Here is a 49,315-nt window from a genome sequence, read left to right as displayed (position 1 = left end):
CCTTCCTGTCGCTTGGGATAGCGAACGGCCACACCCCCCCCCCCCCCCTCCCCCCCCCACTCCCCCCCCCCCCCCCCCCGCGCGGGTCCCGCCAGCAGGATCGAAGGATGCTGTGGTCCGACCCCGAGAACGAACCCCCCAAGGAGATGCGCGACATGCAGGCGATGCTGCGTCGCGCGGGGATCCTGCTGGCACTGGCGATGCTGCTGGCGATGTTCGTGGTCGGCCTGCACTGACTTCGCGGTCGCCCTTCACCGACTTCTCGGTCGCCCCTTCGCCGGCCGGGCGCCGCCCTTGGCGGCAACCCCGGCGCACGGGGCGTTTTCCGTACGATGGCGCTCATGACTGCTGCTCAGCGCCGCCGCCTCGTCCTGGCCTCCGCGTCCCCCGCCCGCCTCGGTCTACTGCGCCAGGCCGGGCTCACCCCCGAGGTGATCGTCAGCGGTGTGGACGAGGACAAGTTCACCGCCCCGACGCCGGCCGAACTGGCGCTCGCCCTCGCCGAGGCCAAGGCCGCCCACGTGGCCGCCAAGCCCGAGGCGAGCGGCGCACTTGTCATCGGCTGCGACTCGGTGCTGGAGCTGGACAAGCAGGCCCTCGGCAAGCCCGCCGACGCCGAGGAGGCCACCGCCCGCTGGAAGGCGATGCGCGGCCGCGCGGGCATCCTCCAGACCGGCCACTGCGTGTACGACACGACCGCCAAGCGCTACGCCTCCGCGACCGCCTCCACCCTGGTCCGCTTCGGCGACCCGACGGACGAGGAGATCGCGGCGTACGTCGCCAGCGGCGAACCCCTCCACGTGGCGGGCGCGTTCACCCTGGACGGCCGCTCGGCGCCCTTCATCGACGGCATCGACGGCGACCCGGGCAATGTGATCGGGCTGTCCCTGCCGCTGCTGCGCCGCCTGCTGGCCGAGCTGGGGATCGCGATCACCGACCTGTGGAGCGACTGACCGTCCCCAAGGGACCGACGGCCGACGGCCCCGGGCGTCACGCCGGGGCCACGCCGCCCTCCACGGGCGGCGTGGGCTCCCGCTCCTCGTCCTCCGGCGCGTACAGCACCAGCGAGGCGACGACGAGCCCCAGCACGACCATCATGTACGCGAACGCCGCCCACCCCACCAGGCCCACCACCACCGCGCCGAGCACCCCGTGCGTGATGGCGCAGGAGATCAGCACGATCCGCGCGGCACGCCCCGGGGACCGGTCCCGTACGCCGAGGCGCACCAGCAGCGCCCCGCAGAGCGCCACGTACGCCCCGAAGACACCGCCCATGATCCAGATCGCGGTGACCATCAGGTCCGGGTCGAGACCGTCCAGCGACATCCGCTGACCACCCATGACCTTCGCGAGCACCATGTGCAGCAGCACGAGGCCCACCGCCTCCAGGGCCAGCACGATCCCGGCCGTCAGAGCTATCGGTCTGCGGGTCACCATGGGCACTCCCCTGCCTGTTACCTGCCCCGACGAGTCGGTACGGACGACAGCGCGCAGGCTACTGACTGGTAAACCTAGGGACAAGGGTTCTGACACCGCCGCAAAGAATCACTCGCCCATTCGTAGGGACTCCACAAAGAATCGGGATACGGCGCTGGCCGTGAAGACAGAGACCTTGGCCACACCTCAGGGTTACTGTTCCGTTCAGAAGCCCTGCGTAACGTGGTGCGACAAGGGATTTCACGACTCCACTACGCCTCGAATCACGCTCCGTGTGGGCAAGCTCACCATTGGGGACGGGTCGAAAGGCCGTGTCGGCAGTCCCTAAACTCAGCTTGTTTCAAGGAGGGAGCCATCGTGCGCAAGGTGCTCATCGCCAACCGTGGCGAAATCGCTGTCCGTGTCGCCCGTGCCTGCCGGGACGCCGGGATCGCAAGCGTAGCCGTCTACGCCGATCCGGACCGGGACGCCCTGCACGTCCGTGCGGCCGACGAGGCGTTCGCCCTGGGCGGTGACACCCCGGCCGCCAGCTATCTGGACATGGCCAAGGTGCTCCAGGCCGCGGCCGATTCCGGCGCGGACGCCGTTCATCCCGGGTACGGATTCCTCTCCGAGAACGCGGAGTTCGCCCAGGCCGTCATCGACGCGGGTCTCACCTGGATCGGCCCGCCGCCGCAGGCCATCCGCGACCTCGGTGACAAGGTCGCCGCCCGTCACATCGCCCAGCGCGCCGGCGCGCCGCTGGTCGCCGGTACGCCCGACCCGGTGTCCGGCGCCGACGAGGTCGTGGCCTTCGCCGAGGAGCACGGCCTGCCGATCGCCATCAAGGCCGCCTTCGGCGGTGGCGGACGCGGCCTGAAGGTCGCCCGCACGCTCGAAGAGGTCCCCGAGCTGTACGACTCCGCCGTCCGCGAGGCGGTCGCCGCCTTCGGCCGCGGCGAGTGCTTCGTCGAGCGCTACCTCGACAAGCCCCGGCACGTCGAGACCCAGTGCCTGGCCGACAAGCACGGCAACGTGGTCGTCGTGTCGACGCGTGACTGCTCGCTCCAGCGCCGTCACCAGAAGCTGGTCGAGGAGGCCCCGGCGCCGTTCCTCAGCGCCGAGCAGAACGCCGAGCTGTACCGGGCGTCCAAGGCCATCCTCAAGGAGGCCGGCTACGTCGGTGCCGGCACCGTGGAGTTCCTCGTCGGCGTGGACGGCACGATCTCCTTCCTGGAGGTCAACACCCGTCTCCAGGTCGAGCACCCGGTCACCGAAGAGGTCACCGGCATCGACCTCGTGCGCGAGATGTTCCGCATCGCCGACGGCGAGGAGCTCGGGTACGACGACCCGGCGATCCGCGGGCACTCGTTCGAGTTCCGCATCAACGGCGAGGACCCCGGCCGCAACTTCCTCCCCGCCCCCGGCACGGTGACGCTGTTCGCGCCGCCGTCCGGCCCGGGTGTGCGGCTGGACGCGGGCGTGGAGTCCGGCAGCGTCATCGGCCCGGCGTGGGACTCGCTGCTGGCGAAGCTGATCGTCACCGGTGCGACCCGTGAGCAGGCCCTCCAGCGGGCCGCCCGCGCCCTGGCCGAGTTCAAGGTCGAGGGCATGGCCACCGCCATCCCCTTCCACCGGGCGGCCGTGGCCGACCCGGCGTTCACCTCGGACCCGTTCCGGGTGCACACCCGCTGGATCGAGACCGAGTTCGTCAACGAGATCCCGCCCTTCGCCGCCCCCGCCGCCCCCGAGGCGGAGGAGGAGCCCGGCCGCGAGACCGTCGTCGTCGAGGTCGGCGGCAAGCGCCTGGAGGTCTCGCTGCCGTCCTCGCTGGGCATGAGCCTGGCGCGCACGGGTCTGGCCGCGGGCGCCAAGCCCAAGCGCCGCGCCGCCAAGAAGGCCGGCTCCGCCGCCTCGGGCGACACGCTGGCCTCCCCGATGCAGGGCACGATCGTCAAGGTCGCGGTCGAGGAGGGCCAGGAGGTCAAGGAGGGCGACCTCATCGTCGTACTCGAAGCGATGAAGATGGAGCAGCCCATCAACGCCCACCGCGCGGGCACGATCAAGGGCCTGGCGGCTGAGGTCGGCGCGTCGGTGACGTCCGGCGCCGCGATCTGCGAGATCAAGGACTGACCCGGTTCACCACAGGGGCCCGTCGGCACATGCCCGGCGGGCCCCTCGCCATGTCCGCGATGGCATCCTGGAGCCGTAGGGCGGCGGCGGTACGAGGGAGGACGGCGCGATGGTGACGAGTGCGGCGGCGAGCGGGACGGCGGCGGACAGGGCCCCGGGCACGCCGCGCCCCATGCGCGCCGACGCCCGCCGCAACTACGGGCGGCTGCTCGCCGAGGCGCGGGCCGCCTTCGCGGAGCACGGCACCGACGCGTCGCTGGAGGACATCGCGCGCCGCGCGGGCGTCGGGATCGGCACGCTGTACCGGCATTTCCCGAACCGGCACGCGCTGATGAACGCCGTCTTCCAGGAGGCGCTGCACACCCTGCTGGAACGCTCGCGCGACCTGGGGCGCTCCGAGCAGCCCTGCACGGCGCTGGTGGAGTGGCTGCGCGCCATCGTCACGCACGCCGGCGAATACCGGGGCCTGGCCCGCGCGCTCATGTCCGCGTCGCACGACACGACTTCGGCCCTGTCGCAGTGCAGCACCCCGATGCGCGCGGCCGGCGAGCGCCTGCTGGTCCGCGCCCAGGAGGCGGGCGCGGTACGGGCGGACGTGTCGATCGACGACCTGATGCAGCTCACCAACGCCATCGCCCTGGCCGCCGAACAGTCCCCGGACGACCCGGAACTGGCCGACCGTCTTCTGACCCTCACCTTGCGCGGCCTCAAGGCGTGACGACGGAACGCCGACCGGCCTCACGTCCCGGTCGGCACCGCCTCGTTGGCGGGCCCGTCAGCGGCGGCGCAGATCCGCTACCCTCGCGCCGCGCTCCGAGGGCGGGCCGTCCGCCGAGAGGGAGGCGCTGCGCAGTTGCGGGCCGCCTGGGTGGCGGCCGCCGCGCTGGCCCGGGAGGGGGACGTCACGGCGGGCCTGGCGACCCGGTGGCGGGGCGCCCTCGGCGCCGGAGGCGCCGGGTGCCGGGCCGGCGACGGTGATCTGGACGCCCTGGTCCGCCAGCGCCTGGAGCTCGGTGGCGGCGCGGTCGTCGTGGGCGGGGGGCTCGTCGGTGACCAGCCGGGTGATCACGTCCGTCGGCACGGTCTGGAACATCGTGTCCGTACCGAGCTTGGTGTGGTCGGCCAGCACGACGACCTCCGCCGCCGCCTGGACCAGCGCCCGGTCGACGCTGGCCGACAGCATGTTGGACGTGGACAGGCCCCGCTCGGCGGTGAGCCCGCTGCCGGACAGGAACGCCCGCGAGACCCTCAGCCCCTGGAGGGACTGCTCGGCCCCGCTGCCCACCAGGGCGTAGTTGGAGCCGCGCAGGGTGCCGCCGGTCATGACCACCTCCACCCGGTTGGCGTGGGCCAGCGCCTGGGCCACCAGCAGGGAGTTGGTGACGACGGTCAGCCCGGGTACGCGGGCGAGCCGGCGGGCCAGCTCCTGCGTGGTGGTCCCCGCGCCGACCACGATGGCCTCGCCCTCCTCCACGAGACCGGCGGCCACGTCGGCGATGGCCGTCTTCTCGGCGGTCGCGAGATGGGATTTCTGCGGGAAGCCGGACTCTCGCGTAAATCCGCCCGGCAGCACCGCACCGCCGTGCCGGCGGTCGAGGAGTCCTTCTGCCTCCAGTGCCCGCACGTCACGCCGTACGGTCACTTCGGAGGTCTGGACGACGCGGGCGAGCTCCCGGAGCGATACCGCCCCGTTGGCACGCACCATTTCAAGGATCAACTGGCGACGTTCTGCAGCGAACACGAAACTGACAGTAACCCCAGCGACCGTTTCTTTGCAGCGGTATGCGCCTATTACGGGAAGTTGCGAACAGACGGGCCCGCCAGGTGGTATAGGCGGGCCCGTCCGAGAACGTTCCTTGACCGATCGATGTCCCGACTTGCCGGGGGTTGCAGGGTGTTGTCCCTCCCCCGGACCGGACTACACCTCGGCGGCCGTCTTCCGGGTGTGCAACTGTCGTGCCACCTCGGCGATCGAGCCCGACAGGGACGGGTACACCGTGAAGGCGTTTGCGATCTGTTCGACCGTCAGGTTGTTGTCGACCGCGATCGAGATCGGGTGGATCAGCTCGGAGGCGCGCGGGGCGACCACGACACCGCCCACCACGATCCCCGTGCCCGGCCGGCAGAAGATCTTGACGAAGCCGTCCCGGATGCCCTGCATCTTGGCGCGCGGGTTGCGCAGCAGCGGCAGCTTGACCACCCGGGCGTCGATCTTCCCCGCGTCGACGTCGGCCTGCGTGTAACCGACCGTGGCGATCTCGGGGTCGGTGAAGACGTTCGCGGAGACGGTCTTGAGATTGAGCGGGGTCACCGCGTCGCCCAGGAAGTGGTACATCGCGATCCGGCCCTGCATCGCCGCCACCGACGCCAGCGCGAAGACGCCCGTCACGTCACCGGCCGCGTACACGCCCGGCGCGGACGTGCGCGAGACCTTGTCGGTCCAGATGTGGCCGGACTCCTTGAGCCGTACGCCGGCCTCCTCCAGCCCCATCCCGGCGGTGTTCGGGATGGCACCGACGGCCATCAGGCAGTGCGTGCCGGAGATGACCCGCCCGTCGGCGAGCGTCACCTCGACCCGGTCGCCCACCCGCTTGGCGGAGGCGGCGCGGGAGCGCGCCATGACGTTCATGCCCCGGCGCCGGAAGACGTCCTCCAGCACGGCCGCCGCGTCCGGGTCCTCGCCCGGCAGCACCCGGTCGCGCGAGGAGACCAGCGTGACCCGGGACCCGAGCGCCTGGTAGGCACCCGCGAACTCGGCACCGGTCACACCCGAACCGACCACGATGAGCTCCTCGGGGAGCTCGTCCAGGTCGTACACCTGCGTCCAGTTGAGGATGCGCTCGCCGTCCGGCAGGGCGTCGGGGATCTCGCGCGGGTGACCGCCGGTCGCGATCAGTACGGCGTCGGCGGTGAGCGTCTCCTCCGTACCGTCGGCGGCGGTGACGATCACCTGGCGGGAGCCGTCCAGCGCCTGGCGGCCCGCGAGCCGGCCCCGGCCGCGCAGCACGCGCGCGCCCGCACGCGTGACCGAGGCGGTGATGTCGTGGGACTGGGCGAGCGCGAGCCGCTTCACCCGTCGATTGACCTTGCCGAGGTCGACGCCCACGATCCGGGCGGCCTGCTCGATGTGCGGGGTGTCGTCCGCGACGATGATGCCGAGCTCCTCGTGGGAGGAGTCGAAGTTGGTCATCACCTCTGCCGTGGCGATGAGGGTCTTGGAGGGTACGCAGTCGGTCAGGACGGACGCTCCGCCGAGGCCGTCGGTGTCGACGACGGTCACCTCCGCGCCGAGCTGGGCGCCCACCAGGGCCGCCTCGTATCCGCCGGGTCCGCCACCGATGATCACGATCCGGGTCACAGGGGTTACGCCTCGCGCTCTCGTCACGGCAGGGATGCAAGTACGTACCCCATTGTCCCGCACGGCCACCGGTGCTTCCCCCCGGGGCCCTCCAACGGGAAACAGCGCTCACCCCCGGCCCTCCCGTACCCTCGATCCCATGTCGCTCTACGCCGCGTACGCCGGCAACCTCGACGCGCGGCTGATGACCCGCCGCGCCCCGCATTCCCCGCTGCGCGGCACGGGCTGGCTCAACGGCTGGCGACTGACGTTCGGCGGCGAGCAGATGGGCTGGGAGGGCGCCCTGGCCACGATCGTGGAGGCCCCGCGTTCCCAGGTGTTCGTCGCGCTGTACGACATCGCCCCCATGGACGAGGACTCCATGGACCGCTGGGAGGGCGTGGGCCTGGACATCTACCGGCGCATGCGGGTGCGGGTGGACACGCTGGACGGCGAGGAGCCCGCCTGGGTGTACGTCCTCAACGGCTACGAGGGCGGCCTGCCGTCCGCCCGCTATCTGGGCGAGGTCGCGGACGCCGCCGAGTCCGCGGGCGCGCCGCACGACTACGTGATGGAGCTGCGCAAGCGGCCCTGCTGACAGCTCTCCGTCGTACCTTTGTCGGAAACGACAAGACAACGATCCGAGCTCCGTGGGCATCGTCATCTACGCGCGTAGGCAACTTCGGGCTACGCTCTTGTGCGTACTGCTTTCTTCCGGGGCCGGCCCCCGGACCCCCGGTCGTCGTCAACGGTCCGGGGCGACTGTTACTTCGCGAGGCGAGAGACTCTGTGAACGCAACTGCCACCCCGGACCACCTCCAGGGCGACCCCTACGCCGCCGCCGCCGACGCCGCCGCGCGCCTGCGCGAGCTGACCGGCACCGAGACCCACGACGTCGCCCTGGTGATGGGCTCCGGCTGGGCGCCGGCCGTCGACGCCCTCGGCGCGCCCGAAGCCGAGTTCCCGGTCACCGAGCTCCCCGGCTTCCCGCCGCCGGCCGTCGAGGGCCACGGCGGCAAGATCCGCTCGTACCGGATCGGCGACAAGCGCGCGCTGGTCTTCCTGGGCCGTACGCACTACTACGAGGGCCGTGGCGTCGCCGCCGTCGCCCACGGTGTGCGCACCGCCGTCGCCGCCGGCTGCAAGACCGTCGTGCTGACCAACGGCTGCGGCGGCCTCCGCGAGGGCATGCGCCCCGGCCAGCCGGTCCTGATCAGCGACCACCTCAACCTGACGGGCGCCTCGCCGATCGTCGGCGCGAACTTCGTGGACCTCACCGACCTGTACTCGCCGCGCCTGCGCGCGCTGTGCAAGGAGGTCGACGAGACGCTGGAGGAGGGCGTCTACGTCCAGTTCCCCGGCCCGCACTACGAGACCCCGGCCGAGATCAACATGGTCCGCGTCCTCGGCGGCGACCTGGTCGGCATGTCCACCGTCCTGGAGGCCATCGCCGCCCGTGAGGCGGGCGCGGAGGTCCTCGGCATCTCCCTGGTCACCAACCTCGCGGCGGGCCTCTCGGGCGAACCGCTGAACCACGAGGAGGTCCTCCAGGCGGGCCGCGACTCGGCCGCCCGCATGGGTGAGCTCCTGACGCGCGTTCTGGACCGGATCTAGCCGGTCCCCGGTGGGGGCTCTCGTCCCCCACCCCGCCCCTTCCCGAAACCGGGTGCCGCGCCCCCGGACCCCCCTGCCGCAGGAGCTCTGGGCCCGCCCCGAAGGAGGACGCGCAGTGGGGGTGTTCCGGGCGTAAAGCGACTGAGCTCGCGAAGGAGAGCCCAGGACACCCCCACGGAGCGGGCCCCACGGCGCCCCGCCCGCGGACGGGCGACCCCGAGGGGCCCGGGGGCACCCGGGACGGGGGCACCTCGGCGGGGTACCGGTACCCGTAGCGCAGACCAGTCGTACGACACCGAGAGAGGCAGACACCCGTGCAGCAGAACCTCATCGCGCAGGCGGAGGCGTGGCTCGCCGAGGACCCGGATCCCGAGACGCGCGACGAGCTCGCCAAGCTCATCGAGGCGGGGGACCTCGACGAGCTCGCCGCCCGGTTCGGCGGCACCCTCCAGTTCGGCACGGCCGGGCTGCGCGGTGAGCTGGGCGCCGGGCCCATGCGGATGAACCGGGCCGTGGTCATCCGGGCCGCCGCCGGGCTCGCCGCGTACCTGAAGGCCGAGGGCCACACCGGTGGCCTCGTCGTCATCGGCTACGACGCCCGCTACAAGTCGGCCGACTTCGCCCGCGACACCGCCGCCGTCATGGTCGGCGCCGGTCTGCGCGCCGCGATCCTGCCGCGCCCGCTGCCCACGCCCGTCCTGGCGTACGCCATAAGGCACCTGGGCGCGGTCGCCGGTGTCGAGGTGACCGCCAGCCACAACCCGCCGCGCGACAACGGCTACAAGGTCTACCTGGGCGACGGTTCGCAGATCGTGCCGCCCGCCGACACCGGGATCGCCACCGAGATCGCCGCGATCCGGAGCCTCGACGACGTGCCGCGCGCCGAGGAGGGCTGGGAGACCCTCGGGGACGAGGTCGTGGAGGCCTATCTGGCCCGTACGGACGCCGTCCTGACCTCCGGCTCCCCGCGCACCGCGAACGTCGTCTACACGGCCATGCACGGCGTCGGCAAGGACGTCGTCCTCGCGGCCTGGGAGCGGGCCGGGTTCCCGGCACCCGCGCTCGTCGAGGAGCAGGCCGACCCGGACCCGGACTTCCCGACCGTCGCCTTCCCCAACCCCGAGGAGCCGGGGGCGATGGACCTGGCCTTCGCCAAGGCCCGCGAGGTCCGGCCGGACATCGTCATCGCCAACGACCCGGACGCCGACCGCTGCGCCGTCGCCGTCCCGCACGAGGACGACTGGCGCATGCTGCGCGGCGACGAGGTCGGCGCGCTGCTCGGCGCCCACCTGGTCCACAAGGGCGCCACCGGCACCTTCGCCGAGTCGATCGTGTCCTCCAGCCTGCTGGGCCGGATCGCCGAGGCGGCCGGGCTGCCCTACGAGGAGACGCTGACCGGCTTCAAGTGGATCGCGCGCGTGGAGGGCATCGCGTACGGCTACGAGGAGGCGCTCGGCTACTGCGTCGACCCCGGCGGCGTCCGCGACAAGGACGGCATCACGGCGGCGCTGCTGGTCGCCGAGCTGGCCTCCGAGCTGAAGGAGCAGGGCCGCACCCTCTCCGACCTGCTGGACGACCTCGCCATCGAGCACGGGCTGCACGCCACGGACCAGCTCTCCGTCCGCGTGCAGGACCTGAGCGTCATCGCGAACGCCATGCGCCGCCTGCGCGAGCAGCCGCCCACCGCGCTCGCCGGACTGACCGTGACGTCCGCCGAGGACCTGTCGAAGGGCACGGACCGACTGCCGCCCACGGACGGCCTGCGGTACTACCTCGACGGCGCCTTCAAGGCGCGCGTCATCGTCCGCCCCAGCGGCACCGAGCCCAAGCTGAAGTGCTACCTGGAGGTCGTCGTCCCGGTCGCCCACGCCAGCGAGCTGGCCGACGCCCGGGCGAAGGGCGACGAGATCCTGGCGGCGGTCAAGCGCGACCTGGCGGCGGCCGCCGGCATCTGAGCCGCCCGCGAGCCGCCTTCCGGGCCGGCATCCGAGCCGGCATCCGAGCCGCCTTCCGAGCCGGCATCCGAGTCGGCGGCCGGTGCCCGTACGGGTGAATCCCGTACGGCAGGTGACGCACGGCCCCGGTACGTACCCCCGGTCACCGAGCAGGGTGACCCCCGGTACCGCAGCCGAGCCCCTGGAGCGCCACCGTGCCGCCGTCGGTGATCACCCCGCGCCCGAGAGTCCCCGCGTCGCGCCGGCCCCCGTCCCCGGCGGGCGGGGGCGTCCGGGAGCGGACCGCCCGTTCGCTGCGGTACGCCGCGCCCGCGCTGCTGGCGTACCTGGCCGTGCGGCTCTTCGGGCTGCTGGTGCTGGCCCGCTGGGCGCACCTCAAGCAGCACGGGGTGTGGCCGGTGCTCGCCTCGTCCTGGGACTCGAACTGGTACCTGGGCATCGCCGACCACGGGTACCAGGACGGCCTGGGCACCAGGTACGACTCCAACAACCTGGCGTTCTTCCCGCTGTACCCGGTGCTGATCAAGGCGGTCGCGGGCGTCACGCCCGGCTCGCGCGCGTCGGTGGCGCTGGTCCTGGCGGTGGCGTTCTCGCTGATCGCGGCGTGGGGGATCTTCGCCGTCGGCGCCCGGCTGTGCGGGCGACGCGCCGGCACCGTGCTGACCGTCCTGTGGGGCGCGCTGCCGGTCGGGATCGTGCAGTGGATGGGCTACACCGAGTCGCTGTTCACGGCGCTGGCGGCGTGGGCCCTGTACGCCGTGCTGACCGGCCGCTGGTACGCGGCGGCCGCCCTCGCGGTGCTCGCCGGGCTGACGCGCCCCACCGGGATCGCCCTCGCGGCGGCCGTGACGGTGACCGGCCTGGTCGCGGCGGCCCGCACGCGCGCGTGGGCACCGTTCGTCGCGGCGCTCACCGCCCCGCTGGGCTGGCTGGGGTACGTGGCGTGGGTGGGCGCCCGGGTGGGGCGCTGGGACGGCTACTTCGCCGTGCAGCGGTTGTGGCGCAACGCCTGGGACGGCGGGGCCGGCACGCTGCGCTGGATGCGCGAGCTGCTGGCGTACGACCGGACTCCCCAGCTCTTCCTGGTGGCCGTGTCGGCGGTGCTGGTGGCGTCGGTGGCGCTGTACGCGCTGTGCCTGGCCGACCGGCAGCCGCTGCCGCTCCTCGTCTTCTGCGGGGTCCTGCTGCTGGTGGTGCTGGGCAGCGGCGGGGTGTACTTCCCGCGCGCCCGCTTCCTGCTGCCCGCCTTCCCGCTGCTGCTGCCGCTCGCGGTGGCGGTGAGCCGGGCGCGGCTTCCGGTGGCGGGGCTGGTGCTGGGGGCGGCGGTGCTGTCGTCGGCGTGGCTGGGCGCCTACATGCTGCTGGTGTGGCCGGGCCCGCCGTGACGGTCAGACGACCGAGAGGACGACCAGCAGGACGAGGCCGACGAGCGCGGGCGCGATGATCTCGTAGGCCCACCGGATGTGCGGTTCGCCCTGCGCGGTGGGCCGTGACGCGTTCCGCTCGGCCATTTCGCGCAGGTCGGCGACGGTCTGGTCGGCCCCGGCGGTGCGGACCTCCCGGGCGTCGGCGCCGCCCCGGTCCTGGCGGCGCGCGGCCTTCTTGCGCTCGCGCAGCGACACGGGCACCGACCAGAGCTGGTACTTGGTGCCGTCCCGGGTGATGACCTCGCTGGAGTACCCGGCGCGCACGTCCGCGACCGACGCCCACGGCAGGTCGACGGTCCGGAACGGGTTCCGTACCCGCATGCGGTCGTCGCCCGCGTACACCACGGGCCGGAAGGTGAACGCGACGATCAGCGGCACCACCAGCAGCAGCCCCGCGACGGCGATCCAGCGCACCCGGCCCTCGCCGGTGAGCAGCGCGTCACCGCCGATCCAGGCGGCGAAGCCGAGCAGCAGGAGACCGCCCACGATCCCCGCGGTCGAGCGGAAGGACCGGTCGGCGTACTGGGGCTCCTGTGGGGTCGTCATGCCGCCGATTCTGCCTCACGGGCACGGTCCTCACGCGACCAGATCGGCGTACAGGATGATGTTGTCGGGCCGGTGCCCGTCGACCAGCTCGCCACCGCAGGTGATGAGGCGCAATTCGGGACGGGTGGTGTCGCCGTAGACCTTCCGCGTCGGAAAGGCCTTCTTGTCGACCTGTTCCAGTTCCCGTACGCGGAAGACGGCGGTCGTGCCGTCGGCGCGCCGCACGCGGATCTCGTCGCCGGTGCGCATTCTGGCGACGTCCTTGAGCACGGCCGGGCCCTTCGCGGTGTCGAAGTGGCCGATCAGCACGGCCGGGCCCGTCTCGCCGGGCGTGACGCCCTTGTCGTACCAGCCGATCCTGTCCGCGTCGGCGACGGACGGCACCTCGACGGTGCCGTCGGCGGCGAGACCGAGCGCGAGTACGGGCCCGGTGTCCACGCCCGCGGCGGGGATCGTCACCCGTACCGGCTCGGACCGGGCCATGGGCGCGGCGGTGGCCCTCGGCGGGGCGGTGGCCCTGGGCGGGGCGGTGGCGGGCTTGACGTGGGCGGGCGGGGTGGCGGCCCCGGGACTGTCCGCCGGGGCGCCGCAGCCGGCCGTACCGGCGAGGGTGGCCGGGACGGCGAGGGCGAGCAGCGCGGCGGCGAGCCGGTGCTTCAACGGGGGCTCCTGGGAACGTGTGCGGCGGGCCGCCGCGTGGGGTGTGTCGCGGCGGCCCGCCCGGGGGGTGGGGTGTGGCCTGGCTCGGGTCGGTGACAGGTCACGGGGAGATCGGTGGTCAGCCGCGGTCGGCCGCCCGGCGGCGGCGCATGGCGACGAAGCCCAGACCGGCGGCGGAGAGCGCGGCGGCGCCCGCCCCGGCGGCGATCAGCAGGGACTGGTCGCCCTCGCCGGCCGTCTCGGCACCGGCGGCGACACCGCCCTTGGGCACGACGGAGGTCTGCGAGGTGGTGCCGTGGGCCGTGACGGCGGCGGGGGTCGCGGTGGCGGCGGGCATGGCCGTGGAGCCGCCCTTGTCCGTCCCCTTGTCCGTCCCCTTGTCCGTCCCCTCGCCCGTGCCCTTGTCGCTGTCCTTGTCGCTGTCCTTGTTGGCGCCCGGGACGTCCGCGCCGACGTAGACGGCCACGCCGTTGGCGACGCCGCCGATGATGTGGTGCGAGAACGTTCCCGACCGGTCGAGGACGACGACCGCCGAGCGCGTCTGGAGGACGACGCGGCCGGTGTCGTCGACGAAGCGGACGCCCTTCGGGCAGCCCTTGCTGTCGCACGCGGAGATCCCGTAGCGCCCGTCCGCCTTGGTGATCTTGATGAGCTGGCCGGTGGGCAGGTCGTACACGCCCGGCTTGGCGCCCGTCACGACGTTGTCCAGCCCGAGCCAGTTGTACGTCGAGCCGTCCGCGTTGAGCACGAAGTACTGGACGTCGTTCTGCGCGGCGACCGAGCGGCCGTCGGCGTCCAGGACGCCGATCGAGGCGCCGTCGATGAAGGCGTCGGCACGGTGGTGGTTCGAGGTGACGCGGTAGATCTTGACGTACGTGCCGTTCTTGAGGGTCCCCGTACGGATCAGCTCGCCCATGTCCTCGTCGACCTGGCGCGGGATCACCCGGCCGTCGGCCTTCAGCAGGACCTCGACGCGGTTGTACGTGCGCTTCTCGCCCACCTTCAGGGTGAACAGCGTCTTGCCGGCCTTGTGGACGTCCGCCTCCAGGGTGCCGTTGACCCGGAAGACCTGGGCGGACATGCCCTCGACGAGCTGGACGGTCTCGACCGGCTCGCGCTCGCCGTCGCTCTCCGCCCCGGGCTTGGCCTCCGCTCCCGGCTTGGCCTCCGCTCCCGGCTCGACCTCCGGCGTGGCGGCCTTGTCGGCCGGGGCGGCAGGCCTCACGTCCGGCGTGACCGGCTTGGTCGCATCCGAGGAGGCGGGCTTCGCGTCGGCGGCGAAGGCGGCGGTGGCGGTGGCCACCGGGCTGAGGGCGGCACCGGCGAGGACCGCGGTGGCGATGGCGGTGCGAAGGGCGAAACGCATGACGACTCCGTGGAGCTGAAAAGTGGATGAGATGAGGAAGAGCCGCATGCCGCCTGCTCGTTCGGGTGGGGCCGGTGAGTTCTGGCGGGCTGCGTGAACAAAGTTATGGATCTTGTATGCGGGAGGCGTCCGCTCCATGTCACAGCCGCGTGACAGAGCTCACTGCGCCCGTAACCACCTGCGGTTTTCCACAGCCTGCCGTTCCGGGGCTGTACAGGTCGCTACGCGCGTAGATATGCTCAAGTGGTGACCATGCCCACCACCACAGCATCCGCATTCGCTGACGTGACCGCGTCCGGTAGCACACTGCGCCGCTTCCTCCACGGGCTGCCCGGCGTCGACGCCGTCGGCCTCGAAGCGCGCGCGGCGTCCCTCGGTACGCGCTCGATCAAGACCACGGCCAAGGCGTACGCCATCGACCTGGCCATCTCGATGATCGACCTGACGACGCTCGAAGGCGCGGACACCCCGGGCAAGGTCCGGGCGCTCGCCGCCAAGGCCGTCAATCCCGACCCGACCGACCGCACGACCCCGCGCACCGCCGCCGTCTGCGTCTACCCCGACATGGTGGCCACCGCCAAGGCGGCCCTGACCGGGACCGACGTGAAGGTCGCCTCCGTGGCGACCGCCTTCCCGGCCGGCCGTGCCGCCCTCGACGTCAAGCTCGCGGACACCCGTGACGCCGTCGCCGCCGGGGCGGACGAGATCGACATGGTGATCGACCGCGGGGCGTTCCTCGCGGGCGACTACCTGAAGGTCTACGAGGAGATCCGCGCCGTGAAGGAGGCCTGCGTCCGCGAGGACGGCGGCGCGGCCCGCCTGAAGGTCATCTTCGAGACCGGCGAGCTGTCCACGTACGACAACATCCGCCGCGCCTCCTGGCTCGGCATGATCGCGGGCGCGGACTTCATCAAGACCTCGACCGGCAAGGTCGGCGTCAACGCCACCCCCGCGAACACCCTGCTCATGCTGGAGGCGGTGCGCGACTTCCGCGCCCAGACCGGGGTACAGGTCGGGGTGAAGCCCGCGGGCGGCATCCGGACCACCAAGGACGCCGTCAAGTTCCTGGTCCTGGTCAACGAGACCGTCGGCGAGGACTGGCTGGACAACCACTGGTTCCGGTTCGGCGCGTCCAGCCTGCTCAACGACCTGCTGATGCAGCGTCAGAAGCTGGCCACCGGACGTTACTCCGGTCCCGACTACGTGACGGTGGACTGATCACCATGACCAAGTTCGAGTACGCACCCGCCCCCGAGTCCCGCTCGGTCGTCGACATCGCGCCGTCCTACGGCCTGTTCATCGACGGCGAGTTCACCGAGGCCGCGGACGGCAAGGTCTTCAAGACCATCTCGCCCGCCTCCGAGGAGGTGCTCTCCGAGGTCGCCCAGGCCGGGGCCGAGGACGTGGACCGGGCCGTGAAGGCCGCCCGCAAGGCGTTCGAGAAGTGGTCGGCGCTGCCGGGCGCCGAGCGCGCCAAGTACCTGTTCCGGATCGCCCGGATCATCCAGGAGCGCAGCCGTGAGCTGGCCGTCCTGGAGACCCTGGACAACGGAAAGCCGATCAAGGAGACCCGCGACGCGGACCTCCCCCTGGTCGCGGCGCACTTCTTCTACTACGCGGGCTGGGCCGACAAGCTCGACCACGCCGGCTACGGCCCGAACCCGAAGCCGCTGGGCGTGGCCGGCCAGGTCATCCCGTGGAACTTCCCGCTGCTGATGCTCGCGTGGAAGATCGCCCCGGCGCTCGCCACCGGCAACACGGTGGTGCTCAAGCCCGCCGAGACGACCCCCCTGTCCGCCCTGTTCTTCGCGGACATCTGCCGCCAGGCGGGCCTGCCGAAGGGTGTCGTGAACATCCTCCCGGGTTACGGGGACACCGGCGCCGCGCTCGTCGAGCACCCGGACGTCAACAAGGTCGCCTTCACCGGCTCCACCGCCGTCGGCAAGGCCATCGCCCGCCAGGTCGCGGGCACGGAGAAGAAGCTGACCCTGGAGCTGGGCGGCAAGGGCGCCAACATCGTCTTCGACGACGCGCCCATCGACCAGGCCGTCGAGGGCATCGTCACCGGCATCTTCTTCAACCAGGGCCAGGTCTGCTGCGCCGGCTCCCGCCTCCTCGTCCAGGAGTCCATCCAGGACGAGCTGCTGGACGCCCTCAAGCGCCGTCTGTCGACGCTCCGGCTCGGCGACCCGCTGGACAAGAACACCGACATCGGCGCGATCAACTCCGCCGAGCAGCTCGCCCGGATCAAGGCGCTGGCCGAGACGGGCGAGGCGGAGGGCGCCGAGCGCTGGTCCCCCGCCTGCGAGATCCCGACCTCCGGCTTCTGGTTCGCCCCGACGCTCTTCACGGGCGTCACGCAGGCGCACACCATCGCCCGCGACGAGATCTTCGGCCCGGTCCTGTCGGTGCTGACGTTCCGTACCCCGGACGAGGCCGTCGCCAAGGCGAACAACAGCCAGTACGGCCTGTCCGCCGGCATCTGGACGGAGAAGGGCTCCCGCATCCTGGCGGTGGCGAACAAGCTCCGCGCGGGTGTCGTCTGGGCCAACACGTTCAACAAGTTCGACCCGACCTCGCCCTTCGGCGGCTACAAGGAGTCGGGCTTCGGCCGCGAGGGCGGCCGCCACGGCCTGGAGGCGTACCTCGATGTCTGACACGACGAACCGTCTGAGCGTCTTCAAGACCTACAAGCTGTACGTCGGGGGCAAGTTCCCCCGCAGCGAGAGCGGCCGGGTGTACGAAGTGCAGGACAGCAAGGGCAAGTGGCTGGCCAACGCGCCGCTCTCCTCCCGCAAGGACGCCCGTGACGCGGTCGTCGCGGCGCGCAAGGCGTTCGGCGGCTGGTCGGGCGCGACCGCGTACAACCGGGGCCAGATCCTCTACCGCATCGCCGAGATGCTGGAGGGCCGCAGGGACCAGTTCGTCCGCGAGGTCGCCGACGCCGAGGGCCTGTCGAAGTCGAAGGCCGCGGCGGTCGTCGACGCGGCCATCGACCGCTGGGTCTGGTACGCGGGCTGGACGGACAAGATCGGCCAGGTCGTGGGCGGGGCGAACCCGGTCGCGGGCCCGTTCTTCAACCTCTCCACCCCCGAGCCGACGGGTGTCGTCGCGATCGTCGCCCCGCGCGAGTCGTCGTTCCTGGGCCTGGTCTCCGTCGTCGCCCCGGTGATCGCCACCGGTAACACGGCGGTCGTCGTCGCCTCCGAGAAGGCCCCGCTCCCGGCGCTCTCCCTGGGCGAGGTGCTGGCCACCTCGGACCTGCCGGGCGGTGTCGTCAACGTCCTGTCGGGCAAGGCGGCCGAGATCGCCGCGCCGCTCGCGGCGCACCAGGACGTCAACGCCATCGACCTGACGGGCGCGGACGCCGAGCTGGCCCGCGATCTGGAGGTCGCCGCGGCGGACAACCTCAAGCGCGTCCTGCGTCCACAGGCTGTGGACGGCGAGGACTTCGCCGCCGACCCGGGCACGCACCGCCTCACCGCGTTCCTGGAGACCAAGACGGTCTGGCACCCCACGGGCTCCCTGGGCGCCTCCGGCTCGTCCTACTGAGCCGGCCCACGCCGAACGGCTCCGTCTCCCCTCCGTCCGGGGGAGGCGGAGCCGTTCTCGTACGGCGAGGACGACGGGCCTCAGCCGGGGATGGCCCCGCCCAGCAGCGGCCCGGCGACCGGCAGGTTCGGGAGGTTGGTCACGGAGCCGGTCAGGGTCGTCGTGTCGACCGGCTTGAAGTCGCTGACCTGCGTGCCGATGCCGTTGTTGAGCGGGTCGACGCCCGTCTGCGAGAGCGGGTTGACCTTCAGGTTCTTGGCCACCCCCGTCACATGCGGAACGGCGCCCATCGTGGCCTGGAGGGCCGCCTGGGGGTCCGTCTTGGGAAGTTGCGGCAACTGCACCGGCTGCACCATCGCGTGCGCCGCGCCCCCCGTGACGCCCAGGGCGGCGCCCAGCGCCGAGACGGTCAGCCCGGCCTTCAGCAACGTATGACGAGTCATGGAAGCTCCTGCCACCTGCGTAACGAGTCGGGTACGCACCGTATTTGAGATGTGATGCTGGATACCAACGGCCTCCGGACGGGGTCCCCCGACCGGGTCAATGGTTCAGACTGGTGTCCCGTGAGTTCCCAACCGATCCCGACGCGCGTCGTCCTGCTCGCGGGCCCCTCCGGCTCCGGCAAGTCCTCCCTCGCGGCCCGCACCGGCCTGCCCGTGCTGCGCCTCGACGACTTCTACAAGGAGGGTCACGACCCGACGCTGCCGCTCGTCCCCGGCAGCACGGACGTCGACTGGGACTCCCCGCTGTCCTGGGACGCGGACGCGGCCGTGGCCGCCGTCGCGGAGCTGTGCGCCACCGGCCGTACGACGGTCCCCGTGTACGACATCGCCACCAGCTCGCGCGTCGACCGGGAGGTGCTCGACATCGAGCGCACCCCGCTGTTCGTGGCCGAGGGCATCTTCGCGGCGGACATCGTGGCCCGCTGCCAGCAGCTCGGCATTCTGGCGGACGCCCTGTGCCTGCGCGGCCGGCCGTCCACCACGTTCCGCCGCCGGCTGCTGCGGGACCTGCGCGAGGGCCGCAAGTCGGTGCCGGTCCTGCTGCGCCGGGGCTGGCGCCTGATGCGTGCCGAACGTTCGATCGTCACCCGGCAGACCGCCCTGGGCGCCCACCCCTGCAACAAGGCCGAGGCCCTCGGCCGCCTCGCCGCCGCGGCGGCCGGCCGCCACCGCGCCCCGTCCCCGTCGCCCGCCCCGGCCCGGGCGCCCGAACCGGCGTAACGCCCCCGACCGCACACGGGGCCGGACAGCACGCGGGGCCGGACAAGACCCCCCGTCTTGTCCGGCCCCGCGCTTGATCCCCCGTACCCCGTTGTCCCCCGTGGTCCCCCCCCGTTTCCCCCTTGTCCCCCCGCTCGCCGGCCGCCGCCTCCCCCGAGACCGCGACCGTTTCCCCCTGCCTTCAGGCCACCAGTTGGCCGAAGGACTCCTCTTCGTCACGGCCGAAGCTGAGGACGTCGTCCTCGCGCAGCCGGCGCAGGGAGCGCCAGATGCTCGACTTCACCGTGCCGACACTGATGTCCAGGATCTCCGCGATCTCCGGGTCCGTGCGGCCCTCGTAGTAGCGCAGGACCAGCATCGTTCGCTGGAGTTCGGGCAGCTTGGCGAGTGCCTGCCAGAGCACCGCCCGCAGTTCCGTGCCGCGCATCGCGTCGGTGTCGCCGGCGGACTCGGGGAGTTCCTCGGTGGGGTACTCGTCGATCTTCCGCCGCCGCCAGGCGCTGATGTGCAGGTTCGTCATGGTGCGGCGCAGGTAGCCGCCGACCGCCGCCTTGTCGCTGATGCGGTCCCAGGCGCGGTACGTCGAGAACAGCGCGCTCTGGAGCAGGTCCTCGGCCTCGAAGCGGTCACCGGTGAGGTGGTAGGCGGTGGCGTACAGGGAGGCGCGGCGCTCCTGCACGTAGGCGGTGAACGCCGCTTCGGCATTCGCAGCCTCCGTGGGGTTCTTGCGCTCCCCCGATTCCTCCCCGTACGCCGTCGCCCCGTCAGTCACGGCGACCATGTAGGGCGCCTTGTGCTGACGCCCGGCGCTGCGAACGCACCCCCGCCCGTTCACCGCGCCGGACTTCTCCGTGCTCCGCTTGACGTCGTGGAGACGCGTGACAACTGCGCTTGAGGTGGTGCTGTGCAGTGCGTTCATCTCGCGCCCCCCGTCGGTTGGAGTCTGCTTCGGTCCGTGTGCCAATGAGCTTGCCCGGGCGACTTCATAGCGGTGTCCGCCGACTGTCACAGACCTGTCACAGCCCCCACCGGTCGAACTGTCCCGCCCCCATGGGACAGAATGACGGCGTGCCTTTCCTGTTGCTGATCGAGGACGACGATTCCATCCGCACGGCCCTCGAACTCTCGCTGTCACGCCAGGGCCACAAAGTGGCCACCGCGGCGACGGGCGAGGACGGCCTGAAACTGCTGCGTGAGCAGCGGCCGGATCTGATCGTGCTGGACGTGATGCTGCCCGGCATCGACGGCTTCGAGGTGTGCCGGCGCATCCGGCGTACCGACCAACTGCCGATCATCCTGCTGACCGCGCGCAGTGACGACATCGACGTGGTCGTCGGCCTGGAGTCCGGCGCGGACGACTACGTCGTCAAGCCGGTGCAGGGCCGGGTGCTGGACGCGCGCATCCGGGCGGTGCTGCGGCGCGGCGAGCGCGAGTCGACGGACTCGGCGACGTTCGGGTCGCTGGTGATCGACCGGTCCGCGATGACCGTGACGAAGAACGGCGAGGACCTCCAGCTCACGCCGACGGAGCTGCGGCTGCTGCTGGAGCTGTCGCGCCGCCCGGGCCAGGCGCTGTCCCGGCAGCAGTTGCTGCGGCTGGTGTGGGAGCACGACTACCTGGGCGACTCGCGCCTGGTGGACGCGTGCGTCCAGCGGCTGCGGGCGAAGGTGGAGGACGTCCCGTCGTCCCCGACCCTGATCCGTACGGTCCGTGGCGTGGGTTACCGGCTGGACGTGCCTGCGTGAGGAAGGGGAGTCTGCGGCTGCGCCTCGTCGTGGTCTTCGCCCTCGTCGCGCTCACCGCCGCCGCCTCCGCGTCCGGGATCGCGTACTGGCTCAACCGTGAGGCGGTGCTCCAGCGTACGCAGGACTCGGCGCTGAACGACTTCCGTCAGGAGATGCAGCGGCGTGCCGCCACGCTGCCGCTGCGGCCGACGGAGGAGGAGCTGCGGCGGACGGCCGAGGAGATGTCGTCCGGCGGGGTCGGGTACGGCGTGGTGCTGCTGGGCGAGCGGGCCAAGGGCAAGCCGATCGTGGGGGTGTCGGACCCGGACCGGTTCACGCTGGACGACGTGCCGGAGGAGCTGCGGCTCGCGGTGAACGAGCGGCAGGAGGTGGCGGACGGCAACGAGTTCCCGTACCACCTGTTCTGGCAGCGGACGACACGGGACGGCACGCCGTACCTGGTGGGCGGCACGCGGATCATCGGCGGCGGGCCGACCGGTTACATGTTCAAGTCGCTGGAGCCGGAGCGGCAGGACCTGAACTCGCTGGCCTGGTCGCTGGGGATCGCGACCGCGCTGGCGCTGATCGGTTCGGCGCTGCTCGCGCAGGCCGCGGCGACGACCGTGCTGAAGCCGGTGCACCGGCTCGGGGAGGCGGCGCGGCGGCTGGGCGAGGGCGAGCTGGACACCCGGCTGCGGGTGTCGGGCACCGACGAACTGGCGGAGCTGTCCCGGACGTTCAACAGCGCCGCGGAGAGCCTCCAGAAGAAGGTCGCGGACATGAGCGCGCGGGAGGAGTCGAGCCGTCGCTTCGTCGCGGACATGTCGCACGAGCTGCGGACGCCGCTGACCGCGCTGACCGCCGTCACCGAGGTGCTGGAGGAGGAAGAGGACGCCCTCGACCCGATGATCGCCCCGGCCGTCAAACTGGTGGTCAGCGAGACGCGGCGGCTGAACACACTGGTCGAGAACCTGATGGAGGTCACCCGCTTCGACGCGGGCACGGCACGGCTGGTGCTGGACGACGTGGACGTCGCCGACCAGGTCACGGCGTGCATCGACGCGCGGGCCTGGCTGGACGCGGTGGAGCTGGACGCCGAGCGCGGGATCATGGCGAGGCTCGATCCGCGCCGCCTCGACGTGGTCCTGGCGAACCTGATCGGCAACGCGCTCAAGCACGGCGGCTCGCCGGTGCGCGTCTCGGTCCGGACGGCGGACGACGACCTGTTCATCGAGGTGCGGGACCACGGGCCGGGTATCCCCGAGGACGTACTGCCCCACGTCTTCGACCGGTTCTACAAGGCGAGCGCGTCGCGGCCGCGGTCCGAGGGCAGTGGCCTCGGGCTGTCGATCGCGATGGAGAACGCGCTGATCCACGGCGGTGACATCACGGCGGCCAACTCGCCGGACGGTGACGGGGCGGTGTTCGTGCTGCGGCTGCCGCGCGACGCGTCGCGCACGCGTGACGCCGGCCAGTCCGCTCGGGAGGAGAAGCAGGAGGGTGGCGGTGATGAGGGTGCGTGAGCGGCGGGGCGCGGTCGCGCTCGCGGGGGTCGCCCTGCTCGCCGCCGCCGTCTCCGGCTGCGGTATCCGTACGACGTCGGTGCCCGTCGACGCGGGCGCCGCGCCGTCGCGGCTGCCGTGCAGCGTGTCGGGCGAGGACCTGGCGTCGCAGGCCGGCGAGCAGGGGGTGCCGGTCCGGGTGTACCTGGAGTGCGCGTCGGGCCTGGAGGCGGTGGACCGCACGGTCCCGCGGACGGACGACAAGAACCCGCGCGGTACCCGGGTCGCGGTGGCCCAGGCGCTGCTGAACCAGCTCCTCGCGGAACCGTCGACGAGTGAGCGCGAGGCGGGTTTCGCCACCTCCGTCCAGGGCCCGCTGACCGTGTCGGCGGCCCGCGAGGGCGACCCCGAGGCGTCGCTGCGGCTCAGCCGCCAGCCGGAGGACCTGCCCGCGGCGGCGCTGTCGCAGATCGTGTGCACGTACGCGGAGAACGGCGTGACCGCCGACGGCGGTACGGCCCTGCTGGGCGGCCCGGGCCCCTACCCGGTGCGGCGTTACGCGTGCACGGCCGGGCTGAAGGAGCGCCCGGACTCGGCGGCCCCTACGCGGCCCTCGTCCTGAACCCGGGCGGGGCCGGTCCCCGGTGGGCGGAACCGATCGTGCCGGTGGACGCGTCTTGGGGGGCGTGCAGCGTCATGGTTCGGACGGCAGCGCCGTCATCCGCCTCCGCGCGGCGGGGCTCATCCTCCTCATCGCTCATCTCGTGCTCGTGGGGTGGCTGACGCTCCGGCCGCTGGACGTGATGTGGGTGACGGCGGCCAATCTGGAGCCGTTGGCCGGGATCAAGGCCGACCTGGCGATGGGCCCGGTGGAGGCCGCGAGACGGATCGGTGAGGGCCTGTTGCTGCTGGCGCCGCTCGGGGTGCTGCTGCCGATGGCGGGTGGCCGACTGGCCGTCTCCCCGTGGGCGTCGCTGGCCCGGACGGTCGTGGCGGGCGCACTGGTGTCGCTGGGCATCGAGCTGTTGCAGACGGCGGTGCCGGGGCGGGTGGTGGACGTGGACGCGCTGCTGCTGAACACCACGGGCGTGGCGCTGGCGCACCTGGCGGTGGTGCCCGCGTGGCGGGGGCGGCTGCGCCGCCGGCAGGGGCCGGGCGGCGGCCCCGGTCGGGGGTCCGCCGGGGGCGGTGCCCGGGGGCGCGGTACGGGCGTCCGTGGGGTGGGGGCCTTGCGGGATGACGTCTCTCAGGGTGCGACCCCGAGGATTCCCAGGGTCGGTATCGCCCCGTAGTCCGACGTTTTGTCCCGGCCTGTCGGGCGAGGATGAAGTCACGGAGCACATCGACCTCATTTCCGCGAAGGAGCCCACCATGGCCGCACTTGTTCGCCCCCGTGACGGAAAGATGATCGGCGGAGTGTGCGCGGCGCTGGCGCGGCGCTTCGGCACCTCCGCGACGACGATGCGCGTGATCTTCGTGGCCTCGTGCCTGCTGCCCGGTCCGCAGTTCCTGCTGTACCTGGCGCTGTGGATACTGCTGCCGTCGGAGAAGGCCGCGAAGCCGGCCTGGTAGTTCCCCGCGTACGCACGCGGAAGGGGGCGCCCACCTGTGACGGTGGGCGCCCCCTTCGCGTACGCGCGTGGCGCTGGCTCAGGCGCCGAGCGCCGGGAGGGTGCCGCCGACGGGCAGGCCACCGAGGAGGCCGGCCGCGGCGGCCGGGTCGATGGGCAGGCCCTGCAGCGAGGCGTTCTTGGTGGCCGCGCCGGCCAGTTCCTGCCCGGTGGCCAGCAGCTCGGTGGCGTTGTTCGGAGCCTGCTCGACGGCCGACTGGAGGACCGGCACCGCGGTGGCGGTGGCGGCGCCCAGCGCGGCGCTGGTGGGCGTCGTGGTGGCCGCGGAGGCGGTGCCGGCGGCGGCAGCGGCGAACGCGGCGCCGAGGGCGGCGACACCGAGGGTCTTGGCGGCAGACTGCTTCATCGAATTTCGTCCTTGGGGGAACTCGGGGAAAGATGAGCGGCTCTGCAACTTAGTCATCGTTCCGTGACCCCCGCAAACACCCGAAACGGCCAGGTCATGGAATTCCTGGCCGTTCGCGGGCACCTCGCCTCAGGGTGTCTTGGGTACGGAATCGCTGGTCGCGGCGGTCTGCCGGAACAGCCATTCGGACTTCAACTCGGCGTACCCGGGCTTGATCACGTCATTGATCATCGCCAGCCGTTCGTCGAAAGGAATGAATGCTGATTTCATCGCATTGACGGTGAACCACTGCATGTCGTCGAGCGTGTAGCCGAACGTCTCGGTCAGCAGCTCGAATTCGCGGCTCATGCTGGTGCCCGACATCAACCGGTTGTCGGTGTTGACCGTGGCCCTGAAGTGCAGGGTGCGCAGCAGCCCGATGGGGTGCTCGGCGTACGAGGCGGCGGCGCCGGTCTGGAGGTTGGAGGTCGGGCACAGCTCCAGCGGGATGCGCTTGTCGCGTACGTACGCGGCGAGGCGGCCGAGCGTGACGGTGCCGTCCTCGGCGACCTGGATGTCGTCGATGATGCGCACCCCATGGCCGAGGCGGTCGGCGCCGCACCACTGGAGGGCCTGCCAGATGGACGGCAGGCCGAACGCCTCGCCGGCGTGGATGGTGAAGTGGTTGTTCTCGCGCTTGAGGTACTCGAAGGCGTCGAGGTGGCGGGTGGGCGGGTAACCGGCCTCGGCGCCCGCGATGTCGAAGCCGACGACGCCGTTGTCGCGGTAGCGGTTGGCGAGTTCGGCGATCTCCAGGGCGCGGGCGGCGTGCCGCATGGCGGTGAGCAGGGCGCCCACGCGGATGCGGTGGCCGTTCTCGCGGGCCCGGCGTTCGCCCAGGCGGAAGCCCTCGTTGACGGCTTCGACGACCTCTTCGAGGGTGAGGCCCTTGTCCAGGTGCTGCTCCGGGGCGTACCGCACCTCCGCGTACACGACGCCGTCCTCGGCGAGATCCTCGGCGCACTCGGCGGCGACGCGGACGAGGGACTCACGGGTCTGCATGACGGCGCAGGTGTGGGCGAAGGTCTCCAGGTAGCGCTCCAGCGAGCCGGAGTCGGCGGCCTCGCGGAACCAGATGCCGAGCTTGTCCGGCTCGTGCTCGGGCAGCGCGGTGTACCCGGTGGCTTCGGCGAGGTCGATGATGGTGCCGGGGCGCAGACCGCCGTCGAGGTGGTCGTGGAGCAGCACCTTGGGGGCGCGGCGGATCTGGTCCGCGGTCGGGACATGGGGTGTCTGGCTCGTCATTTTCGAACTCTAGCCCCTACGCGCGTAGAAGGCGCGTCGATACGTAACAGTGATCCCGCGTACGGATCGCGTACACCTCCTCTTCTGAGACTGTTCTGCCATGGCACTCCAGGCACTCGTAGGTACGGGAGGCGCGCGGGCGCCCAGGCTGGGCCGGCCCGTGGGGAGGGCCGTCGCGGAGGTGGGCGGCGTGCTGCTGCTCCTCCCGGACGGTGAGCCCGAGTCGGGGCGCGGCCCCTCGCCGGTCGCCCACGCGGCGGCCGTGCCGCTGGCGCGCCACCTGGCCCGGGCGGGGCGGGCGGAGGGGCTGGTGGCCCATGTGGTGCGCTACCGGGGACGCGGCTGGAACGGCGCGGACGCGCGGCTCGCGGCGGACGCGCGGTGGGCGGTCTCGGAGGTCGTACGACGGTACGGCGACGTCCCGGTCTGCCTGGCCGGGCGCGGCATGGGAGGCCGGGCGGCGCTGCGCGCGGCGGGCCACACGGCCGTCAACTCGGTGCTCGCCCTTGCCCCTTGGCTGCCGGAGGACGATGTGGCGGCGACACCCGAACCGGTGAAACAGCTCGCCGGCCGCCGGGTGCTGATCGCGCACGGCACGAACGACACGCGTACGGACCCGGAGCTGTCGTACCGGCTGGCGGAGCGGGCGAAGAAGGCGAACCGGGACACGTGCCGGTTCGAGGTCCACTCGGACGGTCACGGGCTGCGCGAGCACCACGACGAAGTGCTCGCGCTGGCGGCCGACTTCGTGCTGGGCGCGCTGTTCGGGTGCCCCTTCTCCCGCCCGGTCGCCGACGCCCTGGCGGCCCCGCCGCCGCTGGGGCTGCGGATGCCGCTGGCGTCGGGCTTCGGCAAGGCGCTGCGCCGCTAAGGGCGGCGTCACGCCCGTGGGTGAGCGGCCGCCGCCGTCACGGCGATTGTCCGGGCCCTGGTGAAATCGAGGGCCGGCCATACGTGATGCCACAAGAGGCGTCATTCCAGGGCCGGTTGGGAACAGGGGCCCGCCCTCGGGCCTGGGCGTGGCAAGTGCCATGATGAAGCGTCCGGGATGCCCTTACCCACCCGTGGGACGACCCGCGGTCCCACAGCGAGGAACCTGACATGGCCACTGGAGCGACCGACAGCCCGGCGACCCTCTACGGGCTGGTCTCCCTCGTCCTCGGCACCCTCGCCCTGATCGCCGCAGTGCTCTCCGGCCACCTCGGAATCGCGATCCCGCTCCTGGCCGGCAGTCTCGCCGTCACCTTTGCCGCGATCGGCCTGGGCAGCGGACTCAATCGGGGACGGTGCGCCATCGGCCTGGCCACCGGGTCCCTCGGCGTGCTGTACCCGGTCTTCCTCGTCGCCGCCTTCAGCGCCTGACGCGTGGATTCACTCCGGCTCCGACAGGAGGCGGCCCCGGCGGGAGAGCAGGAACCGTTTGAAGGCGGCCACCGGCGGGGTGTCGGGGTGGCCGTCGAGCCAGGCGACGCCGATCTCGCGGGCCGCGCGCGGGGCCGTCACGGTGAGCTCCACGACGCCGGGGCGCGCGACCGCCGGGGGCGGCAGGAGCGCGACACCGAGGCCCGCCGCGACCAGGCCGCGCAGCGTCTCGGCCTCCTCGCCCTCGAAGGCGATCCGGGGCGCGAAGCCCGCCTCGGCGCACAGCGCGTCGGTGATGCGGCGCAGCCCGTAGCCGGGTTCCAGGGTGACGAACGTTTCGTCGGCGGCCTCCGCGAGGCGGACGCGCTTGCGGGCGGCCAGCCGGTGGTCGTCCGGGACGACGAGCCGCAGCCGCTGCTCGTCCAGGCGGCGGGCGACCAGGTCGGGGGCGTCCGGGACGGGCGAGGTCAGGCACAGGTCCAGGTCGCCGGCGCGGAGGCGCTCGATCATGGCCTCGCCGTAGTTCTGCACGAGCGTGAAGCGGACCTTGGGGTGGTCCACCCTGAAGGCCCGGATCAGCCCGGGGACGGTCTCCGAGCCCATGGTGTGCAGGAACCCGAAGGCGACCCGCCCCGCCGACGGGTCGGCGTCCGCCCGTACCGCGTCGGCGGACCGCTCCACCTCCGCCAGCGCCCGCTCGGCCGAGGCGAGGAAGGTGCGCCCCGCCGGGGTGAGCGAGACGGTGCGGCCCTTGCGGGCGAACAGCGCGACGCCCAGGTCCTGTTCGAGGCGGACCATGGCCCGCGACAGCGTCGACTGCGGCACGCCCAGGTCGTGCGCGGCGCGCGTCACATGCTCGTGGCGGGCGACCGCCGCGAAGTACGCGAGCCGCGGCGCAAGCAGCAGCCCCATGTCTTCTTCGTTACTGTTCGGTGACAGCCACTCCCGTGAGCTGTGGTTATGCGCCATGGGAACGATTAAAGCCGTTCCATGCATTGGACGCATGAGGCGGGGGTGCCTACGGTCGAGACATGCCTTCCGCCAGTACCAAGGCGGCCGCCACCGACGCGGTCGCCGACACTCGCCTTTCCCCCGGCCGCCCCGGCTACCGCCGGATGAGCTTCGCGCTCTTCGCCGCCGGAGTGGCCACCTTCGCCCTCCTCTACTCGACCCAGGCCCTGCTCCCGGCCGTCTCCGCCGACTTCGGCGTGAGCGCGTCGGCCGCGAGCTGGACCGTGTCCGCCGCGACCGGCGCGCTCGCCCTGTGCGTCCTGCCGCTGAGCGCCCTGTCCGAGCGGTTCGGCCGCCGCACCCTGATGACCGCCTCCCTCGTGGTCGCCGTCGCCCTCGGGCTGCTCGTGCCCTTCGCGCCGAGCCTGGAGTGGCTGGTCGCGCTGCGCGCCGTGCAGGGCGCCGCGCTCGCGGGTCTGCCCGCGTCGGCGATGGCGTACCTGGCCGAGGAGGTACGGCCCAAGGCGCTGGTCGCCGCGATCGGCCTGTTCGTGGCGGGCAACAGCATCGGCGGCATGAGCGGCCGGATCGTCACCGGCTGGGCGGCCCAGCTCTGGGGCTGGCGGGCGGCGCTCGCCGCGGTGGGGCTGATGGCACTGGTGTGCGCGGTGGTGTTCCGGCTGATGATCCCCAAGGCGCGGCACTTCTCGCCCGGTTCGCTGAACCCGCGCGCGCTGGCTTCGGCGGTCCGTACGCACCTGTCCGACCCGCTGCTGATGCGCCTGTACGCGATCGGCGCGCTGTTCATGACCGTCTTCGGCGCCGTCTACACGGTGATCGGCTACCGGCTCGTCGAGGCGCCGTTCTCGCTCCCGCAGGGCGTGGTCGGCTCGATCTTCCTGGTGTACCTGGTCGGTACGGTCTCGTCGGCCGCGGCCGGGAAGCTGGTGGGCCGCATGGGGCGGCGCGGGGCGCTGTACCTGGCGGTCACCACGACGGCGGCGGGTCTGCTGCTGTCCCTGTCGGACGCGCTGGCGTACGTACTCCTCGGCCTGGTCCTGATCACCGCCGGGTTCTTCGCCGGGCACGCGGTCGCCTCGTCCTCCGTGAGCCGCACGGCGAGGACGGGCCGGGCGCAGGCGTCGGCGCTGTACCAGTCGGCGTACTACCTGGGCAGCAGCGCCGGCGGCACGCTCGGCGCGGTCGCCTTCCACGCCGGCGGCTGGGCGGGCACGGTCCTGCTGGGCCTGGTCGCGGTCCTCGGGGTCGTCTCCCTGACCCTGTACGGGACGCACGCCGCGCGCGTGGAGAACCGTAAGTCTCGCGAAACGTACAACCGCACCGCTTCCCCGAGCGTCCTAAGGGCATAACCATCTCAAGGGGCTCCAGGGGGAGTGGTGGACGTGGGTGGGATACGCAGGAGAGCCGGGGTCGCGCTCGGTCTCACGGGACTCGTCGTGCCGTTGACGGTCGCACTGGGCGCGGCGCCGGCCCAGGCGGCATCCTGTACGACGCAGACAGGCCCGTACCAGAGGCAGGTCGAGAAGTTCATGGGCCGGCCGGTGGACGGGAAGCAGTCGCCGGCCGACTGCAAGGCGATCCAGACGTTCCAGCGCTGGCACGGGATCACGCCGAGCGTCGGGTACGCCGGGGAGATCACCTGGCGCACGATGAACACGATCCTCCAGCAGCGCGCGGCGGGGAAGAACCCCAACGCGGCGGGTAAGTGCCCCACCAACAAGGGGCGCATCGCGTGCGTGGACCTGACCAGGCAGCTCTCCTGGATCCAGGACGGCGCCAGGCTGAAGTACGGGCCCGTGCCGGTGCGCACCGGCCGCGACGGCGACGAGACCCGTACCGGCGCGCGGAAGATCTACCACCGCAACATCGACCACTGGTCGACGCTCTACAAGGTGCGCATGCCGTACGCGCAGTTCTTCGACGGCGGGCAGGCGTTCCACTCCGTCACCAAGTCCATGTACAACCCGCCGGGTTCGCGCGGCTGCGTCAACATGCGGCCGGCCGACGCGAAGGCGTACTGGAACCTGCTGCGCAACGGCGACGACGTGTTCGTGTACGGGCGCAAGCCCGGTACGTGACGCCCGTTGTCAGTCCCCTCCTGTAGCTTCCGTCGTGAGGCATGGGAAGCGCGACAGGGGTGGACGCGATGACTGGTGTGGCGAGCGATGTGGCGGACCTTGAGCAGTACCGGACCGAGCTGACCGGGTACTGCTACCGCATGCTGGGATCGGCCTTCGAGGCGGAGGACGCCGTCCAGGACACGATGGTCCGGGCGTGGCGGAGCTTCGAGAAGTTCGAGGGCCGGTCCTCGGTGCGCTCATGGCTGTACCGGATCGCGACGAACGTGTGCCTGGACGCGCTGAACGCCGGCAACCGGCGGGCGCGGCCGATGGACCTGACGGCGCCGACCCCGGTGGCGCAGGCCCGGCTCAACTCGCGCCCGGAGGTCACCTGGCTGGAGCCGGTGCCGGACGGGCGGGTGCTGCCGTCGGTCGCCGACCCGGCGGAGGCGGCGGTGGCGAAGGAGACGGTACGGCTCGCGTTCGTGGCGGCGCTCCAGCACCTGCCGCCGAAGCAGCGGGCGGTGCTGATCCTGCGCGAGGTGCTGGCCTGGAAGGCGAGCGAGGTGGCGGAGCTGCTCGGCACCACGGTCGCGTCGGTCAACAGCGCGTTGCAGCGGGCGCGGGCGACGCTCGCGGAGTCCGAGCCGGCGAGGACGGACACGGCCGATCCGCTGGACGAGGAGCAGAAGAAGCTCCTCGACCGGTACGTGGCGGCGTTCGAGGGGTACGACATGGCGGCCCTCACCGCGCTGCTCCACGAGGACGCCACGCTGTCCATGCCGCCCTACGACCTGTGGCTCCGGGGCCACGACGACATCACCGGCTGGATGCTGGGCGTCGGCGAGGTGTGCCGGGGCTCGCGCCTGGTGCCGGTGGTGGCCAACGGCACCCCGGCGTTCGCGCACTACCACCCGGACCCGGACGGGGGCTTCAGCCCGTGGGCCCTCATGGTCATCGAGATCGTCGACGGGAAGGTCTCGGGCATCACGTCGTTCCTGGACGTGAAGCGCTGGTTCCCCCTGTTCGATCTTCCGGAGCGGCTGGAGGCGTGACCTCGCCGAGCAGCCCGTCCAGCCCGACCAGTTCCAGCAGCGTCCGCAGCCCCGGCCCGGCCCCTCGTACGGTCATCCGGTGCCCGAGCCGCCCCGCGGTCAGCCGGAGCCGGGCGAGCGCGTCGACGGTGGCGAGGCCGGGCCGGGTGACACCGGCGACATCACAGACGACATCGCCGGCGCCGCTCCCGTCGAGCAGCTCGGTCAGCTCCTCGCAGAGGCGCGGCACGTCGGCCGGCTCGACGAGACCGACGACGCGGAAGACTTTCGGATCCGTGGTGTCCACATGGAAGGAGACCCGCGCCTCGGCCGGAACTCATCGCTGCCCGTGCGCCGCGGCGGTATGACTCCTGATCGTCCGGCCCCGGTCGGGCGGGGAATGCCGAACGGGACCGGTGGAGGTCCACCGGTCCCGTTCAGCCGTACGAGGGTCAGGCGATGCGGTCCAGCACGATCGGGTTCGGGGTGAAGTCCGTGCCCGCCGCCGCGATATCGTAGGCGCCGTCCAGGGACTTGAGGGCGTAGTCGAACTTCTCCGGGGTGTCCGTGTGGAGGGTCAGCAGGGGCTGGCCCGCCGTGACGGTGTCGCCCGGCTTGGCGTGGAGCTCGATGCCCGCGCCCGCCTGGACCGGGTCCTCCTTGCGGGCGCGGCCGGCACCGAGGCGCCAGGCGGCGACGCCGACGCCGTACGCGTCGAGACGGGTGAGGACGCCCGAGGAGGGGGCGGTGACGACGTGCTGTTCGCGGGCGACCGGGAGGGTGGCGTCCGGGTCACCGCCCTGGGCGGCGATCATGCGGCGCCAGACGTCCATGGCGGAGCCGTCCGCGAGGGCCTTCGCCGGGTCGGCGTCCTTGATGCCGGCCGCGTCGAGCATCTCGCGGGCGAGCGAGATGGTCAGCTCCACGACGTCGGCGGGGCCGCCGCCCGCGAGGACCTCCACGGACTCCCGGACCTCCAGGGCGTTGCCCGCGGTGAGGCCGAGCGGGGTCGACATGTCGGTGAGGAGGGCGACGGTCTTCACACCGTGGTCGGTGCCCAGGCCCACCATGGTGGACGCCAGCTCGCGGGCGTCGGCGATGTTCTTCATGAACGCGCCCGAGCCGACCTTGACGTCCAGGACCAGCGAGCCCGTACCCTCGGCGATCTTCTTCGACATGATCGAGGACGCGATCAGCGGGATCGCCTCGACCGTGCCGGTGACGTCGCGCAGCGCGTACAGCTTCTTGTCGGCGGGGGCGAGGCCGTCGCCCGCCGCGCAGATCACCGCGCCGGTGGTGTCCAGGACGTGCAGCATCTCCTCGTTGGACAGCAGCGCCCGCCAGCCGGGGATGGACTCCAGCTTGTCGAGCGTGCCGCCGGTGTGGCCGAGGCCCCGGCCGGAGAGCTGCGGTACGGCGGCGCCGCAGGCGGCAACCAGCGGGGCGAGCGGCAGGGTGATCTTGTCGCCGACGCCGCCCGTGGAGTGCTTGTCGGCGGTGGGGCGGGACAGGGACGAGAAGTCCATCCGCTCGCCGCTCGCGATCATCGCGGCGGTCCACCGGGCGATCTCCGTGCGGTTCATGCCGTTCAGCAGGATCGCCATCGCGAGCGCCGACATCTGCTCGTCGGCGACCTCGCCGCGCGTGTAGGCGTCGATGACCCAGTCGATCTGCTCGGGGCTCAGCTCGCCCTTGTCCCGCTTGGTGCGGATGACGGAAATCGCGTCCATGGCCTTGAGGGTTCCTTCCAGCGGGAGGGGACAGTCCTGTGCGCGTGACTCTACGCGCATAGAGGTGAGGGGAGGAGAAGGACGACCCCTCCGCGGACAGCGCGGAAGGGTCGTCCCGTTCTTATGTCAGGTGCTGCGGGCCGAAGGCCTGCGGGAGCATCTCGCCGAGGGTGAGCACCCCGCCAGGGGTGTCCAGCAGCAATTCGTCGCCGCCGAACTCGTACAGCAGTTGCCGGCAGCGGCCGCACGGCACCAGCACCTGGCCGCGCCCGTCCACGCACACGAAGTGCGTGAGCCGGCCGCCGCCCGTGGCCTGGAGCTGGGAGACCAGCCCGCACTCGGCGCACAGGCCGATGCCGTACGAGGCGTTCTCCACGTTGCACCCGGTGACCGTGCGCCCGTCGTCGACGAGGGCGGCCGCGCCCACGGCGTACCCCGAATACGGGGCGTACGCGTGCGCCATGGCCTCCCGGGCGGCGTCTCGCAGGGCCTCCCAGGCGTCGTCCGTCACTTGCCCTGGCCCCTCTTGTACGGCATGCCGTCAGCCTTGGGCATGCGCAGCCGCTGCGCGGAGAGCGCGAGCACCAGCAGGGTGGTGACGTAGGGCGCGGCGTCCACGAACTGGCTGGGCAGCTTGTCGGTGCCCACGTACCAGACGAAGAGCAGCGCGGAGACGGCGGCGGCGATGACCGCGTTGAGGTACTTCTTCTTGTAGAGCTGCCAGATGACCAGCGCGACCAGCAGGATCGCCAGCAGCAGGAGCATCGCGTGGACGTTCTCGGCGCCGCCGCGCAGCTTGAGGCTGTCGGTGAAGCCGAAGAGTCCGGCGCCGAGCGCCATGCCGCCCGGCATCCAGTTACCGAAGATCATCGCGGCGAGACCGATGTAACCGCGGCCGCCGGTCTGGCCCTCCTGGTAGATGCCGGTGGAGACGATCGCCAGGAAGGCACCGCCCAGGCCCGCGAGGGCACCGGAGACGGTCACGGCGATGTACTTGTACTTGTAGACGTTGACGCCGAGGGACTCGGCGGCGACCGGGTTCTCACCGCAGGAGCGCAGCCGCAGACCAAAGCCGGTGCGCCACAGGACCCACCAGGTGCCGGGGATCAGCAGCAGCGCGACGACGGTCAGCAGCGACAGGTTGGTCACCAGGCCGCCCAGCACGCCCGCCAGGTCGGAGACGAAGAACCAGTGCTTGGCCTGGAGGTCGGCCAGTCCGTCCGACAGCCCGGGGATGGTGATGTCGGTGACCCGGTCGATGCGCGGCGACTGCTTGGAGGAGCCGCCGGGGGCCTCGGCGAACGTGAAGTTCGACAGGTAGCGGGTGGCGCCGGTGGCCAGGATGGTGATCGCCACACCGGAGACGATGTGGTTGACGTTGAAGGTGACCGTCATGAGGGCGTGCAGCAGACCGCCGAGCGCGCCGCCGACGATGCCCAGCAGGACACCGGTCCACGGGCCCCACTGGTAGCCCGCCCAGGCACCGAACCAGGTGCCGATGATCATCATGCCTTCGAGGCCGATGTTGACCACGCCGGCCCGCTCCGACCACAGGCCGCCGAGGCCCGCGAGGCCGATGGGCACGGCCAACTGGAGGGCGCCGGAGACCTGGCCCACGGAGGTGAGGTCGTTGGCGCCGCTGATCATGCGGACCAGCGAGAACAACGCCAGGCCGCCCGCGATGATCAGCAGCACGACGGGCAGGGACAGCTTGCGGCGTCCGCCGCCCTTCTTGGGCGCGGCAGCCGCGGCCGTAACAGTGCTCGTGGACTCGCTCATACTGCCCTCACATCGTTCGCTTCTCCGCCCGCGCGGCGCAGAGGCGCGGCCTTCGTTGTCGTCTGCGGCCCGGCGGCCGCGCGTACGTCGCTCACGAGGCCACTGCCTCCTTCTTGTTGCGGGCCTGGGCGGCAAGCTCTTCGCCGACCTTCTGCTGCTGACGGCGCAGCCCGTACTGCCGGACGAGTTCGTAGGCCACGACCACGGAGATCACGATCAGGCCCTGCATGATCGTGGCGATCTCCTTCTCGAAGCCGTACTGGTCCAGCGACGCGGACGCCTTGTCCAGGAAGGCGATGAGCAGCGCGGCGAAGAAGATGCCGACCGGGCTGTTGCGGCCGAGCAGCGCGATGGTGATGCCCGTGAAGCCGACGCCGACGGGGAAGCTCAGGCTGTACGTGTGGGTCTGGCCGAGCAGCATCGGCATGCCGGCGAGACCGGCGACCGCTCCGGAGATCAGCATGGCGGTCAGCACCATCCGCTTGGCGTCCACGCCGCTCGCCTGGGCGGCCGAGCCGCTGGCACCGGTGGCGCGCAGGTCGAAGCCGAAGCGGGTGCGGTTGAGGACGAACCAGTAGACGACGCCGAGCGCGAAGGCGACGAAGGTGAAGCCGTAGATGGTGCCGCCGTCCACGTCCAGGCCGGGCATCCAGCCGGATTCGGCGATCTCACCGGTGGTGAGGTCGTTGGAGCCGGGCGGCTGCACGCCGAGGTTGGCGGGCAGGATCATCCAGGCGATCAGGCTGGTGGCGATGGCGTTCAGCATGATCGTGGAGACGACCTCGCTGACGCCGCGGGTGGTCTTCAGGACGCCCGCGATGCCGGCCCACAGGGCGCCGACGAGCATCGCGACGAGGACGATCAGCAGGATGTGGAGCGGACCGGGCAGCTCGACCGCGGCACCGACGACGGCGGCGAGCATCACCGCGAGGCGGTACTGGCCGTCCACACCGATGTTGAACAGGTTCATCCGGAAGCCGATGGCGACCGCCAGCGCGGCGAGGTAGTACGTGCCGGTCTGGTTGAGGATCAGGACCTGGATGTCGGTGAACTCCAGGCTGCTGAACATGATCCGGTACGGCTCGAACGGGTCGCGGTCCGAGACCAGCAGCACCACCGAGGTGAGCAGGAAGGCCACGACCAGGGCGAGCACCGGGCCGGCGAGGCCCAGGATCAGCCGGTCCTTGTCGAACTTCTTCATCGGCCCTCACCGTTCGCGTTCTCGTCGTGATGCTCGAGGTGGCCGGTCGCGGCGCCGGTCATGGCCGAGCCCAGCTCCTCCGGGGTGATCGTGGCGGGGTCGGCGTCCGCGACCAGCCGGCCCCGGTACATCACCCGCAGGGTGTCGGAGAGCCCGATCAGCTCGTCCAGGTCGGCGGAGATCAGCAGCACCGCCAGGCCCTCGCGGCGGGCCGCGCGGATCTGGTCCCAGATCTGCGCCTGTGCGCCGACGTCCACACCACGGGTGGGGTGGGCGGCGATCAGCAGCTTGGGTGCGTGGCTCATCTCGCGGCCGACGATCAGCTTCTGCTGGTTGCCGCCGGAGAGGGAGGCCGCGGTGACCTCGATGCCGGGCGTGCGGACGTCGTACTCGCGCACGATGCGCTCGGTGTCCTTGCGGGCGGCCTTCAGGTCGAGGATGCCGCGCTTGCTGTTGGGCGCCTCGGTGACGTGGCCGAGGATGCGGTTCTCCCACAGCGGGGACTCCAGCAGCAGGCCGTGGCGGTGGCGGTCCTCGGGGATGTAGCCGATGCCGCCCTCGCGGCGCTTGCGGGTCGGCGCGTGGGAGATGTCGGCGCCGTCGAGGGTGATGACGCCCCCGTCGGGGTCGCGCAGGCCGATGAGGGCCTCGATCAGCTCGGTCTGGCCGTTGCCCTCCACACCGGCGATGCCCATGACCTCGCCCTTGTGGATGGTGAAGCCGATGCCCGCCAGGACCTCGCGGACGATGCCGTCGGGGTCGGTCTCGGTGAGCCGCAGGTCGTCGACCTTCAGCATCGGTACGTCGGTGACGGTCGACTCGCGCGTCTCGGGCGACGGCAGTTCGGCGCCGACCATCAGCTCGGCGAGCTGCTTGGTGGTGGCCGTGCGCGGGTCGGCGGTGCCGACGGTCGTGCCGCGCCGGATGACGGTGATGTCGTCGGCGACGGACAGCACCTCGCCCAGCTTGTGCGAGATGAAGATGACGGTCAGGCCCTCGGCCTTCAGCTCCCGCAGGTTGGCGAAGAGCGCGTCGACCTCCTGGGGCACGAGCACGGCGGTCGGCTCGTCCAGGATGAGGGTGCGGGCGCCCCGGTAGAGGACCTTGAGGATCTCCACGCGCTGGCGGTCGGCGACGCCGAGCTGCTCGACGAGGGCGTCCGGGCGGATGTTCAGCCCGTACGCGTCCGAGATCTCCTTGATCTTCTTACGGGCCTTGGCGCCGATGCCGTACAGCTTCTCGCTGCCGAGGACGACGTTCTCCAGCACCGTGAGGTTGTCGGCCAGCATGAAGTGCTGGTGGACCATGCCGATGCCGATGGCGATGGCGTCGGCGGGGCTGGAGAAGGAGACCTGCTTGCCGTCGATGGTGATGGTGCCCTCGTCCGGCTTCTGCATGCCGTAGAGGATCTTCATCAGGGTCGACTTGCCGGCCCCGTTCTCACCGATGAGGGCGTGGACGGTCCCCTTGCGGATGGTGATGTCGATGTCGTGGTTGGCGACGACGCCGGGGAAGCGCTTGGTGATGCCGCGCAGTTCTACGGCGGCAGCGGCCGACGCAGCCGGCGGCGATGACGGGCTGGACGCGTTGATGACGCACTCTCCTTGGCGGGAAAGGAGCTTTGAGGAGCGGGAGGGCTGGTGGGCAGGTGCCGAAGTTATCGCGCCGGGCGGGGCTCTACGCGCGTAGCGACAGCGAAGGGGAAAAACCCGGGGGAACATGGTCCGGGTCCGGAGGGGCGGCCTTCGCCGCCCTCTCCGGACCCGCGGACCAACGTCCCGGCCGCGCGGTTACGGAGCGGTCTTGACCTTGATCTTGCCGGCGACGATGTCGGCCTTGGCCTTGTTCACCGCGGCGGTCACGTCGGTCAGCTTGGTGTAGGCCGGGTTGGAGGTGGCCAGGCCCACGCCGTCCTTGTCGAGGCCGTAACGGACCTCACCGGACTGCGGCTTGCCGTCCTTGACCGACTTGATCAGGTTGTAGACGGAGTCGGAGACGTCCTTGGTCACCGAGGTGAGGATGTACTCCTTGTAGGGCGCCAGGCCCTTCTGGTTGTACTGGTCGGAGTCGACGCCGATGGCCCACTTCTTGGCCTTGGCGGCGGCCTCGATGGAGCCCGAGCCGGCGAGACCGGCGGCGGCGTAGATGACGTCGGCGCCCGCGTCGAGCTGGCCCTCGGCGGCGGCCTTGCCCAGGTCCGGCTTGGAGAAGCCACCGAAGTCCGGCGGCTGCGTCAGGTACTGGACCTTGACGTTGACGTTCTTGTTGGTGTCCTTGACGCCCTGGACGAAGCCCGCCTCGAACTTCTTGATCAGCGGGGTCTCGACGCCGCCGATGAAGCCGACGGTGTTGGACTTGGTCACCTTGGCGGCGGCGACACCGGCCAGGTAGGAGCCCTGCTCCTCGTTGAAGACCAGGTTGGCGATGTTCTTGCCGGTCTTCGAGGTGTCGTCGATCAGGCCGAAGGTGGTCTTCGGGAACTTCGGCGCGACCTCGGCGATGGCGGGCGCGTACGCGAACCCGACGCCGATGACGGGGTTGTTGCCGGCACGGGCCAGCTCGGTCAGGCGCTGGACCTTGTCCGGGTCGCCCTCGCCCTCGCTGGGCTCCGCCTCGGTGCCCTTGATGCCGAGGTCCTTCTCGGCCTTCTCCAGGCCCGCGAACGCGGCATCGTTGAACGACTGGTCGCCACGGCCACCGATGTCGTACGCGATGGCTGCCTTGGCTTCGCCGTCGCCGGCGCTGTCCGACGACTTTCCGCCACACGCGGTGGCGCTGAGCGCGAGTGCCGCGGATGCGACGCCCACAGTTGCGATCCTGGTGATCCGGCGCAAGGGAGGCTCCTTCGACCTGACCTAAGCGCCTCTTCCGGCGCTGGTTTCGCGGCGATCGTAACGCGCGTAGATGTCAGGTAAAGGCCTGTTCGGTAGCCGTTATCAGATCGACGCGAACAGCGGGCGGCCTTTTGGATACTGCCACGAGGCGTAGTGGCGCACACCCGGTTGGTGACCGGAAATGGACGGTCGGGCCCGCCCGAACAGGCGGGCCACGTCCGCTGCGAGAGGGGTCAGAGGCCGCCGTCGATGAGGGCCGCGGCGGTGAAGAGCTCGACGCCGACCTGGATGGCCCGCTCGTCGACGTCGAAGTTGCCCCGGTGCAGGTCGAGCCGGGCCGTATCACCCGGCCGGCGGACGCCCAGGCGGGCCATCGCGCCGGGCACGTGCTCCATGTACCAGGAGAAGTCCTCGCCGCCGAGGCTCTGCTCGGTGTCCTCGATCGCGTACGCGCCGCACCGCGACGCCATCGCGTCGTGCAGGAGCTGCGCGACGGACGCGTCGTTGACCACCGGCGGGACACCCCGGACGTACTCGATCTGGCACTTGGCGCCGTGCAGCGTCGCGATCTCGTCGATCGCCGCGTACACCTGGTCGGGAGCGTGCCGCCAGGCGTCCAGGTCCAGGCAGCGGACGGTGCCGCCCAGCTCGGCGCGCTGCGGGATGACGTTGGGCGCGTGCCCCGCCTCGATGCGGCCCCAGGTCAGGACCAGCCCGGAACGGGTGTCGATCCGGCGGGCCAGCAGCGCGGGCGCGTCGACCGCGACCCGAGCCGCCGCGGTGACCATGTCGGTCGTCAGGTGCGGGCGCGCGGTGTGGCCGCCGGGCCCGTCGAGGGTGACCTCCAGGCGGTCGCAGGCGGAGGTGATCGCCCCGGTGCGCAGCCCGATGCGGCCCACGTCGACGCGCGGGTCGCAGTGCACGGCGATGATCCGGCCCACGCCGTCCAGGACGCCGGCGTCGATGGCGGTGATCGCGCCGCCCGGCATGACCTCCTCGGCGGGCTGGAAGATCAGGCGCACGGCGTTGGGGAGCAGGCCCTCGCGGGCCAGGTCCGCCAGCACCAGGCCGGCCCCGAGGACGACGGTGGTGTGCACGTCGTGGCCGCAGGCGTGGGCCCGGTCCGGGACGGTGGAGCGGTACGGGACGTCCGTCTTGGTGTCCGGGATGGGCAGCGCGTCGATGTCGGCGCGGATCGCCAGCATGGGGCGTACGCCGTCCCACGTACCGATGTCACAGGTCAGTCCCGTGCCGCCTGGCAGGACCCGGGGGCTGAGCCCGGCCGCTTCGAGGCGCGTCTTGATCGCCGCGGTGGTGCGGAACTCCTGGAAGCCCAGCTCGGGGTGCATGTGCACATCCCGGCGGAACGCGATCAACTCGGCGCGCAGGCTCTCGGGCAGCGCGCCGAGCAGGGGCGTTTCGCCGGGAACGTCTGTTTCGGGGTCGCGGGACATCACCTTGTTCACCCATGACAGGGTAGGCGTGTTTCGACCTCAACTAACGTGTGATCTACAAAACTTCAGCCCGATAGGGGAAAGAATCCCTGCGCAGCGGGCTTGAGGGCACGACGAAGTGGGTAAGCTCACGCGTTTTCGGGCCTTTGTCGATCTTTCTCGGTCGCGTTCGGATCGGTGTTCGCGTTCGTGATCACCTCCGCGGGCGTACGGGTCCTACGCTCCCGTGAGCGACAGGCCGTGCGCCGACCGTGCCGACTCCGCCACGCCGGCCAGGAAGCCCTGGGCGCGCGGCGAGGCGGTCTCGCGCAGCCACTCGGGTGCTATCCCGCACACCGTGATGGTCACGCCGGTGCCCACCAGGGCCGCCGGGAGGGTGTGCACGACCGTGGACGGGAAGCTCAGCACCGTACGGCCGATCGGGCCGCGCCGGGCGATCAGCTCCAGCGGCAGGTCCGGCCGGACGATCTCCAGGCCCGTCTCCACCGCTATCCGGTGCAGCTTCTCCACGCCCTCGCGGCGGTGCGCGAAGTAGCGCGTGGCGCCGTGGGCGGCGGCCAGCGCGGCGACGGCCCCGGTGTACCGGTCGGGGTCCACCACGCCCGTCTCCACCAGCGAGGTGCCCACCAGGTCCGCTCCCCCCGTCAGCCGGGGCGGGCCGAACCGGGCGCGGGTCCACGCGAAACGGTTCGTGGTGACCGTGGCGCCCTCGGGCCCCTCGACCGGCAGGGCGGTGAAGATCTCGACCGTGCGGCCGCGCCCCGGTGCGAGGCGGCGGCGGGCCAGGGCGGTGACCGGCGCGAGGGCCAGTTCGCGCGGGCCCCGGCCCCGGCCGCGCCGGTGCCAGCGCACGAGCCGTTCGCCCCGGGCGAGCTGGGCGGCGAACTCCATGGTGGCCGTGCCGTCGTCGACGACCGTGAGGGCGCGCGGCCCGAACAGCGTCAGCAGGAGCTGGACGTAGCGGGAGAACGGATCGCCGATGAGCACCCGCTCGGCGCGCAGCAGGGCGGGCGCCAGGTCGCGCAGCGCCCTCGGCAGCGCGCCCCGGCGGCCCCGCGCCTCCTGCCAGCGGACCGCGAACCCCTCGTCGCGGGCGAGCTGGGCCATGCGGCGCAGTTGGCCGCGCGACATCGGGTCGGTGGGCGACAGGACGATGACGAGGAGGTCCGGCCGGCCGGCGTGGTGGGCCCACTCCAGGACGTTCAGGAGCTGGACGGGGCTCTCGACGAAGGCCAGGTGCGACGGCGTGGTCATCGGCGGCGTGCTCATCGGCGGCGCGGTCATACCGTGGCCGGGACGGGGACCTGGGCCGGGTCCGTGGCCGGGGCTGGGACCGGGTTCGTGGCCGCGTCCGTGGCCTGGACGCGGCGGAGCTTCTTCATGGGGCCGAGCTCCGACTCGTACACCTTCTTGACGCCGTCGCCGAGCGCGGTCTCGATGGTGCGGATGTCGCGCACGAGGCGCGCGAGGCCGCCCGGCTCGACGGAGGCGGCCTGGTCGGAGCCCCACATGGCGCGGTCGAGGGTGATGTGGCGCTCGACGAAGCAGGCGCCGAGCGCGACGGCCGCGAGCGTGGTCTGCAGGCCGGTCTCGTGGCCGCTGTAGCCGATGGGGATGTTGGGGTAGTCCCGCATCAGGGACTGGATCACGCGCAGATTCAGCTCCTCCGCCTTCGCCGGGTACGTGGAGGTGGCGTGGCACAGCAGGATGTTGTCGCTGCCCAGGACCTCCACGGCGTGGCGGATCTGCCGCGGGGTCGACATACCGGTGGACAGGATGACCGTGCGGCCGGTGGCGCGCAGGGTGCGCAGCAGCTCGTCGTCGGTGAGGGACGCTGAGGCGACCTTGTGGGCGGGCAGGTCGAACTTCTCCAGGAACGCCACGGCCTCGGTGTCCCACGGGGAGGCGAACCAGTCGATGCCGCGCTCGCGGCAGTGCTCGTCGATGGCGCGGTACTCGTCCTCGCCGAACTCCACCCGGTGGCGGTAGTCGATGTACGTCATCCGGCCCCAGGGCGTGTCGCGCTCGACGTCCCACTGGTCGCGCGGCGTGCAGATCTCGGGGGTGCGCTTCTGGAACTTCACGGCGTCGCAGCCCGCGTCGGCGGCGGCGTCGATGAGGGCGATGGCCTTGTCCAGGTCGCCGTTGTGGTTGATGCCGATCTCGCCGGTGACGTAGACGGGCTCGCCGGGGCCGGCGGTCTTGCGGCCGAGGGTGCGGAGGCGGTTCATCGTTGCTGTTCCTTACGTTGCGGGGGTGTGCAGGGTCGGGCCGAGGAGCCAGGCCGCGATCTCGCGGATCGCCCCGGCGCCGCCGGGCGTGGTGGTGACGGCCCGGGCGGCGGCCCGTACGGAGTCATGGGCGCTCGCGACGGCGACGGGCCAGCCGACGAGCCCGAAGCAGGGCAGGTCGTTGACGTCGTTGCCGGCGTAGAGCACCCGCTGGGGGTCGATGGCGTGGTCGTCGCACCACTGCTTGAGCGCCAGGTCCTTGCGCTCGATGCCGTGCAGGACGGGGACGGCGAGCTTGCGGGCGCGGGCGGCGACGACGGGGTTGCGTTCGCTGGAGAGGATCAGCAGGTGGACGCCGGCGCGGCGCAGCGCGGCGACGCCGAGGCCGTCGCCCCGGTGTACGGCGACGAGTTCGCGCCCGTCGGCGTCGACGAGCACCCGGTCGTCGGTCTGGGTGCCGTCGAAGTCCAGGACGACGGCGTCGACGTCCGCCCGCCCGGGCGTGACGGGCTCGTCGAGGAGGGGCGCGAGCGCGCGGGCGCGGGCGAGGTCGTGCGGGTCGTCGACCTCCAGGACGCGGGCGGGGTCGGTGACGACGAGCGCGGTGCGGCCGAAGAAGCGGTGGCGGTGGGTACGGAAGCCCCGGGCGTCCATGCCGTACGCAGCGCCCGTCTCCAGGTACTCGGGCTCCCGCTCCTGGCGCCGGGGGCGGTGGGCCTTGTCGTGGTTCACCCCGTGGGCGTCGTCCTCGTCCCGCCACAGGAAGCCGTGCGACGGGGCGACCGTCAGGGCCGTGTCGGCGCCCTGCTCCAGGACCCGGGCGGCGACGCCGTCGACGTCCCCGGGCGTCACGAACGGGCTGGTGCACTGGACGAGCAGGACGGCGTCCACCGGCCGGGCGTGCAGGGCCTCGAAGGCGTCCATGGCGTGCAGGACGGCCGACTCGCTGGTCGCCGTGTCGCCGGAGAGGGCGGCCGGGCGGTGGACCGCCTCGGCGCCGGCCGCGCGGGCGGTGTCCGCGATGGCGGGGTCGTCCGTCGAGACGACCACGTCCGTCACGTGCCGGGCGCCCAGGCAGGCACGGACGGCTCGGGCGACCAGGGGTATGCCGCCGACGGGTGCGAGGTTCTTGGCGGGTACGCCCTTGGAGCCGCCCCGGGCGGGTATGACGGCGAGGACGGTGGCATGAGCCGGACGGGTGGGACGAGCCGGACGGGCGGTGGGCGCCGGGCGCGCGGCGTCCCTCATGGACGCCACCGCGCTCGTGGGCGCCACCGCGCTCGTGGGCGCAGCCGCGCTCGTGGGCGCCACCGCGCTCGCGGGCGCCACCGCGCTCGCGGGCGCCACCGCGCTCGTGGGCGCGGTGCAGTCCGTGGGCGCGGTGGAGTCCGTGGGCGCCGGGGCGGTCGGGTGCGGCGGGGCGGTCGGGTGCGGCGGGGGCGTTGGGCGGGTCGTCACAGCTCCCCCAGGCGGCGGATCACCGGGGCCACGCGCTGCACCCCGTGGCGGTAGACGCCGCGGGCCGCCTCGCGCAGCACGCGCCGTACCGGGCTCGTGGCGGACGGCTCGGTGGCGTCCAGGCGGTGGCGGCCCAGCACGCCCGGCAGGTAGCCGGGGGCGGTCGCGGGCGTGTAGTACGGGGCGATCGGCGGCAGCGCGGGCGCGGCCAGCAGGTCGAGCACCCGGGCGCGGGCCGCGTCGAAGGCCGTGGCGTACGAGCCGTCCGGCGCCACGCCCTGGTCGGCCAGCCAGCGGGCGTCCGGCCGGGGGCGGTGGCCGCCGTCCAGCCGGTCCCAGGAGGTCAGCAGCCCCGAGCCGATGAAGTGGTGGTTGCCGAGCGCCTCGCGTACGCCCAGGTCGGTGAGGACCGCCGTGGGCACGCCCCGGTGCAGGGCCTCCAGGGCCGCCGTCGAGGAGACGGTGACCAGCAGGTCGGTGCGGTCGAGCACCTCGCCCATGTGGCCGTGGACCAGCCGGACGTTGGGCGGCAGCGGACCCCGGGCGAGCTTCTGGTACGGGTGCTCCTCCACGTGCGTGGTGTGCTCGCCCGGCTTGGAGCGCAGCTTCAGCAGGACCTCGCGGTGCGGGTGCAGCCGGGCGTGCTCGACCAGCCGGCGCAGCAGGTAGGCACGGTCGGTCCGGGACGCGGGTACGGACGGCTGGGCGGCGAACACGACCGTGTCACGGCCGGGAGCCGGCGCGTACCGGGCCCCGCCGAGGAACGGCAGCGCCGCCTCCACCACCGCCGAGGCGTCGGCGCCGACGCCCTCGTAGACCTCGCGGAACCGCCGGGCGTCGTGGCGGGAGTTGGCGAGCACCACATCGGCCCCGTGCCGCAGCAGCAGCCCGTCGGCGAGCTTCTCGTACACGACGCCGACGTAGCCGGTGACGACCACCGGGCGGCGCGGCAGCGCCATCCCGGCCAGGCCGTGCAGCATCGCCTGGACGGTGCCGCCGACGAGCGCGAGGACGACGACGTCGTACGCCTCGTCCCGCACCGCGCGGAGGAACTCCGCCCCCGTCACCTCCCGCGGGGCGGCCACGTCCGCGCCGACCTCGGCGAGCTGGCGTGTGGTCGGGGTGGCCCGGCCGCGCAGCACGAAGCCGGTCACCCGGCTGACCGGCGGGCTGATGCGACGCGCCGTCAGGGCGCCCCATTTCCATCGGGTGTCGGAATCCGCGAGTACCGCGATCCGCACCGCTTCACGGTTGCGTGATGGCACGCCGGAGACGTTAGAAAGGCGTACGGCCGGCCCGGCCCAACTCGGCCGCAACAAACGGTGAACAGCGGCCGGCGGCAATCCGGCGGCAATCCGGTTAAGGGGCGCGCCGCTCAGTGTTCACCGCGCATCCCTTTTCCGGTCAGGCCGAATGACGGCAGGTGGGCCTAGCGTCTCGCGGGTGGTCAAGCTCTCCGTCGTCGTGCCGTTCTACAACGTGCAGACATATGCCCCCGACACCCTGATGAGCCTGCGCGCCAACGCCCGCGAGGACTTCGAATTCCTGCTCGTCGACGATTGTTCGACGGACGGGACTCCCGAGCTCCTCGCGCGGGCGGCGCGCGAACTGCCCGGGGCGGTGCTGCTCACCCATGACCGCAACGGCGGGCTGGCCACCGCCCGCAACACCGGCATCGACGCGGCCCGGGGCGAGTACCTGGCGTTCCTCGACGGCGACGACTGGCTGGCACCCGGCCATTTCGCCCGGGTGCTGGCCGCGATCGAGGAACTGGGCTGCGACTTCGTGCGCACGGACCACGTCCGCTGCACGGCCAGGACCCGGACGGTGCACCGGGTTCCGGTGGGCCGGCGCGGGGTGGTGCTGCGGCCGCGCGACGCGATCCTGCCGGCCGAGCGGTCCACCTCCGTCGACTACCCGTACGCCTGGGCGGGGATGTACCACCGGCGGCTCGCCGACCGGGGGCTGCTGCGGTTCACCGACGGGCTGCGCACCGCCGAGGACCGGCCGTGGATATGGCGGCTGCACCGGGAGGCGGATTCCTTCGCGGCGATCGGCACGCTCGGCGTCTTCTACCGGCGCGGGGTCTCCTCGTCCCTCACACAAATCGGCGACATTCGACAGCTCGATTTCATCCGCGCTTTCGACCAGGTACTCACGGAAACGGCGGAGGACCCGGACGCGGAAAAGCTGCTGCCGAAAGCGGTACGCACCTACTGCGCGATCATCGCTCACCATCTGGCGTCGGTGGAACGGTTCGAGGCGCCGGTCGCGAGGAAATTGCGCACATGGAGCGCGGCGGCCCTGAAACGGATGCCGCAGCGGATACTGAACGACGCCCTCGACACGATGGACGCCGAGCGGGCGGCCAGGCTGCGCAGGCTGCGCCGCCGCCCGGTCCCCTCCTCGGTCCTCCGCTCCGTCCCGGTGGAGGTCTCCGCATGACCACGCAGCTCTTCTACGCCTCCACCCTCTACGGCGCCGTCACCCTCGCCGCCGCCCTGGACAGCGGCTGCTTCGCGGCCGCCGACCGCCGGCTGCTGCTGGTGGCCAACAACGCGGCGACACCCGAGACGGCCGTCCCGCTGGACCGGATGCCCGGCTTCGAGCGGCTGCGCGGCCGCTTCGACTCCGTGCTGTCGTGGAACGACACCGTCGCGCCGTTCCACCCGGCCGGCTGGTCGCCCCGGGCGGACGACGTACCGCTGTGGGAGCGGTACCTGCGGCTGCTGTGGGGGCTGGGCGAGGACGAACCGGTCGAGCTGGTCGTCGAGTCGCTCCAGGTGGCGCCCGCGCTCACGGTCGCGCAGCTCTTCCCGGACGCCCCGATCGACGTGTACGCGGACGGGCTGATGAGCTACGGCCCGACGCGCGTCAAGCTGGACCCGCTGGTCGGCGAGCGGGTGCGGCGGCTGCTCCACCTGGACCTGGTGCCGGGGCTGCGTCCGCTGCTGCTGGAGGAGTTCGGGGCGGCGGCGGAGGTGGTGCCGACGGAGGCGTTCACGAAGGTGGTGGACGAGCTGGACGAGCCCGTGGACGCGCCGGAAGGCGCTGCCCTGCTCCTCGGCCAGTACCTGTCCGCCCTCGGCATCCTCTCCCCCGCCGATGAGGAGGCCCTGCACGTACGGATGGTGCGCGGCGCGGTGGCGCGCGGGCACCGGCACCTGGTCTTCAAACCGCACCCGGTGGCGCCCGCGTCCTGGTCGCGGACCCTGGAGCGGGAGGCTGCCGCCCTGGGCGCCGAACTGACGCTGCTCGACCGGCCCGTGCTCGCGGAGGTCCTCTTCCGGCGGCTTCGGCCCGCGCTGGTGGTGGCCTGCTTCTCGACCGGGCTGTTCACGGCGGCCCGCTTCTACGGCGTCCCGGTCGCCCGCCTGGGCACCGGCCCGCTGCTGGAGCGGCTCTCCCCGTACCAGAACAGCAACCGGGTGCCGGTGACGCTCGCCGACGCGCTGCTGCCGGACCTGGAGAGCGGTGAGACCGGCCAGGTCCAGGACCTGGCCGGTCTCGTCGCGGCGGTGGGCTTCGCGATGCAGCCCCAGGTCCGCCCGGACCTCCGCCCGGCGGCCGAACGGTACCTGTCCGCCCACCAGGACGCCGGGACCCGCCGCTACTTCAAGCGCCGCCGCCTCACCGTCCTCGGCCTCCCCGGCGGCCTCCCGGTGCCCCGCAACGCCCTGGTCCGCCGCCTGGCCCGCCGGGCCCGCCTCCTTCAGCGCGCGTTCCTCAGGGCGTCCTGACGACCGGCTCCTGGATCTCGGTCACCCACTTCGCCGGGTCCTCCGGGCACTCCAGGTACAGCTCGCGCGAGTAGCCCGCCGAGCGGTAGCCGTTGGTGTCGATCCAGGTGGCCAGGGTCTGGATGGTGGGCAGCAGGGCGTCCATCGGGCCGCGGTGGACGACCGTCGCGGCCTGGTCGAGGCCCGGCAGGTCGACGATCTCCACGTCGGGGACGTCCGCGGCGGTGACACCGGCCGGGAGGGTGATCCCGGCGTGGACGACGATGGAGCCGTCGCCCGCCGGGGCGTCCTCGTAGTGGGCGATGCCCGGGCCGAAGCCGGTGACGCCGGCGGCCTCCAGCCGGGCGCACAGCTCCTGGTAGAGGGGTGTGATGACCGGGCCGATCTCGTCCGGGCCGAAGCCCGCGGCGATGCCGGTCAGCTCGGCCAGCCGGACCCCCGGAACGCTCTTGACGACGACGTCCTGTGTGGACATGTGTCCCTCGCTCTCGATGGCTCGGAGCCTCGCCGCGACCTGCGCCAGCCGCGTGGCCGCCTCGCTCATGGCCGATTCCAGCTCGGCCTGCCGCAACCGCAGCATCCCGCGCAGTTCCTCCGCCCCGACCTGTTCGTCGAGGATCGACCGCACCTGGTCGAGGGTGAAGCCGAGGTCCTTGAGCGCGATGACCCGGTTGAGCCTGGCGAGCTGACCGGCTTCGTAGAAGCGGTAGCCGCTGTACGGATCGACGTGGGCGGGGCGCAGCAGTCCGATGGCGTCGTAGTGGCGCAGCATCCGGACCGACACCCGGCCGTGTCTGGCGAAGTCTCCGATGGTGAACATGACGCCTCCTACGACACGGCCTCACACGGTGTCAGGGTCAAGCGAGGACGTTCACGCCGTGCCGCTCACGCCGTGCTGCTGAGCGACAGCTTGACCGCGAACCCGAGGAACAGCGCGCCCGCCGCCGACGTGGCCGTGGCGGACAGGCGCTTGCGGCGGCGGAAGGCGGCGGCGAGGTGGGTGCCGGTGAATATCAGCAGCGTGAGGTAGAGGACGCTCGCCACCTGCGCGAGCGTGCCGAGCACCACGAAGGACAGCGCCGGGTACTGGTACGCCGGGTCGACGAACTGGACGAAGAAGGCGATGAAGAACAGGATCGCCTTCGGGTTCAGCAGGCTGATCACGAAGGCGCGCCGGAACGGCCGTTCCGAGGCGGGCGCCGGGGCGGCGGCGCCGAGCTCCTCCGCGGCCCGCTCCCGCCGGGTCCGCCACATCGACCAGGCGGCCCGCAGCATGCCGATGGCCAGCCACGTCAGATAGCCGGCGCCCGCGAACTTCACGATGCCGAAGAGCAGCGCGTTCGCCTGGAGCAGGGAGGCGACACCGGCCGCCGAGAGCGTCATCAGCACCGTGTCGCCGCACCACACGCCGGACGCGGCGACATAGCCCGCCCGTATCCCGCGCCGGGCGGCGACGGACAGCACGTACAGCGAATTCGGCCCCGGCAGCAGAATGATCAGGACGAGGCCCGCGAGGTAGGTCGGCAGATCGGTGACACCCAGCATGAGACGGAGTGTCGCACGGGGGTACGACACTCCGCCTCAGGGTTCCGCATCGCGGAATGGATGGGACTAGAACGCGTCCGTCGGGACGTACGTCCCCCACACCTCGCGCAGGGCGTTGCAGACCTCGCCGACGGTGGCGCGGGCCTTGAGGGCGTCCTTCATGGGGTAGAGGACGTTGTCGGTGCCTTCGGCGGCCTT

General features: G+C 72.1%; 50 protein-coding genes. 24 read left to right on the top strand and 26 right to left on the bottom strand.

Translation table 11 applies throughout. The features are described 5' to 3' along the window. Positions 1 to 107 precede the first annotated feature (107 nt). Both mmpB and ACZ46W_RS06960 read left to right on the top strand, forming a co-directional pair. On the top strand, positions 108 to 236 hold the full coding sequence (mmpB, locus tag ACZ46W_RS06965) for a morphogenic membrane protein MmpB (protein ID WP_366127768.1): 129 nt from the start codon (positions 108 to 110) through the stop codon (positions 234 to 236). A 105-nt stretch (positions 237 to 341) separates the two neighbouring features. Continuing rightward, on the top strand, positions 342 to 953 hold the full coding sequence (locus ACZ46W_RS06960; RefSeq protein WP_468332621.1) for a Maf family protein: 612 nt from the start codon (positions 342 to 344) through the stop codon (positions 951 to 953). 37 nt (positions 954 to 990) lie between these two features. Here ACZ46W_RS06960 and ACZ46W_RS06955 read toward each other — a convergent pair whose 3' ends face one another. After that, on the bottom strand, positions 991 to 1,437 hold the full coding sequence (locus tag ACZ46W_RS06955) for a hypothetical protein (RefSeq protein WP_468332618.1): 447 nt from the start codon (positions 1,435 to 1,437) through the stop codon (positions 991 to 993). Positions 1,438 to 1,794: 357 nt separating this feature from the next. On the opposite strand from ACZ46W_RS06955, the gene ACZ46W_RS06950 reads away from it, so the two are divergent. Then, a complete protein-coding gene (locus ACZ46W_RS06950; RefSeq protein ID WP_468332616.1) occupies positions 1,795 to 3,549 on the top strand; it encodes an acetyl/propionyl/methylcrotonyl-CoA carboxylase subunit alpha in 1,755 nt (584 codons plus the stop codon). Between the two features lie 172 nt (positions 3,550 to 3,721). Next, positions 3,722 to 4,267 carry a TetR/AcrR family transcriptional regulator gene (locus ACZ46W_RS06945; RefSeq protein ID WP_468334664.1) on the top strand — a complete coding sequence of 182 codons (546 nt, stop codon included), beginning with the start codon at positions 3,722 to 3,724 and terminating at the stop codon, positions 4,265 to 4,267. Positions 4,268 to 4,324: 57 nt separating this feature from the next. Here the strand turns inward: ACZ46W_RS06945 and ACZ46W_RS06940 are convergent, their stop codons facing one another. Next, positions 4,325 to 5,290, bottom strand: coding sequence for a DeoR/GlpR family DNA-binding transcription regulator (locus tag ACZ46W_RS06940; RefSeq protein ID WP_468332613.1), 966 nt, complete (start codon positions 5,288 to 5,290; stop codon positions 4,325 to 4,327). 177 nt (positions 5,291 to 5,467) lie between these two features. Further along, positions 5,468 to 6,907: an NAD(P)H-quinone dehydrogenase gene (locus tag ACZ46W_RS06935; RefSeq protein WP_468332610.1), complete on the bottom strand. Its 1,440-nt coding sequence runs from the start codon at positions 6,905 to 6,907 to the stop codon at positions 5,468 to 5,470. Between the two features lie 139 nt (positions 6,908 to 7,046). Between ACZ46W_RS06935 and ACZ46W_RS06930 the strand changes: the two genes are divergently transcribed. The 4 genes from ACZ46W_RS06930 to ACZ46W_RS06915 all read left to right on the top strand — a co-directional run bounded on the left by ACZ46W_RS06930 (position 7,047) and on the right by ACZ46W_RS06915 (position 11,840). After that, a complete protein-coding gene (locus ACZ46W_RS06930) occupies positions 7,047 to 7,484 on the top strand; it encodes a gamma-glutamylcyclotransferase family protein (protein WP_366127774.1) in 438 nt (145 codons plus the stop codon). Positions 7,485 to 7,675: 191 nt separating this feature from the next. Next, on the top strand, positions 7,676 to 8,500 hold the full coding sequence (locus ACZ46W_RS06925; RefSeq protein WP_366127775.1) for a purine-nucleoside phosphorylase: 825 nt from the start codon (positions 7,676 to 7,678) through the stop codon (positions 8,498 to 8,500). A 314-nt stretch (positions 8,501 to 8,814) separates the two neighbouring features. Then, positions 8,815 to 10,455 carry a phospho-sugar mutase gene (locus tag ACZ46W_RS06920; RefSeq protein ID WP_468332607.1) on the top strand — a complete coding sequence of 547 codons (1,641 nt, stop codon included), beginning with the start codon at positions 8,815 to 8,817 and terminating at the stop codon, positions 10,453 to 10,455. A 194-nt stretch (positions 10,456 to 10,649) separates the two neighbouring features. After that, positions 10,650 to 11,840 carry a hypothetical protein gene (locus ACZ46W_RS06915; RefSeq protein WP_468332604.1) on the top strand — a complete coding sequence of 397 codons (1,191 nt, stop codon included), beginning with the start codon at positions 10,650 to 10,652 and terminating at the stop codon, positions 11,838 to 11,840. Between the two features lie 3 nt (positions 11,841 to 11,843). Here the strand turns inward: ACZ46W_RS06915 and ACZ46W_RS06910 are convergent, their stop codons facing one another. From ACZ46W_RS06910 to ACZ46W_RS06900, 3 genes are all read right to left on the bottom strand, one after another. Continuing rightward, positions 11,844 to 12,428 carry a PH domain-containing protein gene (locus ACZ46W_RS06910; RefSeq protein WP_468332601.1) on the bottom strand — a complete coding sequence of 195 codons (585 nt, stop codon included), beginning with the start codon at positions 12,426 to 12,428 and terminating at the stop codon, positions 11,844 to 11,846. A gap of 30 nt (positions 12,429 to 12,458) precedes the next feature. Continuing rightward, entirely contained in the window at positions 12,459 to 13,088 is a 630-nt protein-coding gene (locus tag ACZ46W_RS06905) for a class F sortase (RefSeq protein WP_468332598.1), read from the bottom strand. A gap of 118 nt (positions 13,089 to 13,206) precedes the next feature. Next, entirely contained in the window at positions 13,207 to 14,454 is a 1,248-nt protein-coding gene (locus tag ACZ46W_RS06900) for a hypothetical protein (protein WP_468332595.1), read from the bottom strand. A 252-nt stretch (positions 14,455 to 14,706) separates the two neighbouring features. On the opposite strand from ACZ46W_RS06900, the gene deoC reads away from it, so the two are divergent. Genes deoC through ACZ46W_RS06885 form a run of 3 tightly spaced genes read left to right on the top strand, consistent with a single transcriptional unit; the run spans position 14,707 to position 18,006 of the window. Beyond that, a complete protein-coding gene (gene deoC, locus ACZ46W_RS06895) occupies positions 14,707 to 15,672 on the top strand; it encodes a deoxyribose-phosphate aldolase (RefSeq protein WP_468334661.1) in 966 nt (321 codons plus the stop codon). A gap of 5 nt (positions 15,673 to 15,677) precedes the next feature. Continuing rightward, the gene (locus ACZ46W_RS06890; RefSeq protein ID WP_468332592.1) at positions 15,678 to 17,111 is read left to right on the top strand and encodes an aldehyde dehydrogenase family protein; all 1,434 of its coding nucleotides are present in this window, start codon (positions 15,678 to 15,680) and stop codon (positions 17,109 to 17,111) included. Beyond that, on the top strand, positions 17,104 to 18,006 hold the full coding sequence (locus ACZ46W_RS06885; RefSeq protein WP_468332589.1) for an aldehyde dehydrogenase family protein: 903 nt from the start codon (positions 17,104 to 17,106) through the stop codon (positions 18,004 to 18,006). Before ACZ46W_RS06890 ends, ACZ46W_RS06885 begins: the two co-directional genes overlap by 8 nt. A gap of 80 nt (positions 18,007 to 18,086) precedes the next feature. Here ACZ46W_RS06885 and ACZ46W_RS06880 read toward each other — a convergent pair whose 3' ends face one another. Beyond that, the gene (locus ACZ46W_RS06880; protein WP_468332586.1) at positions 18,087 to 18,449 is read right to left on the bottom strand and encodes a hypothetical protein; all 363 of its coding nucleotides are present in this window, start codon (positions 18,447 to 18,449) and stop codon (positions 18,087 to 18,089) included. A gap of 54 nt (positions 18,450 to 18,503) precedes the next feature. On the opposite strand from ACZ46W_RS06880, the gene ACZ46W_RS06875 reads away from it, so the two are divergent. Next, positions 18,504 to 19,229, top strand: coding sequence for a uridine kinase (locus ACZ46W_RS06875; protein ID WP_468332583.1), 726 nt, complete (start codon positions 18,504 to 18,506; stop codon positions 19,227 to 19,229). Between the two features lie 181 nt (positions 19,230 to 19,410). On the opposite strand, the gene ACZ46W_RS06870 is transcribed toward ACZ46W_RS06875, so the two are convergent. After that, entirely contained in the window at positions 19,411 to 20,148 is a 738-nt protein-coding gene (locus ACZ46W_RS06870; RefSeq protein ID WP_468332580.1) for a SigE family RNA polymerase sigma factor, read from the bottom strand. A 149-nt stretch (positions 20,149 to 20,297) separates the two neighbouring features. Here ACZ46W_RS06870 and afsQ1 point away from each other — a divergent pair, with 149 nt between their 5' ends. From afsQ1 to ACZ46W_RS06845, 5 genes are all read left to right on the top strand, one after another. Further along, positions 20,298 to 20,975: a two-component system response regulator AfsQ1 gene (gene afsQ1, locus ACZ46W_RS06865; protein ID WP_179166385.1), complete on the top strand. Its 678-nt coding sequence runs from the start codon at positions 20,298 to 20,300 to the stop codon at positions 20,973 to 20,975. After that, positions 20,972 to 22,477, top strand: a complete 1,506-nt coding sequence (locus tag ACZ46W_RS06860; protein ID WP_468332576.1) for an ATP-binding protein — start codon at positions 20,972 to 20,974, stop codon at positions 22,475 to 22,477. The genes afsQ1 and ACZ46W_RS06860 overlap by 4 nt, the downstream gene beginning before the upstream one ends. After that, a complete protein-coding gene (locus tag ACZ46W_RS06855) occupies positions 22,464 to 23,078 on the top strand; it encodes a hypothetical protein (protein WP_468332573.1) in 615 nt (204 codons plus the stop codon). Before ACZ46W_RS06860 ends, ACZ46W_RS06855 begins: the two co-directional genes overlap by 14 nt. A gap of 64 nt (positions 23,079 to 23,142) precedes the next feature. Beyond that, on the top strand, positions 23,143 to 23,748 hold the full coding sequence (locus ACZ46W_RS06850; RefSeq protein ID WP_468332569.1) for a VanZ family protein: 606 nt from the start codon (positions 23,143 to 23,145) through the stop codon (positions 23,746 to 23,748). 79 nt (positions 23,749 to 23,827) lie between these two features. After that, complete coding sequence (locus ACZ46W_RS06845; protein ID WP_073753831.1) at positions 23,828 to 24,028, top strand: PspC domain-containing protein; 201 nt, start codon at positions 23,828 to 23,830, stop codon at positions 24,026 to 24,028. A gap of 78 nt (positions 24,029 to 24,106) precedes the next feature. Here the strand turns inward: ACZ46W_RS06845 and ACZ46W_RS06840 are convergent, their stop codons facing one another. Beyond that, positions 24,107 to 24,433, bottom strand: a complete 327-nt coding sequence (locus ACZ46W_RS06840) for an ATP-binding protein (protein ID WP_366127789.1) — start codon at positions 24,431 to 24,433, stop codon at positions 24,107 to 24,109. Positions 24,434 to 24,562: 129 nt separating this feature from the next. After that, entirely contained in the window at positions 24,563 to 25,717 is a 1,155-nt protein-coding gene (locus ACZ46W_RS06835) for an adenosine deaminase (RefSeq protein WP_468332566.1), read from the bottom strand. Positions 25,718 to 25,817: 100 nt separating this feature from the next. Here ACZ46W_RS06835 and ACZ46W_RS06830 point away from each other — a divergent pair, with 100 nt between their 5' ends. Together ACZ46W_RS06830 and ACZ46W_RS06825 are read left to right on the top strand one after the other, a co-directional pair. Next, positions 25,818 to 26,588, top strand: coding sequence for an alpha/beta hydrolase (locus ACZ46W_RS06830; protein ID WP_468332564.1), 771 nt, complete (start codon positions 25,818 to 25,820; stop codon positions 26,586 to 26,588). A 230-nt stretch (positions 26,589 to 26,818) separates the two neighbouring features. After that, positions 26,819 to 27,079 carry a hypothetical protein gene (locus ACZ46W_RS06825; protein WP_468332562.1) on the top strand — a complete coding sequence of 87 codons (261 nt, stop codon included), beginning with the start codon at positions 26,819 to 26,821 and terminating at the stop codon, positions 27,077 to 27,079. Positions 27,080 to 27,088: 9 nt separating this feature from the next. Here ACZ46W_RS06825 and ACZ46W_RS06820 read toward each other — a convergent pair whose 3' ends face one another. After that, the gene (locus tag ACZ46W_RS06820) at positions 27,089 to 28,048 is read right to left on the bottom strand and encodes a LysR family transcriptional regulator (RefSeq protein WP_468332559.1); all 960 of its coding nucleotides are present in this window, start codon (positions 28,046 to 28,048) and stop codon (positions 27,089 to 27,091) included. 62 nt (positions 28,049 to 28,110) lie between these two features. Here ACZ46W_RS06820 and ACZ46W_RS06815 point away from each other — a divergent pair, with 62 nt between their 5' ends. The 3 genes from ACZ46W_RS06815 to ACZ46W_RS06805 are packed head-to-tail and all read left to right on the top strand — an operon-like array spanning position 28,111 to position 31,166. After that, positions 28,111 to 29,400, top strand: a complete 1,290-nt coding sequence (locus ACZ46W_RS06815; protein WP_468332556.1) for an MFS transporter — start codon at positions 28,111 to 28,113, stop codon at positions 29,398 to 29,400. A 33-nt stretch (positions 29,401 to 29,433) separates the two neighbouring features. Continuing rightward, a complete protein-coding gene (locus ACZ46W_RS06810; protein WP_468332553.1) occupies positions 29,434 to 30,129 on the top strand; it encodes a L,D-transpeptidase family protein in 696 nt (231 codons plus the stop codon). A gap of 41 nt (positions 30,130 to 30,170) precedes the next feature. Continuing rightward, positions 30,171 to 31,166 carry a sigma-70 family RNA polymerase sigma factor gene (locus ACZ46W_RS06805; RefSeq protein WP_468332550.1) on the top strand — a complete coding sequence of 332 codons (996 nt, stop codon included), beginning with the start codon at positions 30,171 to 30,173 and terminating at the stop codon, positions 31,164 to 31,166. Here ACZ46W_RS06805 and ACZ46W_RS06800 read toward each other — a convergent pair. The 12 genes from ACZ46W_RS06800 to ACZ46W_RS06745 all read right to left on the bottom strand — a co-directional run bounded on the left by ACZ46W_RS06800 (position 31,099) and on the right by ACZ46W_RS06745 (position 45,097). After that, positions 31,099 to 31,452: an STAS domain-containing protein gene (locus tag ACZ46W_RS06800; protein WP_468332548.1), complete on the bottom strand. Its 354-nt coding sequence runs from the start codon at positions 31,450 to 31,452 to the stop codon at positions 31,099 to 31,101. The genes ACZ46W_RS06805 and ACZ46W_RS06800 overlap by 68 nt on opposite strands. A gap of 145 nt (positions 31,453 to 31,597) precedes the next feature. Next, a complete protein-coding gene (locus ACZ46W_RS06795; RefSeq protein WP_468332545.1) occupies positions 31,598 to 32,875 on the bottom strand; it encodes a thymidine phosphorylase in 1,278 nt (425 codons plus the stop codon). Between the two features lie 121 nt (positions 32,876 to 32,996). Then, entirely contained in the window at positions 32,997 to 33,386 is a 390-nt protein-coding gene (locus ACZ46W_RS06790; protein WP_468332542.1) for a cytidine deaminase, read from the bottom strand. Further along, complete coding sequence (locus ACZ46W_RS06785; RefSeq protein ID WP_468332539.1) at positions 33,383 to 34,654, bottom strand: ABC transporter permease; 1,272 nt, start codon at positions 34,652 to 34,654, stop codon at positions 33,383 to 33,385. Before ACZ46W_RS06785 ends, ACZ46W_RS06790 begins: the two co-directional genes overlap by 4 nt. A 91-nt stretch (positions 34,655 to 34,745) precedes the next feature. Then, positions 34,746 to 35,855 carry an ABC transporter permease gene (locus ACZ46W_RS06780; RefSeq protein ID WP_468332535.1) on the bottom strand — a complete coding sequence of 370 codons (1,110 nt, stop codon included), beginning with the start codon at positions 35,853 to 35,855 and terminating at the stop codon, positions 34,746 to 34,748. Next, on the bottom strand, positions 35,852 to 37,390 hold the full coding sequence (locus tag ACZ46W_RS06775; protein WP_468334658.1) for an ABC transporter ATP-binding protein: 1,539 nt from the start codon (positions 37,388 to 37,390) through the stop codon (positions 35,852 to 35,854). The genes ACZ46W_RS06780 and ACZ46W_RS06775 overlap by 4 nt, the downstream gene beginning before the upstream one ends. A gap of 255 nt (positions 37,391 to 37,645) precedes the next feature. Further along, positions 37,646 to 38,689: a BMP family lipoprotein gene (locus ACZ46W_RS06770; protein WP_468332532.1), complete on the bottom strand. Its 1,044-nt coding sequence runs from the start codon at positions 38,687 to 38,689 to the stop codon at positions 37,646 to 37,648. A 233-nt stretch (positions 38,690 to 38,922) separates the two neighbouring features. Beyond that, complete coding sequence (locus tag ACZ46W_RS06765; protein WP_468334655.1) at positions 38,923 to 40,143, bottom strand: amidohydrolase; 1,221 nt, start codon at positions 40,141 to 40,143, stop codon at positions 38,923 to 38,925. A gap of 216 nt (positions 40,144 to 40,359) precedes the next feature. Next, positions 40,360 to 41,397, bottom strand: coding sequence for a hypothetical protein (locus ACZ46W_RS06760; RefSeq protein ID WP_468332529.1), 1,038 nt, complete (start codon positions 41,395 to 41,397; stop codon positions 40,360 to 40,362). 26 nt (positions 41,398 to 41,423) lie between these two features. After that, positions 41,424 to 42,374, bottom strand: a complete 951-nt coding sequence (locus tag ACZ46W_RS06755) for an N-acetylneuraminate synthase family protein (protein ID WP_468332526.1) — start codon at positions 42,372 to 42,374, stop codon at positions 41,424 to 41,426. Positions 42,375 to 42,386: 12 nt separating this feature from the next. Then, the gene (locus ACZ46W_RS06750; RefSeq protein WP_468334652.1) at positions 42,387 to 43,622 is read right to left on the bottom strand and encodes a cytidylyltransferase domain-containing protein; all 1,236 of its coding nucleotides are present in this window, start codon (positions 43,620 to 43,622) and stop codon (positions 42,387 to 42,389) included. A gap of 206 nt (positions 43,623 to 43,828) precedes the next feature. Then, on the bottom strand, positions 43,829 to 45,097 hold the full coding sequence (locus tag ACZ46W_RS06745) for a DUF6716 putative glycosyltransferase (RefSeq protein WP_468332523.1): 1,269 nt from the start codon (positions 45,095 to 45,097) through the stop codon (positions 43,829 to 43,831). Between the two features lie 178 nt (positions 45,098 to 45,275). Here ACZ46W_RS06745 and ACZ46W_RS06740 point away from each other — a divergent pair, with 178 nt between their 5' ends. Together ACZ46W_RS06740 and ACZ46W_RS06735 are read left to right on the top strand one after the other, a co-directional pair. Next, positions 45,276 to 46,277: a glycosyltransferase family 2 protein gene (locus ACZ46W_RS06740; RefSeq protein WP_468332520.1), complete on the top strand. Its 1,002-nt coding sequence runs from the start codon at positions 45,276 to 45,278 to the stop codon at positions 46,275 to 46,277. After that, the gene (locus ACZ46W_RS06735) at positions 46,274 to 47,572 is read left to right on the top strand and encodes a polysialyltransferase family glycosyltransferase (protein WP_468332517.1); all 1,299 of its coding nucleotides are present in this window, start codon (positions 46,274 to 46,276) and stop codon (positions 47,570 to 47,572) included. The genes ACZ46W_RS06740 and ACZ46W_RS06735 overlap by 4 nt, the downstream gene beginning before the upstream one ends. Here the strand turns inward: ACZ46W_RS06735 and ACZ46W_RS06730 are convergent. The 3 genes from ACZ46W_RS06730 to ACZ46W_RS06720 all read right to left on the bottom strand — a co-directional run. After that, the gene (locus ACZ46W_RS06730; protein ID WP_468332514.1) at positions 47,559 to 48,392 is read right to left on the bottom strand and encodes a MerR family transcriptional regulator; all 834 of its coding nucleotides are present in this window, start codon (positions 48,390 to 48,392) and stop codon (positions 47,559 to 47,561) included. The genes ACZ46W_RS06735 and ACZ46W_RS06730 overlap by 14 nt on opposite strands. Positions 48,393 to 48,457: 65 nt before the next feature. Beyond that, positions 48,458 to 49,117, bottom strand: coding sequence for a leucine efflux protein LeuE (gene leuE, locus ACZ46W_RS06725; protein ID WP_468332511.1), 660 nt, complete (start codon positions 49,115 to 49,117; stop codon positions 48,458 to 48,460). A gap of 66 nt (positions 49,118 to 49,183) precedes the next feature. Next, positions 49,184 to 49,315 (bottom strand): methylmalonyl-CoA mutase family protein (locus ACZ46W_RS06720; RefSeq protein WP_468334649.1); only part of this gene is annotated, 132 nt, incomplete at its 5' end.

The sequence above is a fragment of the Streptomyces sp. NPDC031064 genome, assembly GCF_055570965.1.
Note: the sequence above shows the minus strand (reverse complement) of the source record. Positions and strands in the feature narration are given on the sequence as shown.

Bases quoted from the DNA above. Each gene is read 5' to 3' on its own strand.
- mmpB (WP_366127768.1), top strand. From the start codon at position 108: ATGCTGTGGTCCGACCCCGAGAACGAACCCCCCAAGGAGATGCGCGAC.
- ACZ46W_RS06960 (WP_468332621.1), top strand. From the start codon at position 342: ATGACTGCTGCTCAGCGCCGCCGCCTCGTCCTGGCCTCCGCGTCCCCC.
- ACZ46W_RS06955 (WP_468332618.1), bottom strand. From the start codon at position 1,437: ATGGTGACCCGCAGACCGATAGCTCTGACGGCCGGGATCGTGCTGGCC.
- ACZ46W_RS06945 (WP_468334664.1), top strand. From the start codon at position 3,722: ATGCGCGCCGACGCCCGCCGCAACTACGGGCGGCTGCTCGCCGAGGCG.
- ACZ46W_RS06930 (WP_366127774.1), top strand. From the start codon at position 7,047: ATGTCGCTCTACGCCGCGTACGCCGGCAACCTCGACGCGCGGCTGATG.
- ACZ46W_RS06910 (WP_468332601.1), bottom strand. From the start codon at position 12,428: ATGACGACCCCACAGGAGCCCCAGTACGCCGACCGGTCCTTCCGCTCG.
- ACZ46W_RS06900 (WP_468332595.1), bottom strand. From the start codon at position 14,454: ATGCGTTTCGCCCTTCGCACCGCCATCGCCACCGCGGTCCTCGCCGGT.
- deoC (WP_468334661.1), top strand. From the start codon at position 14,707: ATGCCCACCACCACAGCATCCGCATTCGCTGACGTGACCGCGTCCGGT.
- ACZ46W_RS06890 (WP_468332592.1), top strand. From the start codon at position 15,678: ATGACCAAGTTCGAGTACGCACCCGCCCCCGAGTCCCGCTCGGTCGTC.
- ACZ46W_RS06885 (WP_468332589.1), top strand. From the start codon at position 17,104: ATGTCTGACACGACGAACCGTCTGAGCGTCTTCAAGACCTACAAGCTG.
- ACZ46W_RS06880 (WP_468332586.1), bottom strand. From the start codon at position 18,449: ATGACTCGTCATACGTTGCTGAAGGCCGGGCTGACCGTCTCGGCGCTG.
- ACZ46W_RS06875 (WP_468332583.1), top strand. From the start codon at position 18,504: ATGCTGGATACCAACGGCCTCCGGACGGGGTCCCCCGACCGGGTCAAT.
- ACZ46W_RS06870 (WP_468332580.1), bottom strand. From the start codon at position 20,148: ATGAACGCACTGCACAGCACCACCTCAAGCGCAGTTGTCACGCGTCTC.
- ACZ46W_RS06855 (WP_468332573.1), top strand. From the start codon at position 22,464: ATGAGGGTGCGTGAGCGGCGGGGCGCGGTCGCGCTCGCGGGGGTCGCC.
- ACZ46W_RS06845 (WP_073753831.1), top strand. From the start codon at position 23,828: ATGGCCGCACTTGTTCGCCCCCGTGACGGAAAGATGATCGGCGGAGTG.
- ACZ46W_RS06840 (WP_366127789.1), bottom strand. From the start codon at position 24,433: ATGAAGCAGTCTGCCGCCAAGACCCTCGGTGTCGCCGCCCTCGGCGCC.
- ACZ46W_RS06835 (WP_468332566.1), bottom strand. From the start codon at position 25,717: ATGACGAGCCAGACACCCCATGTCCCGACCGCGGACCAGATCCGCCGC.
- ACZ46W_RS06830 (WP_468332564.1), top strand. From the start codon at position 25,818: ATGGCACTCCAGGCACTCGTAGGTACGGGAGGCGCGCGGGCGCCCAGG.
- ACZ46W_RS06825 (WP_468332562.1), top strand. From the start codon at position 26,819: ATGGCCACTGGAGCGACCGACAGCCCGGCGACCCTCTACGGGCTGGTC.
- ACZ46W_RS06820 (WP_468332559.1), bottom strand. From the start codon at position 28,048: ATGGCGCATAACCACAGCTCACGGGAGTGGCTGTCACCGAACAGTAAC.
- ACZ46W_RS06815 (WP_468332556.1), top strand. From the start codon at position 28,111: ATGCCTTCCGCCAGTACCAAGGCGGCCGCCACCGACGCGGTCGCCGAC.
- ACZ46W_RS06805 (WP_468332550.1), top strand. From the start codon at position 30,171: ATGGGAAGCGCGACAGGGGTGGACGCGATGACTGGTGTGGCGAGCGAT.
- ACZ46W_RS06795 (WP_468332545.1), bottom strand. From the start codon at position 32,875: ATGGACGCGATTTCCGTCATCCGCACCAAGCGGGACAAGGGCGAGCTG.
- ACZ46W_RS06785 (WP_468332539.1), bottom strand. From the start codon at position 34,654: ATGAGCGAGTCCACGAGCACTGTTACGGCCGCGGCTGCCGCGCCCAAG.
- ACZ46W_RS06780 (WP_468332535.1), bottom strand. From the start codon at position 35,855: ATGAAGAAGTTCGACAAGGACCGGCTGATCCTGGGCCTCGCCGGCCCG.
- ACZ46W_RS06765 (WP_468334655.1), bottom strand. From the start codon at position 40,143: ATGTCCCGCGACCCCGAAACAGACGTTCCCGGCGAAACGCCCCTGCTC.
- ACZ46W_RS06760 (WP_468332529.1), bottom strand. From the start codon at position 41,397: ATGACCACGCCGTCGCACCTGGCCTTCGTCGAGAGCCCCGTCCAGCTC.
- ACZ46W_RS06755 (WP_468332526.1), bottom strand. From the start codon at position 42,374: ATGAACCGCCTCCGCACCCTCGGCCGCAAGACCGCCGGCCCCGGCGAG.
- ACZ46W_RS06750 (WP_468334652.1), bottom strand. From the start codon at position 43,622: ATGAGGGACGCCGCGCGCCCGGCGCCCACCGCCCGTCCGGCTCGTCCC.
- ACZ46W_RS06735 (WP_468332517.1), top strand. From the start codon at position 46,274: ATGACCACGCAGCTCTTCTACGCCTCCACCCTCTACGGCGCCGTCACC.
- ACZ46W_RS06730 (WP_468332514.1), bottom strand. From the start codon at position 48,392: ATGTTCACCATCGGAGACTTCGCCAGACACGGCCGGGTGTCGGTCCGG.
- leuE (WP_468332511.1), bottom strand. From the start codon at position 49,117: ATGCTGGGTGTCACCGATCTGCCGACCTACCTCGCGGGCCTCGTCCTG.